This window comes from Streptomyces sp. NPDC052042, assembly GCF_044548345.1.
In the GTDB taxonomy this organism is placed as follows: Bacteria; Actinomycetota; Actinomycetes; order Streptomycetales; family Streptomycetaceae; genus Streptomyces.
In genome coordinates, this window is the sequence record NZ_JBIUBU010000031.1 from 2438 (window position 1) to 59564 (window position 57127).

A 57127-nucleotide genomic window follows, 5' to 3' on the forward strand; every position below is an offset into this window, starting at 1 on the left:
GGGGGGGGGGGCGTTCCGGGCTGGTGGGGGGGGGGGGGCGGGGGGCGGGGGGGGGGGGGCGCGCGGCCGCCCCCCCCCCCCCCCCGCGCCGCCCGCCCCCCCCCCCCCCCCCACGGCCACAGCCGTAACCGGCGATTTCTCACCGGCCCGATCGGTTACGGGACACGACCTTGATAGGAGCAAGTGGATTCAATGACTGTTGCATTTCCGAACCGGCGGCCCCTGCTGAGCCTGGCGGATCTCAGCCCGGAAGAGGTCACGGACATCGGCGGGATCGCGTTCCGCTACGGACAGGACCCGGAATCCTATGCGGGCCGCATGGCCCGGACGGAGGGTCGGCCTGGTGTTCACCGCGCCATCGACCAGGACCCGGACGTCGTTCTGGAGTGCGGCGATGACGCTGGGCTGCGACGTCCTTCACCTCGGCCAGGCCGACCTACAGGTCTCCACGGGTGAGACCTGGAGCGACACCGGCGCGATGCTGGCCAACTACCTCGACGTCGTCGTCGCCCGCACCAACGGACCGCAGCGCGACCTGGCCCAGCTGGCGGAGCACGTACCGGCGACGATCGACGCCCTGACGTTCGAGGAGCACCCCACTCAGGCGATCGCGGACCTGTGCGCGATGCGTGAGCACTTCGGTGACGTCACGGGGCTGCGCCTGGCCTATCTGGGCGAGGTGAACAACACGGCCCGGGCGCTGGCGCTGCTCGTCTGCAAGTTGCCCTTCCACAGCCTCGACGTCTACAGCCCGGACGATTCGGGGTTCTCCGCGCGGGAGATCGAGTCGCTGAACGCCATCCGGGGCGAAGAGGTCGTCCGCCAGCACCATCAAGTGCCCGAGACACCGGACGCGGTCGACGCGGTGTACACCACCCGGTGGCAGTCGATGAGCGCGGCCCGGCACGATCAGGACTGGCTGGCGCGCTTCGAGGGCTTCAACGTCACCAAGGACCTGGTGCGGCGCTTCAGCGGATCGACCGAAGCGGTGTTCATGCACGACCTGCCCGCGGTCCGGGAGCAGGAGGTGACGTCCGACGTCCTGGACGGCATCAGCGTGACCTCGCTCGTGCAGCGGCAGGCCTACCACAAGGCGTCCGCCGCCGCCGCGGCGCTGTTGTGGACCTCGGGTGTGCTGTCTTGAGCATCGCCGAGCGGCTCGACTCCGAGGTGCGCAGCTACAGCCGACGGTGGCCGGCGGTGTTCAGCCGGGCCGTGGGAAGCCGACTCTACGGGGCGGACGGCAGGCCCTACCTGGACTTCTTCGCCGGGGCCGGCACGCTCAACTACGGCCACAACAATCCCGTTCTCAAGCGCGCGCTCGTCGACTACGTCGAGAACGACGGGGTCACGCATGCTCTCGACATGTGGACGGTGGCCAGAGGGCACCTGCTGGAGGCGCTGGAGGAGAAGATCCTCGCGCCGCGAGGACTGGCGTACAAGGTCGTCTTTCCCGGTCCCGCCGGAGCGAGCGCGGTGGAGGCGGCGCTCAAGCTGGCGCGGAAGGCCACCGGACGGAAGTGGGTGGCCCACTTCAGGAACGCGTTCCACGGCATGACCCTGGGAGCCCTGTCGGTGAACGGCAATCCGGCGATCCGCCGCACCGCCGGGACGGCCCTCGCGGACTGCGTGGAACTGCCCTACGACGATCACCGTCCCGGTGTCGCGGACATCGAGGGTCAGCTGGCGGTTACCGAGGGCGGACTCACCGGGATGGCCGCCGTCATCGTGGAGACCGTGCAGGGCGAAGGCGGGATCAACGTAGCCCGCGTCGAGTGGCTGCGGGAGCTCGCCGCCGTCTGCCGACGCCACGGCATGCTCCTCATCGTCGACGACATCCAGATGGGCTGCGGCCGCGTCGGCTCCTTCCTCAGCTTCGAGGACGCCGGGATCGAGCCCGACATGGTGTGCCTGTCGAAGAGCATCAGTGGCTACGGGCTTCCGATGGCGCTCACGCTGATCCGGCCCGAGCTGGACGTGTGGGAGCCGGCGGAGCACAACGGCACCTTCCGCGGGTTCAACCTGGCGTTCGTGACCGCGGCCGAGTCGATGCGCCACTACTGGAGCGACGACGAGCTGGAGACGTCCACCAGGAACAAGGGAGAACGTGCCGGCGGAGGCCTCCAGCAGATCGTGGCCTCCTACCCCGGGGAAGGCCTGTCGACCTGTGGGCGCGGCCTCGCCCTGGGCCTGAGGACCGCCGGCGGCGCCATGGCCGACCGGATCAGCGCGGCGGCGTTCGAACGCGGTCTTCTGCTGGAGACCTGCGGTCCGGACGGTGGAGTCGTGAAGCTCCTGCCGCCGCTCACCGTCTCCGACGGCGACATCGACCTCGCGCTGGACATCCTCGACGCATCCGTGAAGTCGGCTCTCGCCACGCACGTCTGAACCCGTGGGCGACACCACAGGCATATTGGAAGCGAGGAAAGAAGAACCATGACGCAGCACGAGGGACGCATAGTGGTCACCGGCGGCGGCGGCTTCGTCGGCTCGCACCTGTGCGAGCGGCTGCTCCGCGAGGGCTTCGCGGTGGTGTGCCTCGACGACTTCAGTACGGGCTCCGTGCGCAACGTCGAGCCGCTGGCCCGCCACTCCGGCTTCGAGCTGTTGGAGGCCGACGTGTCGGCCGCCTTCGAGATCGGGGGCGCCGTCGACGCGGTGCTCCACCTCGCGTCCCCCGCTTCCCCCGTCGACTACCTGAGACTCCCCCTGGAGACGATGCGGGCCGGATCCACAGGAACCCAGAACGCCCTGGAACTGGCCTGCCGCAAGGGCGCCCGCTTCCTTTTCGCGTCCACCAGCGAGGTCTACGGCGACCCGCAGGTCCACCCCCAGCCCGAGAGCTACTGGGGCCATGTGAACCCGGTGGGCCCGCGCGCCGTCTACGACGAGGCCAAGCGCTTCAGCGAGGCGCTGACTGTGGCCCATCGAGAGGCACGCGGCCTGGATGCCCGGATCGTCCGGATCTTCAACACCTTCGGACCGCACATGCGCGCCGACGACGGCCGGATGATCCCCAACTTCATTCGCCAGGCCATCGCCGGAGAGCCTCTGACGGTGGCCGGGGACGGCAGCCAGACCCGCTCTCTGTGCTACGTGAGCGACACCGTGGAGGGAATTCTCCAGCTCCTGTGGGCGGAGGGCGAACAGGGACCGGTGAACATCGGGGGGACGCGCGAGATGACCGTGCTCGCCACGGCCGAGATGATCTGCGGGCTCGTCGGTTCCTCCTCGGCCATCGAGTTCGTCGCTCGTCCCCAGGACGACCCTGGCCTGCGCAAGCCGGACATCAGCAGGGCCGAACAGTCCCTCGGCTGGCAGCCGGCGGTGAGCATCGAGGCCGGGATCAAGCGGACCATCGAATGGTTCCTGGAGAACAGCGTCCTGCTCGGCTCCTGAGCGTGACAGGCCGACTGGATTGGGCGGGCCTTCGCAGCCATCGTGCCCCTGTCGCGCTGGTCGGCGCGACCGGGGCACGATGAGCCGTGCGTCAGGGGGCCTGTCGCAGGCCGCTGTGACGTCAGCCCAGCGTGCCCATCAGGCCCGTGACGTAGGTGTCCAGGCGTCGTTCCAGGACGCTCGTCGTGAGGTCGGTCCTTCCGGCGGCCTGGTACGCCTGCGCCCACAGGTCGACCTCTTCGGAGCAGGACAGCGCGTCCCGCACCAGCCAGTACAGCCGCTCGCTCGCCGCCGTCGCCAGCGCCCCGCCCGCCTCCTCGTACTCCTCGACGAATCGCAGACCCCATGACGGGTCGTGCAGCAGCGCGAGGTTGGTGCAGCAGTGGGCGACGTCGAGGTCCGTCGGGCCCCAGGAGGGCTGTGACCAGTCGACGACGCCGGTGATCCGAGCTTGCTCCGGATGCGAAGGCGGTACGTCGAACAGCACGTTGCCCGGCTGGAAGTCGCGGTGCAGGAAGCGACCCTCGTAAGGCGGCGCGGGCTTGCGGATCACGTCGATCGCCGCGGCCCAGGTGGTCGCGTCACCGCCCTTCGGAACCACGACCGACTCCGCCGTCGTCAGCGTCCTGAACTCCTGGGGGTGCTCGGCGGGCTGGAGCGAGTGGATGGCGACGAGTTGACGGGCCAGCAGGGGTGCACGCGTCTCGACTCCCGCGTCGTCGAGGACCGAGCGGCCCTCCAGATGCGTCATCAGGAGCGAGGGGTACTCGCAGTGCGCGGCGGTCGGATCGACGGCGACCAGATCCGGAGCGAGCGCATCGGTCCCGGCGAGGAGTGTCAGGGCGCCAGCCTCCCTGTTCAGCCACTCTTCGGCGTTCTTCAAGTAGAACGGGTCGACGAAACTCCGCAGCACCAGCTGACGCGTGACCGCGTCCTGTGTGCCGATGGTCAGCCTGCGCATTTCCGCGGTCATGCCGCCGTGCAGCGTTTCGGTTTTGACGACCCGTTCGCCTTCGGTCAGATGCCGGTGCACCCAGGCCAGCGTCCTCGGTCGGACAGTCATCTCCTCATGAAAGGTATTCACGGCGTCATGTGATCACGCGACACCGACAGGCGGCAAGCGTCCTCCGGACCACCAACTCTGCCGGGCGTGCGGGGCCGGGAGTCCCGGGAACTCGCCTACGTCATAGGCGATTTGGTAAACCCTCTGCTACGGTTCCGTGGAAAATGCGGCCGACCGGCGAATTGAAACCCGAAGAGGGTGCAGTGGACGGAGCTCATCATGGCGCGTTGGGGGAATATCTATATCGCGGCGACGGCTGTGGATCTGCCGCCCGTCGTCCCGGTTTCAGAGGCCGTGGCAGACGGCAGATATCCGTCGAAACTCGCGGAGCGAACGAAGCAGCGGACCGTCGCGGTCGCTCCGGAGGGAGAGGCTCCGGGGGCATTCGCCGCCCGCGCGGCGAAGGCGGCCCTGGTGGAGGCGGGATATGGCTTCGACGAGGTCGAACTGCTCGTTCACACGTCCGTCCTGGACCCGTCCCCCCGGATGTCGAACCCCGTGATGTGGCTTGAGCGGGAAATAGGGTCGGGCGGCTTCCGGGACGTGGCGCAGCTGATGAACGGATGCGACGGGGTCGTGAACGGCATTCGCTGGGCCGCCGCTCATCTCACCTGCGAAACCGAACACAAGGCCGCGCTGATCACTGCCGCTGAAAGCTGGCAGCCGAAAGAGGTGATCGACCGGTGGACGGTCGACCCGGACACGCCGTTCGGAGACGGCGGAGCGGCTTTGGTCATGGCAAAGGATAACGGAATCGCGCGTGTTCTCGCGGCCGTCAGCCGTACGCAGCCGAAGCTCGAAGGGGTTCACCGCGGCCCCCGTGTATTCGGTCAGGGCGTCAGCCTTCCGGTCAAGCTCTCGGAGCGCTCCCGCGCCTTTTATGAGACGTCCGACATATCCCGTGACGAAGCCTGGAAGATGCGCGGTGACGGAATCGGCATCGTCATCGAGAAGGTATTGGCCGATGCCGGCGTCGCACGCGAACGAGTGGCCCGAATCGTACTGCCGTTCAGGGGGCGCCAAGTCCTGGAGGAGGAGTACTTCCCGTACCTCGGAGACTTCGAGCCCGCGCGATCCAGCGAGGAGCGGGGGCGCGAGATCGGTCATCTGGGCGGGGCGGACCCGATCGCGGCCCTTCACTACGCGATCACGTCCGGCGAGCTCTCCTCGGGTGACCACGCCATCGTCTTCAGCGAAGGCGTGGGGATCGTGCAGTCTGCCGTACTCGTCGAGATTGTCTAGGATGACCACGACGTCCGGCTACAGGAACGTGCGCATCGGAACGGCCACGAGGCTCGGCACGGCCGCCCCCAGCGGAGACGCGATCGCCGTCCACGTCCAGGAGGACGGCACCACCGCCGCGGCCGTGGTCGACGGCATCGGCCACAGCCTCCGCGTCGCCTCCGTGGCGCAGCTGCTCGCCACGGTCATGGCTCGCGTATCGGCCCGCCGGGGAAGCCTCGCCGGCCTTCTCACCGGCACCGAGTTGGTGGTCGATCCGGGCTCGGGTGACGAGCCGGAGCCGGAGCCGGACGCCGTCGCGGTGGTCGCGACGGCGAGGGCCGCGGGGGACCAGATCCGCATCGCGTGGGTCGGCGACTGCCGCGCCTACGCCCTGGATGAGGGACGGCTTCGTCCTCTGACGGCCGATCACAACCTCGCGGAGCAAATGGCTCTGTGCGGGTACACCGGCGAGATCCCGCGCCCGGCCGCCAAGTGGGTCCGCACGACGGTGCGAAGCGCTGTCGTCGCCACCGTGTCGGAGGCCTGGACCCGGTCCCCCCTGGTGGTGCTCACGTCGGACGGGGTCCACGATCAGGCGCCGCACGCCGCGATGGAGGCGCTGGCCCTCATACACGAGGACGAGCCACAGACCCTCGCGGAGGCCCTGGTTGCCGCCGCCGAGACCGGGACTGACGGCGTCAGGGACGACGCCACCGCCATCGTGATCCGCCGCGCCTGACGCGGGCGGCCCCGGCCCCGGCTCCGTGATCACACCGGACGCGATGGGGTCATCTCACCCGTGACCAGTGGTCACGGGAAAACCTCTAGGGAGGGTACGTGTCGAGCAGCGAGGGCATCGTGGTGCTGACCACCAGGGAGAAAGAGTGGTGGTTGAGCCTGCAGGAGATCATCCCGGCCATCGAGCGCGTCTGGGACCGCATCGGCCGGTCCGAGCGGAAGACCGTCAGTACGGTGTGCGTGCCGCTGCCACCCGAGATGGAACAGCGCCTCCACACCCGTGCCTCGCAGGTGGAGCGCATCGTCCTGACCACGGTGACGCCCGGAACCGTCCAGGCCGCACTCCGTCTGCGGGCGCAGATGGAAGAGCCCGCGCCGATGACCCTCTACGTGCACGGGGACGGCCCTGAAGGGTTCGAGGCCTTCGGTGCCCTCACGGAGGTGTTCACCGAGAGGGACACGTTCGTCGTGACGTGCGAAGCGGAAGCGGCGACGGTCCGTGCCTGTTTCCCGAACGCCCGGATCGAGCGGATCCCGTTCCCCCTGGTTGACCTGTTCAAGATAAACAGCCGGAAACGGCGTACGAAGGACGAGATCACGCGCTTGGCCTACGTCGGACGCGTCTCGGAGCAGAAGAACCTGCACAACCTGTTGTTCGCCCTGTGGATCATGCGCACCTCCGATGCCCCGGCGCCGCCGGTGACGCTGGACGTGTATGGCGGTGAGGACAACCTCGGCAGCCCCAACATGGGGCTCACCTCTCCCGAGTACGGCGCCTACCTGCGGGGGCTCGCCGAGACGTTGGGCCTGGCAGACGTGGTGACCTGGCACGGAGCCAAGCCGAGGGACTGGCTCTTCTACGACGTGCACCAGGAACCCCATGTCCTGGTGTCGCCGACGCTGCACTCCGACGAGAACTTCGGCTCGTCCGTGCTGGCGTCCCTGGTCAACGGCCACCAGGTGGTGACGACGGCCTGGGGCGGGCACCAGGGGTTCCAGGAGTGGTTCCCGGAGCAGCTGACACTGGTGCCCGTCCACGCGTCCCCTCTGGGCCCGGTCGTGGACCCCGGCACGCTGGCCGGCGCCATCCTGGCCGCGGTGGGCAGGTCCTCGGCCGTGGTGGAGGAAGCCGCCCTCGACCGGGGACGGTCAGCCTTCTCGGAAGCCGCCGTGATCGTGCGCACCACGGACATGCTCAGCCGACCCGATCGCGCCCCTGTGCCGTTGGAGAAGTCGCCGATCCAGCAGCGCATCGATGAACTCAGGGTGGAGTTCGGCGGCAAGCGCAAGATCTACGCCGATTACGGGGACCCGATCGCGCGGGTCTTCTTCGAGGCCTATGGCATGGAGAAGCCACTCCGCTTCGATGAGCGGTCCGGCTACGTTCTGGCGCCGTGGGTCAGCTGCTCCGACGATGTCGTGAACATCGCCGACCCGCATCGCGGAAACCGGAGTTACAAGGCCGACGATCGGACCTCCACGCCGTGCGACGTCATGATGACCCCCTCCATGAAGAAGCACCCATTGCCGGAAAGCCTCGTGAGGGAGCTGGTGGCTCAAGGCTACGCATTCTCACTTGAGCTGAAGGGCTGAGTTCCGCCACGCGGGTGGCGGAGCCCGTCACCTCCATGGGCTGCACGCCCCTGCCCTGCGGGAGGGGGACTGCTGCCCGTTCATGTGCCTGCAAGCTCCGGCATGGTGATTCATCCCACCCCCATCGACGCAAGGGAGCTTCTGTGGTGGGTAGGTGAACAGAAGCCAACGCGCAGGTGGAGGCAGTGTCATGAAGATTTTGCGCGAGCTGGTTCTCGTCGTCTGGGTGCTGGTTGCGGCGATCGGCTTGTTCTGCGGTGGCAACGCAAGCGCGGACACCTTGGTTGTCTCTGGCGTGGGCGGCGTCTCCGTCTCCGACGCCGGCTGGGGCTGACCGGAACCGGAACCCCTGCTGTTCTGACAGAACTTCACCTTGTGGCGGTCCATCAAGCAGCCGCGCCTCTTCTGCCTCTCCGTCTCCATCGCCGCCTGTCCCTACGTGGCCGCGGGCTCTCAGGCGTCTTGGTGAGGGCGGCCTCCTGAAGCCCTTCACACCTTCTTACGAGAACGAGCGAACAGGTCGACCCTGATTCTGACCGGGATCGAAATCGAGCGAGAACGGATGAACGGTCATCGGGACTGCTGCAGGGTTGGGTGACACCTGTCCTGGCTTGCTGAGAAGTGGCCTGGAAGGATGTTGCAGTGCCCAAGCCGTATCCGAAGGAGTTCCGCGAGGACGTCGTGCGGGTCGCGCGCAACCGTGAGTCCGGCGTCACGCTGGTACAGATCGCTGCCGACTTCGGCGTTCACCCGATCACGCTGTCGAAGTGGCTGCGCCGCGCCGACACGGACGAGGGCGTCAGGCCCGCGACGACGTCGGGTGAGTCGGCCGAGCTGCGCGAGGCCCGCGAGCGCATCCGGCTGCTGGAGCAGGAGAACGAGGTTCTGCGAAGGGCTGGAGCGTATCTGTCGCAGGCGAACCTGCCGGCAAAATGATGTACCCGCTCGTCCGCGAGCCGGCCGCCGCCGCTGTTCCTCGCCGGGTGCCGGTGGCGGTGACGTGCCGGGTGCTCGGGCTGGCCCGCCAGCCCTACTACCGGTGGCTGGACCGGCCGGTCACAGATACCGAGCTGTCCGAGGCATGCCGGGCCAACGCCCTGTTCGACGCGCATCGCGGCGATCCAGAGTTCGGTCACCGCTTCCTTCTCGACGAGGCCCGGGCCGCCGGTGAGGCGATGGCTGAGCGGACCGCCTGGCGGATCTGCCGGGGCAACGGCTGGTGGAGTGCCTTCGGCAAGCGCAAGGGCCGTGGGAAGAACGCCAAGTCCGAGTTGGGTGGCAGCGTCTCCTGGTGAGGCGTCCAGGGGTAGGCCACGCAAGGAGCGAATTGTGGAACTGCCGGTCTCGTTACGTGGTATTTTGAGACTGTGAGTTCCGTAAGTGAAAGCGGCGGGCCGCGTTCGGGCAGGCCCCGGTCCAAGTGCATCGATCACGCCGTGCGCGAGGCGACGCTGCACCTCCTGGAGGAGGTGGGCTACGCCCGGCTGCGCATGGATGCTGTAGCGGCCCGCGCCAAGGTGGGGAAAGCCGCGCTGTACCGGCGCTGGCCGTCCAAGGCGGCCTTGGTCCTCCAGCACCTGATCGGCGACCTGTCCCCCCGCGCACCGGCGGACACCGGCACCCTCCGCGGCGACCTGCGCGTCATGACCCGGGACACCATCGCGCGCATGACCCATCCGCGCGTACACCCAGCGCTGCCTGAACTGCTCACCGAGTTGGTGCGCGACCCCGCGCTCCAGCGGCTCTTCGAGGAGGCGTGCCTGATCCCCGAGCGGGACGCCGTGCGTGCCGTCGCCGAACGGGCCGTTTCCCGGGGTGAGCTGAGTCGAATGCCGGACGTGGGCTGGGCGTACGCGCAACTGACCGGACCCGTGTTCGTGTGGCTGCACCTGCTGCGCGAGACCGCCGATGAGGCGACGGCCGACCGGTTGGCCGACGACGTGGCCGCCGCCTGGACGGCCAGCGAGGAATGGCAGGAACGAGAGGTGGGAGAACGATGAACGCGTGGCTGTGGGCCGGGCAGATCTTCCTGGCCGTGGCGTTCGGCGCAACGGGGTTGTGGAAACTGGTGGTACCCAAGAACAACCTACGCGCGTCGATGCCGTGGGTGGACGACCTGCCACAGGGCACGGTCCACGCGATCGGCGCGGCGGAGGTCATCGGGGCGATCGGTGTGACCCTGCCGTGGGCTCTGGGCATCGCTCCGGTCCTGTCGCCCTTGGCCGCCGTCGGCCTGGCGCTCGTGATGGTCGGCGGCTTCGCCACCCACATACGGCGGCACGAGTACGTGCGGTCCCTGTCCAACGTCTTCTTCCTGACCATCGCCGTCCTGGTGGCTGTGGGGCGCTTCTAGAAAGCCCCGCCCACGTACACGGGAGGAAGAGCCACTCGTTCGGACGCTGACTCCAGCGGTCCTCAGGAACTGCCCTCGGCGGTGTCACCGGCCGCCGGTAGCGTGACTGGCGTGATGATGGGCACCGAAGAGACCCGGCTGGCTGTCCTGCGCGGCAACAGTGCCTCGGGCAAGTCGTCCATCGCGGCAGGCCTCCGCGGATTAGCCTGCCCATCGGCTGCGCTGATCGGTGTCAGCACCACGGCGGCCCATCGACCGCGCCCCTGCCGAAGGGCGGGACGTCGGCACTGACGTCCCGCCCTTCCGTCCTGCAACTCACGCGGTGGCTGGCTCCGGCACCGTGAACAGTGACTGTGGGTCGCTCTACGCGCTGGGAAGGCCGCGGAGCATGACGGCGTAGAGCGGGATGTCGGGGAAGGGCTGGCGTTCGCCGATCTTGCGGTAGCCCCACGTTTCGTAGAGGGCCTGGCCGGGGGCGGGGTGTCGACGAGGAGGGCGGTCAGCTGCTCAGGCCGGGGGCGAGGGGGGTGTCGTGGAGTTGTTGGGCGAGGCCGGTTCCACGCCACTTCGGGCGGATCATCAGCTCGGACAGAGCGAAGGCGCTGTCCGGGGTGGGGGCGGGGGAGAGGTGCCCGCGCCAGGTTTCGCGGCCGAGGGCGGCGGTGGCACCGTAACGACTTGGGGAGCGGTTGCTGGTGATGGGACAGCTGGCTGTTCAGGGCTGAGCTGCGTCGAACGGCAGACCACGGTGGAAGACGACCCTGGCTTGATCCGGGCCGTTGTAGTCATCGACAACCTTTGCGTCGAAGCCGAGGCGGCGATGGAATGCGATCGAGTTGGTGTTGCCGACCGAGGTGATCGCCTTCAATCGGAGCGCGCCTTGGTGGTGCGCGGCGTCGGCGAATGCCGCGTACAGGCGGTGTCCGAGACCGGTGCCGCGGGCATCGTCCCGTGTGGCGATCAGGTGGACGTACCCGGTGCCGGTCGGGGTGACGAACCCGATGACGTATCCGCGGATTCCGTCCTCGGCTCGGGCGACCAGGCATGTTTCACCGAACTCGTGCACCAGCGCGAGAAGATGCAGGGGCCGAAGGTCGCGATCTCCCCAGTACCGGTGGTGATCAGCAAGGACCTGGTGGATATCCGTCATCTCGGCCGGCGTGATCTGTGTGCGCATGGCAGGGATCATGGCAGGCGCCCTGCAGGAAGGGAAAGTGGGTGTCGATCGGGCCGTGACATGGCAACGGCCGAACGGGTTGGGCGGGTTGTGGCGCCTGCCTGGGCCCGTGCGGCCTGTTCCCATCCTGCCCTGTCCGGGGTCTCCCGCGCACACTTCGGCGGGTTGCTCGAAGAGCTCGCCCCGAAGTGGGAAGCGGCCCGGGAGTCGGCGCTGCGTGAACGACGCGGCGGGGACCGGCGGCGGGCGGCCGGAGCTGGGCCCAAGCAGCGCCTGGTGTTCATCGACCGGCTGCTGATCACGCTGGTGCACCTGCGGCTGGGGCTGCCGCACGTGGCGCTGGCACAGCTGTACGGGGTGGACCGTTCCACCGTGTCCGGGGCGATCCGCGAAGTCCGGCGGCTGCTGGCCGCTCGAATGTCCCATCCATCGGGTGCGTCGACGTGGAAGCCGAGTGCGGCATTGGCCCTGGCGGTGAGTTTCTGGTGCTTGATGTCGAGGACGCAGTCGAAGGAGACCTTGGCGATGGTGATGTCGACGTCGACCGCGAATGAGAATCCGTTGTGGTTGACATCGATCTCGGCTTTGGTTTTTACGACATCGAGGAAGCTGATGCTTCCAGAGAGGTGAAGGATCTTCTCGGGGAAGCTGTTCCCCGTCTTCTGGAGATTGACTTCGAAATGGGGGCCTTTCTTCCCGGAGGCGTCCGAGACGGTGAGGATTTTCGCGAACCTGAGGGGTTGGGCGATGTCGCTCTTGGCGGTGATGCCTTCCTCGCCGACGCTGGCGTGGAAGCGCCATATGTTGTCGAAGAAGTTGATGTCGCCGTCAGTAGTGATGCCTTGCGACCAGACCCCTTGGGTGACGGGGTCGGTCCAGCCGCCTGGGAGGGCGACGGCGTAGAGGGCGAGTTCCTTGATGGCGATGTCCTTGAGGAAGTCAAGGGCGTCGGGGATGTCGTGGAAGATGAGGCCGAGAAGGTCGTGGAGGGAGACGTCGTGCCCGGTGTGGGTGGTGTCGAGGCTGAACACGAAGGCATCGACGTCGGGCGGTTCGACGGCTCCGTGGACGGCGAGTTGGAGGTCGACGCCGCCGACCTCGATGTGGCCGCCCCCGCCGAGGCCGAGCCCGTCGCCCGCGTAACCGATGCTGAGGAAGAAACTGTGGATGGTGAAGCCCTTGATCCCGAAGGCGTCCCTCAGCGCGGGCTTCTTGGTGTCGGCGTACGCGGGCAGGGGCCGGACGACAGGTGCCGTGGGAGTGGCGGTGATGACGGCCGGGCCGGGGGCATCGAGGGCGAAGCCCAGCTGGTAGGGCAGAAGAAGGCCGGGGCGCCCGCCCTCACTGTCGGCGCCCTGGAGGATGAGGTCCAGGCTCATGCTCCAGGCGACCTCGGTGCGGGAGGCGGAGCCTCTGACAGTGAACAGCAGCGGGTCGTCCGAGATGAAGGGGGCATGCAGGACGAAGGTGGTGTCCAGCTCGATCGACGGAGCGGCCGCTCGGCGAACGCAGCAGCCGCACCGATCGCTTCCCCGCCCGCCTCCTGTAAGACGGCGAGGTGGCCACGCGTGGTGCCATGGCCCTTGGGAGCCGCCCGGCCGACCGCCGACGGTGCGGCGGCCGGTGAGGCGCCCAGGGCGAGGATAGCTGCGGTCAGGGCGAGTGCGGCTACTGCCGTGAGCAGGTGCCTGGCGCGCTTCAAAGGGTGGTCCCCCATGTTCGGTGGCGTACGGGTTCACCGGGGACCGAACCGGCCCGGCAACGGTCTGCTCCAGGGGCGGAATCAGCCCCTCCGTGGTCATTTGTGGCTACTTCCGGCCTCACACCACCATTCCCGTGGCAGCTACATTCACCCCCCGACCGGACACACACAAGACCAGGGGGAAACAGACAACGATGCGCCTCATAGAACCCGTCAGCCACATCGGCAGATCATTCATGGCGGTGACCGCTACGGCGGCCGCCTGCGCGGTCACCGCCCTGAGCCTTGCCGCCTCACCGGCTGCTGCGGCACCCACCAACACAACGGCGTCCCGGCCCGGCGACACCTGCACGGCGGCCGACCTCGGCACACGCCACCCGTACATCAAGACCACCGAAGTGTCCCCGACGATCACCCACTTCAAGGGCTGGTACGTCACCGAGGGCACAACCGGCAACCAGACCGTCAGCACCAGCACCGAGACGACCATCACGGTCTCCGTCGGCCTCGACGGCAAAGTCGAGGGCAGTTTCGCCGTCGAGACCCTCGGCACCGTCGGCGCGAGCCTGGGCCTGAACGTAAAGGTCGACTACTCCTCCACCAGCAGCGAGTCGAATTCGGTCACGTGGAACTTCAACCAGCCCGGCTACTACGGCGTCTACAAGGGCACCAAGAAGGTCACCGGTACGTACGGAAGCCTCAACTGCAACCGTGTCCAGCAGGGTGACGGCAGTTGGGCGTTGAAGTGGATCGAGGGGCCCGGCAGCGGCAGCTTCACCACCTACACCACCCTCGAGGAAGGCGCGGTGCGCTGCGAGGACAAGGTGCCCGCAGATAGCATCATGGCCAAGGCACAAGACCTCCTCGACTGCGGCTCGGCCGCCGTGAAGGCCGAGCACCCGGCGGGTGCGGTGGCGCCGACGGCGAAGCAGAAGCGGGACCGCCTCGTGCAGCGCCCGGCTCTCATCAGCGGCACGTCCGCCGAACAGCCCAAGGCCACCGGGCGTAGCGCGCGGGCCGCTCTCGACTGCCAGGCCGACGCCTACAAGATCGCCGTACCCGGCAAGCCCCTGTCCTGGGGCGCGCCGCTCTTGGCGAACGACGGTGTCCGCCTGCGGCCCTCGACGATCTTCAGCGCCCACCTGGACAACTGGCGCCTGTGCAACGTGACGGAGCACAACGGGGTCCTTGAGGCGTCCCTGTGGAACTGGGGCAACAGCGGGTGCGCGACCATCGCCGAGCAGAACGCGGCCACCGAACGGGCGGTCCTGATGACGGCCCCCTGCACGGAGGACGACCTCCAGCGGTTCTACATCTACCGCGACGTACCCGGCAGCTCGAAGATCGGTGTGCAGAACAAGTACACCGGCTCCATGATGGGCCACGACCGGTACGCGGACGGGGAGTTCATACGCCAGTACTCCAGCGGCAGGCAGGACGGTACGGGTACGTACACCCTGATCGGAGTCTGACGGCCCACACCCCGTGAGCGGCCCCGCACGTGAACCCCCGACCTGCCGGTTTCGTGCGGGGCCCTCCACGTCCCTACTCTGAGCCCGGCCTGGGGACCAGCGGAGCAGCCGACACCTCGTTGCCCGACAACGCACTTGCCTAATGAACGCCCGCATCAACCGTGATGGCCGTCGCCCGCCCCTGCGAGGTGATGAGCCAGGCCAGCACCTGTTCCGTCAGCGGCGTTCCCCCTGGGCCCTCGACCTTCCAGTGCCCCCGCCACCCTCCACCAGGCACCGTGGCCACGACCTGGTCGGCTCGCTCCAAGTGCGAGAAGTCCTCGTAGTCCGTCACCGGACACAGTGCACCACGTTTGGGATCGACGACCAGAGCCGTCCCGGCCGCCTGGTCCCAGCCCTCTACACGCACCATGCGGCCGATCTCGGTGTCGGTGCCGTTGAAGATCGCGGTCCAGCCGGTCTGATTGAAATAGCAAAGAGACGCCGCCCCATCATCTCGAACAACAACGCTCGCGCTTCACGAGTCTCCTTGTCAGCGGCAGCTCACGCATCATCCGAACCAGCGATGGCACCACACCTGTTGCAATGACTAGGATTCAGTCTCAAGCCGCTGAGCTGTATCGACGCAAACTTCGAAGCCGTGGCCACATCCTTCTCCCCAGAGAATCGCCGCGCTCGGGCGCACCCTGCCCTGGCACACCGGTGAGGTCACCGGTGGCCGGCCGCCGTCGCCCGGCTGGGCGGATGAGCAGAAGGCGGCCTTCGCCCGGCTCCGCCAGGAGTGCCTGGCCCTGTCGGAGGCCGTCGGCATGCACCCGTACTGGGAGTCGGTCGCCGGCGAGGAGCTGGTGAAGCGGCGGATGGAGTTGAAGGCGACCACCCGGATGGAAGCTGTCCCGACGGCCTGATGCTGCGCATCGACCGGATCGCCGCCATGACGGGCACGGCCAGGCGGCTGTCGTCAGGTCGTCATCGAGGCGGACACCCGGCTCGTCGTCGCCGTCGGCCGGCCGCTGCCCGGCAACCACAACGACTGCAAAGCGTGGGAGTTGGGCTACGCCCCGGACGGCGCGGGTTCCGCAGTGCTGGTTCCTTCGGGCGTGGGCCGCGTTGCTCGCATGGCGAACAGGAGCAGGCCCGCCGCGGCGAAGACCGCGCCGGTGGCGACGTACAAGGACCGCGGCGCCCAACCAGCGTCCAGCAACCACCCTGCGACTGTTGGTGCGAGGATGGCTCCGACCCGCCCGACGCTGATGGCCGCGCCGATACCGGTCGCACGCAGTTTCGTCGAGTACACGCCCGGTGTGAGGGCGTAGAGCCCCGCGATGCATCCGTTGACGGCGACGCCGATGACCGCGCCCAGGCAGAAGGCGAGGGCCAGCAGGCTGGTGGAGGCAGCGAAGGGGACGACCAGGACTCCGGACGCGAAGAGGTAACTCCGCAGCACGCTGAGCAGCGCGTACCGTGCCGCCAGCACACCCAGGAGAGCCGTTCCGAAGATTCCTCCCAGGTTGAGCAGCGTGCCGCCGGTCAGTCCTTGGCTCGAGGACATGCCGGCTTCCACCAGAAGCGTCGGGGTCCAGCTGGTGACGAAGTAGAAGGCGGCCATCACCAGGAAGAACGCACCGCACATCACGAGGGTCGGCCCTCGCAGTCCGCGGACGAGCAGGACACGGAAACCGGTCTGCGAGTCTTCGCCCGCAGAGATGGCCGGAAGAGCGTCGAGCTCGGCGTGCCCCATCTTCCGGGCAAGGGAGTTGACCCTCTGCAAGGCGTTCGCCGGCCTCCTGGTGACGAGGAAGTCGATGGATTCGGGCAGGCACCAGTAGACGAGCGGGAGGATTCCGAGCGTGGCCAGACCGCCGGTGAGGAAGACCGATCGCCAGCCGTAGTGGTCGATGAGGACCACGGACGAGAGGCCGCCCACCGTGGCGCCGACGGCATATCCCGTCGAGTTGAGCTGACCGCGAGTCCGCGCCAGCGCTGTGAGGCGAACTCACCAGCGATCACGTTGCTGCAGGCCAGGACCGCGCCGATGCCCACGCCCGTCACGAGCCGAAGCGCCCCCAGCTGCTGCCAGTTCTGGCTGGCCGACGAGAACAGCATGCCGAGGGCGGCCACGGCCAGCCCGGCCAGGATGACAGGCCGGCGGCCGACCCGGTCCGCCCTGGGGGCGACGAGGAGCGCGCCCAGAGCCATTCCGGCCAGGCCGCTGCTGAGGAGGCTCCCGAGGATGCCGGGGGTGAGGTGCCACTCGCCGGAAACGGTCTTGCCGGTGAAGGACATGACCAGTACGTCGAATCCGTCGAGCGTGTTGAGGAGCACACAGACCGCGATCGCGCTCCACTGGAAACGGCTCATGGGGCCCCTTGTCCAGGGCCTCCCGCAATGCGGCGCTCATCGGGCGGCCCGCCGAGAGACGGGACGAACTCGGTGTCGGCTCGAAGCTGCTGGGCCAGCTGCTCAAGAATCCCGGCGAACCGCCGGGGGACCTGGGCAGGCCCATCCCAGGACACAGGCCACCAGGTTCACCGGCTTCGGTCCAGTCCCGCAGACGCCGCCGGCACGTGACTCCGCTGCAGGGTCTCATTGCGGCCTTGCCGCTTCCGCGATGCAGCTCCTTCGAGCAGGTCATCCATCCAGGCCCGGGTGGCCCGGCGTTCGGCGACGACGGCCGGCCGATCATTCTGACATCCCGTCAGTTCGCATCGCGTCGGCCCGCCATACGCCGCCTTCCAGGTGGCCATCGTTGCCCAGCACCAGCACCAGCACCAGCACCAGCACCAGCACCAGCACCAGCACCAGCACCGGCACGGCCACAGCCTGGCCCCGGCGCAGGAACGGCGCCGGGGGCGCCGGTGTCTTCGCCGTACCGTGGCGTCCGGTCCGCTCCGGTGCAGGCCGTGCCTCGAAGCCGTTGGCGTGTGTCAGGCTGCTGTCAGCGGCCGACCGGGTCCTCCCAGGCGCGGTCCCCCGGAGCCGTCAGTGCCAGGTGGCCGCCGTCGTGGAGGGGGGTCGGCACCGTGAGCGTGGCCAGGAGTTCGGTCTTGTCGAAGAGGTGGACCTCGCCGTGGCCCCCGCGTGTGACGGCGGTGAACGGGGCGCCCGGCGAGGCGGCGACCGCCCGGCGCTGGACTCCGTCCCATGGCGTTCCTCCCGGCTTCGGCGCGCCGTCCATGGGTGGCAGCGGGCGACGGGCTGCCACCCGGACCTCTCCGCCCGGGAGTTGGGCCGTCAGCAGGATCAGTTCATCGCCGTCGGGGTGCACCCGCGCGTACGCGATATGTTGCCCGGCAACCGCGAGCCGGAAGATCAGCCCGGGGCCGAGTGGTACGTGACCGGTGCGGCCGGTGTCGAGGGCGTGGAACCAGGCGTCGTTGGTCCACTCCGGCCATTTCCCAGGGTCGGAGGGGCCGCCGCGTACGCAGGACCACAGTGCCCGGCGTGCGGGATCGAGCCGCAGGTAGTAGCCGCGTCCAGGCGCTGCCCAGGGTATCGGTTCCTCCATGAGCAGGCGGTCGCCGTCGCGCCGGGCCCGGTGCACTCCGCTGGCCGCGGCGGCGAACAGCCGTCCGGTGAGCCGGTCGTAGGCGTCGCCGTGGCCGTCGTGGTCGGGCAGTTCCCTCTCGCACATGGGTGAGATGGGGGGACTTGCCGGGGCGGCGCTCTGGAGGTCGCCGTAGCGGTAGGCCGTCAACGTGCCGGGCTCGCGGTGCCGCAGGACGACGAGCGGGCCGCCGGGGCCGCCCGGCATCGTCACGCCCGGTTCGCCGACCCGTGTGCGTACCCGGACCGATCTGCGGCGGTCGAGGTCGACCGTGGTCAGCAGGTCCGACCACGGCTCCTGATTGCGGCCCAGGCCCGTCGTGACTGCGAACCGGCGGCCGGACGAGTCGGCTGCCAGGTGTTCGGCCGGAGTCGCCACCGGCATCGTCGCCGCGATCAGGGGGCGGCCCGCGTCGGGGCCGTAGGGATCGAGGACGACGAGCTCGCCGGCGAGGTCGTCGACAAACGCCCAGTGGCCGCTCGGGAGGGCAAGGAAACCGGCATGTTCGGCGAGGTGCCTGCCCTCCACGACCCCCGTCACCCGGCCGTCCGGCAGGTCCAGTACCCGTATGGATCCGGCGACTTGGTCGGCTATCAGCAGGCGTGGGGCGAGCGGCATGGCGAGGCTCCTGGAGGGTGGACGGTCGGGAGGTTATTGGTAATGATTATCATGAGGCTTGCTTGCGTGGGGTGGGGGAGCAGCCCGGGGCGCCTCTGTCTCACGTTCACGTCAACGCCCGTCCCGGGACCGAGTCGGAGAGCCGAGAGTCATATGTCACGCAGAATGCTGAGGACCGTTCGTCGCTGGGTCGCCGCGGCCGTCATGGGGACGCTGCTCGTCGGCTGCGGATCCACTGCCGCAGAGACCGGCGGCCCCGGGAGCGGTCATGCGGGGGCCAGGACCGATGTGACGGTGGAGCCCATCACCGCCGCCCGCTCCATCACCGATGCCGAAGGCGTCACTGTCGCCACGAAGGCCGCGCCGCGGCGCGTAGTCTGTCTCATCGCGCTCTGCGACGACATGCTCGCCGAACTGGGCATGACGCCGGCCGCCACCAATTCCCAGCTGCTCGCCCACCCGAAGTTCCTGGGCAAGGAGAAGGCCGCGAAGATACCGGTCGTACCGGGCGGTTTCCTTGCGCCCGAGGCCGAGGCGATCCTGTCGTACAAGCCGGACCTGGTGATCGGCCTCAAGGACACGCACGGCAAGCTCGCGCCTGCGCTGAAGGGCGCGACGGTGTTCTGGCCGGTTCAGCCGGACAGTTGGGAGGACAGCGTCGGCTACCTGCGCAACCTCGCCGCGCTCACCGGACGCATCTCGCAGGGCGAGGCGGCGGAGAAGGCGTTCCGCGCCAAGCTCGCCAGGGCGGAGAGCGCCAGGAGCGACAGGACTGCGCTCATCATCTTCGGCAGCGACGAGAACTTCGGCGTCGCCACACCCGGCAACGATGTCGCCGCCGGGCTCTTTCCCAGGATCGCGCACTACCCGTGGAAGAGTCGTGGCGTCGACGGCACGTACAGCATGGAGGAGATCCTCGCCGCCGATGTCGACGTGCTGTTCGTCGAAACGCTCTCCTTCGGCGGAGCTTCCGAGGCCCGGCTCTCCGACAAGCTCGCCAAGAACCCACTCTGGTCGCGCATTCCGGCCGTCAAGAACGGCGATGTCCAAGAGGTCGGCTCCGAGGTGTGGGCCAAGGGCCGCGGCACCCGATCTCTCGGCATCGTCCTCGACGAGGCGACGGCAGCACTGAAGTGACTGTGCGACGCACCGTGCTCCAAGTCGCTGCGGCCGCAGTGGTGCTGGCAGCGGTGACCTCCAGCGCGTTGTGCCTGGGAACGCCGTACGTGCCGCTTTCCGCGCTCGTCGACGCGCTCGGCGGGGACGGCCTGGCCGGCGTCGTCGTCACCGAACTGCGACTGCCCAGGCTCGTGCTGGCACTTGTCGCCGGCGCCTGCCTCGGTGCCGCCGGGCTGGTGCTCCAGGAGGCCCTGCGCAATCCGCTCGCCGTCCCGGAGATGCTGGGCGTTTCCGGCGGGGCCGCGCTCGGCGTGGCGGCTCCGCTGGTGCTCGCCGTGTCCGTGCCGCTCGCCGTGCAGCCGCTGCTCGCCATCGGCGGCGCGGCGGTCGGCGGCGTTCTGACGCTGCTCGCTGCCGGGTTCGGGCGCAGCCCCTCGGGCGTACTGCTCACCGGGGCGGCCGTCGCCGCCGCTCTTCAGGCCGTGCTGCTCGTGCTGATGGTCCTGGCCGACCAGTTCGACCTCCAGCTCATCTACCGCTACCTGCTCGGCAGCCTCTCCGCCCGTACCTGGGACGACGTGACGGGCCTCGGGCCCTGGCTTCTCCTCGCCGTACCGGCCCTGATCCTGTGCGCCCCGGTGCTGAGCGTGCTGCGGCTCGGCGACGACGACGCCCAGGCCCTGGGCCTACGGGTGCGACGGGCACGACTGGCCGCGCTTGCCATCTGCGTGCTGCTCATCGCGCCGGTCGTCGCCGTGTGCGGACCGATCGCCTGGGTCGGCTTTCTCGCGCCTCACCTGGCACGCAGGTTGCGTCCGGGCTCGCACGCGACGGCCTGGCTGCCGTGGTCGGCGGCCTGGGGTGCGCTGGCCGTGGCCTGTGCGGACCAGCCGGCGCGGCTCGCCCTGGCGCCGACCGAGACCCCGGTCGGCGCCTGGACGGCCCTGGTCGGCGTCCCGGTGGGCGTCGCCCTGCTGAAAGCGAGCCGCCAATGACCTGCCTGCCGAGGTACACGCGCCGAACAGCCTTGCTGGTGCTGCTCGTCGGGGTTGTCGCGACTGCCGGACTGTTCGCCGGACGCGCGCTTCCGGCCTCCGGTGTCTGGGAGGTGCTGAGCGGTGGCGGTGACCCCACCGCCCGGCACATCGTTCTTCAACTGCGCCTGCCGCGCACCCTGGTGGGCCTGGTGGCGGGCGCCTCGCTGGGCCTGGCCGGAACGGTTCTGCAGTCGGCGCTGCGCAACCCGCTGGCCGGACCGGAGGTCACCGGCGTCACACCGGGCGCCGTTCTGGGCGCGGTGACCGCGACCGGGCTGGGCCTGGCGGGCTGGCAGTCGCCGGCCGCAGTGGTGACCGCCGCGTGCGTGGGCGGGTTCTCGGGGGCGGGGCTGCTGTGGCTGCTCACCGGGCGTGAGCGAGGTGACCCCGCGCAGACGGCCGTGAACGGCGTGCTCGTCTCGGCGGTGCTCGCCGGACTGACCGCCATGGTGCTGCTGGTCGCCCCCGGAGAGCTCGGCAGTGTCGTCCAGTGGCTGGTCGGCTCCACCGAGGGCCGCGTGTGGGCTCACTGGCACCTGCTGTGGCCCTGGGCGACGGTGTGGGCCATCACCGCCTGCGCGATGGCGGCCCCTCTGGCCCTGCTGCGCTGCGGGGACGAACAGGCCGCGGCGGCCGGGCTGAACACCGGACGGGCGCGGGGCGCGGCGCTGGGGTGCGCCGTGGCGCTCACCGCCGGGGCGGTCGCGGCCGTCGGCGGGCTCGGCTTCGTAGGACTGCTGGTGCCCCATCTCGCGTTCGCTCTCTTCGGGGCGGAGCTGCGTGCCGCGCTCCCCGGGGCGGCGCTGCTCGGCGCCGTCGTGGTGGGCGCCGCAGACGCGGGTGCGCAGCGGCTGTCCCGGATGGCCGCCGTCGCCCTGGACATGGACCGGCTGAGCATCCCCGTCGGGGCGCTCACGACCTGCGGTGGGGCGGCGCTGCTGCTGATCGTGGCGCGCCGCCGCACGGCGAGTGAGGAGTGAAGTGGACACTGTTGTGGAAGCCGGGGCCAGGAGTGCGCTGCGAGTCGAAGGGCTGCGCTTCGGGTACCCGGGCCGAGAGGTCCTCGACGGGGTCGATCTGGGCATCGCCACCGGCGAACTGGTCGCTCTCGTCGGCATCAACGGTTGCGGCAAGAGCACCCTGCTGCGGCTCTGCGCCGGTCTGCTGAGACCGGTGGCCGGACGGGTGCTGCTCGACGGCGACGACCTGTCCTGTCTCTCGCGGCGGGCGGCCGCCCGTGGGGTGGCTCTGCTGCACCAGCAGGCCCCACAAGTACCGGGTATGACGGTGCGTCACCTGGTGCGTCAAGGGCGGTACGCGGTACGGGGGCCGCTCGGCATGCTCCGCGACGGCGACGACGCGGTGTGCGCACGGGCCATGGCCGACGCCGGAGTGACCGAGTGGGCGGACCGGCCGGTGGACGCGCTCTCGGGTGGTGAGCGCCAGCGCGTACGGCTGGCCATGGCGCTCGCCCAGGACGCCCGTGTGCTGCTGCTCGACGAGCCGACCACCTACCTCGACCTGCGTCACCAGTTGGAGGTCATGCAGACGGTGGTGCGGCTGCGCGAGGAGCGCGGGCTGACGGTCGTGATGGTGCTCCACGACCTGGGGCACGCGGCGCGGTTCGCGGACCGGATCGTGGCGCTGCGTCGCGGCCGCGTGGCGGCGGACGGCCCGCCGGCCGAGGTGGTCACCCCGGCCCTGTTGGCCGAAGTCCTGGGCGTGGCAGGCCGGGTGGGCCGTGATCCGGAGGGTGGCTGGCCGGTGTGTTACGTGGATCACCCGCTCTCCAATATTGCAAAATGACAATCATATTCATTAGTGTCTGTGGTGCGTCGCCGGACCGGCGGCGCGGTCACCCGTACTGAACGGAGACTCATTTCATGGAACAGAACAAGGTGTTCACGCCGATCGCGGAGCAGGACCAGCTCGCCCACCTGTCGGCGACCCACTCCAACGCCCTCGTCGAGAACCCCTTCGACGACGCCGTCGAGGCGGACACGGACCAGTAGCGGCGAGGGCGTAAGCCCGCCTGCCGAACCAGGGCCCGCCCGGAACGCCTTCCCGGGCGGGCCCCCAGTCCCCTTCTCCCCCGGAGGAATCTCGTGGCCACCGCGCAACTCGCGCCCGGCGTCGTCCTCGTCACCGTCCCCCAACAGGGCCTCGCCGTCCGCACGCCCGACGGGAGGTTCCTGCGGGTGAACACGGGCACGGTGGACGAGAAGGAACTCCTCGCCCACCTCACCAACGGTGGTGCTGCGGACCCCCGACTTCTGCCCCTCGCCCAGGCCTTCGAGGAGGCGGGCTACACCGCCCGCACACAGGCACCCGCCCCGCTCGACGGACGCACCGTGGTCGTGCTCGGCGATCTTGAGCTTACAGAGCCGCTCACCCGGTACGTACGTGACGCGGGAGCCGACGTGCGCGGCGACCTCCACGTCACCGACCCCCACCGCACCGCCGTCGTCTGGTGCCTCGACAAGCCTGCCGCCGAAGGCATCTGGGAGAAGGCCGACGAGTTGCCCCGACGCGGTACGGCCTGGCTGCGCTGCCACCGCGAGGGCGCCCACGCCTGGCTCGAACCGCTTGCCTGCGGGCCAGGTGACGTCACCTCCGCACACGTACGGCTCCGTCGGCTCGCCGCGACCCCCGCGTACCGCGAACTTGCCGCCTACTGGGCCGGCCACGCCACCCCCGACGAGGCCCCCGGACACTCGCAGGCATCGGCCGCGCTCACCGCGGCACTGCTCACCGCAGACCTCATCGCCTGGGCGAACGGCGCGCCCCTGCCCGTACGGCGCCGGCTGCGCCGCATCGATCTGCGCGACCTCACCGTCACCGAACACCCCGTCCTGCCGGTACCGCGCGTCGCTCCGCTGGACCTGCGCCGATGACCACCACCGTCCGTATCGACGGCCTGGCGACCGACATCTGCCTTCCCCCGGCACCGGGTGCCCACCCCGCCGTGGTCATCCGTACTCCCTACGACCGCCGTCGGCACCGTGCCGAGTTGCGTGGCTGGGCCGACCGGGGTTTCGCCGCCCTCGCCCAGGACGTACGCGGCCGGCACGCCTCGCAGGGCGACTGGCACCCGTACGGCGCCCACGAACCCGAGGACGGCGGGACGACCCTCGACTGGATCCGCGCCCAGCGCTGGAGCAACGGCCACATCGTCGCCGCAGGCGCCTCGTACGCCGCGCACTGCGCCCTTGTCACACCCGGCGCCGACGCGGTGATCGCCGCCGTTCCCGCCCTCGGACTCGCCGAGACGGGCCGCGAGACCACCGGCCCCGAACGCCTCCGGGCCCGCGTCGGCTGGTGGTCCCAGTACGGCGCCCGAGCGCCCCGCACCCCGAAGGCAATGAAACACCTGCCGGTCAGCGAAATCCTCGACCTCCCGGCATGGCCCGCCCTGTGGCACGCGCCCCGCCGCGCCGTGCCCGGGACCCGCGTGCCCCTGCTCGCCGTCGGAGGCAGCCGCGACCCGTTCGCCGAGGACACCATCCGGCTCTGGCGGCACTGGCCCGGCCCCGCCCGGCTGCTCCTCGGCCCCTGGGGCCACCGGCTCACCGCGCAGCAGGCCCCCGAGGCACGTCCCGGCCACCGGCTCAACCTCGGCGAGCTCTACACCAGTTGGGCCCGCGCCGCACTCGCCGGCACCCTCGCGGGCCGAACCGGCGCGGTCGCGCTCGGCGGCAGCGATCACTGGTGCCGACCCCGGCCGGGCCACCCCGCCACCTTCGCCTTCGGCACCCGTCTGCGCCTCCTGAACGGCGCCGACTTCATTGCCGACCCCCACCACCCGGTCCGCTCCGACGACCTGAACGTCCCCGACCAAGGCACCCCGGACCGCTGCCTGCTGCTCTCACCACCCCTGCCGCGCCCCCTCGACATCCTCGGCCCCGCCGAAGCCCGCCTGGACGCCGTGGCCGACGCGCCTTGCGCCGACTGGGCCGTACGCCTCGTCGCGCTGGACCCCGCCGGCCGGGCAGAACCGCTCGCCACCGGCATCGTGCGCCGCACGGAGGACGGGCCCTTCACCGTCCCGCTCGGACACCTGGCCCGCCGCCTGCGCGCCGGGACCCGGCTCCGCCTCGAAGTCGCCGGCCACCACTTCCCGGCGCACGCCCGCAACCCGCACACCGGCGAGGACCCGGTGACGGCCACCCGCCTGCTGCCCTCCCACCGCACCGTGCGCACGCGCGGCAGCGCCTTGTGCCTCCGCGTCGACCGCGACGTCCGCCACCTCGATCCCGCCCAGGAGATCCTGACGTGACCATCGAATCCCTCGTGGACCCCATCTGCGGGCTCATACGCAGCGTCGAACCCGTACCGCACCCCACCGGAGCACCACCCCGCTACACCGCGATGACCGCCGACGTCTCCGACGCCCGCCGGTTCGGCGCGTGGCCCGCAGACCGGGTCTCGCTCGGCACCACCTTCGGCGACCCGGCCGGCGCGCGGATCGCAGCCATCGCCGAGGCAGTCGAACGGTACTGCGGCAACCGTGTGCCACCGAAGGGCCACCCCGACGCCCCGCGCCGTGCCACCGCCGCCGAACTCACCGCCGAGGGAAAGCGCCTGTATGGTCCGGCCGACGTCCCGGCCTACGCCCCCTGGCAGTACGCACGCGAGAATTTCCCCTACCGCCCCCTCACCCCCGACACCCCCGCACTGTGGGCTCGCGGCACCGAGGACGGCGAGGAGTGCTGGGCCCCCGTCGCACTCACCCACCTCAACTGGCGCCAGGGCGCCCACCGCCTGCTCCCGCGCACCCACCACCTCAATTACGCGGGCATCGCCACCGGACAGGGACTGGACGACGCCGTCGAACGCGCGCTTCTCGAAATCGTCGAACGCGACGCACTCGAACTGTGGTGGCACCTCGACGGCCCAACCCGCGGCATCGACCCCGCCAGCGTGCCCGGCCTGCCCGACGACCTCGCCGGCACCACCCTCGACGTGTGGATCGTCCAGATGCCCTCCGAGTTCGCCCCGTGCATGGCCGCGCTCGTCCACGATCCCGTCCGCGGTATCCACGCCGCCGGCTTCGCCTGCCGCTACGACCCCGCCGAAGCCGCCCGCAAGGCGGTCCTCGAAGCGGTCCACACCTGGGTCTTCACCCAAGGCACCACCGACGCCGACGGCTGGGTCTTCCGAGCCGTCGACGCGGGCATGCTGGCCCGCGGCCTCTACCTCGACCACCGCCCCGACCGGCGCTACCTCGACGCCAGCGGCGAGGACTTCGCAGCCGTACGCGACCTGGGCGCCCACGTCCAGGTATGGCTCGACCCGCGCATGGCCCCCTACGCCCGCCGTTTCACCGACCCCGCACTCGGCACCGTCCCCGTCACCGACATAGAACCCACCACACGCGCCGACCTCAGCTCCCACCTCGCAGGCCACCGCGTGGTCACCTTCGACCTGACCACCGAGGACATCCTCGAAACGCCCCTGCGCGTCGCCCGCGTCCTCGTGTCGGACCTCGTCCCGAACCAGCCCGCCGCCTTCGCCTACCTCGGCTGCCCGCGCTTCGCGCAACAGGCACTGTCACGACAGTGGCGCACCAGCGCCCCCGCCACCGCCACCGACTTCACCCTCGCGCCACCGCCCCACATGTGATGACGTACCTCCACACCGCCCTCGCCCGCTCCGCACAGCCGCCAGGCCCCGACATCCCGGCAGGCCGCCAGGTCACCCCGTGGCCCGGGAAGCCCCACCCCGTACCACCGAACCTGGACCGGCTCCTGCGCCTGTCCCTCGGGGGCAACCGCCTGCGCCCCGCAGCCTCCGCCGGCGCACTGCACCCGGTCAACGCACACCTCCTGCTGGGCCCGGACAACAGGCTTCCGCCCGGCCGATACGCCTACGATCCCGTACGCCACCGCCTGCTCGCGCGCGGCACCGTATCCGCCGACGCGCCGCCGGGCGCGGTCGCCGTCCTCACCGTCACGGCGCGGCGCACGGTGTCCCACTACGGCCATCGGGCATGGCCGTTGCTGCTCCTGGACACAGGACACGCGACCGCCGCCCTCGCGCTCGCAGGTGCACCGCAGTGGTGCCCGGACGCGGACATCGCCCTCCTCGCCGCAGCCGCGGGCCTTCCACCCGGCTGGCGCGGTGCCGAGCCGGAACATCCGCTCGCGGCCGTACGCCTGACTCCCGGACCGGCCGATGCCCTCGACCGCTGGGCGGCCTACGCACCCGGAGCCCCACCCCTTGCGACATCCCTCACCCCGCCGCCCGTCCTGAGAGAGATGTGGCACGCCCTCAGTTCCCTGCCCGGCACGACGACCTGGCGCCCCACGGCAGCTCCCGTACTGCCCGACACCGCTCTCTCGTCCCGCCGCAGTGCGGGGCCGCCCTTCCCCGTCGTACCCGCAAAGACCCTGCTCGAACAGGTCCTTGCGACCGCCCGCCGGGCAGCACCGGTCCCGTGGGACCTGCTGACGGCCCGCCAGCCCGGTGCCGCTTCCCGGCCCGGGGCCCCGGCCGCCCCCGCGGACCTGGCCGCCCGGGCTGCCGGCCAGTCACTGCTCCAGCATGTCGGTGCCCTGCTTGTGGCGCACGGCTGCCCCGACGACGCGCCATCCGCCCAGGTACGGCAGGACCACGTGCTCGCGGGCCACGCCGTCGGCCTCGCCCAAGCGGTCGCCGCCCACCTCGGTCTGGCCTCCCGCCCCATCGGCTCCTGGCAGCACGGCCCCTGCGGCCCGCCCCACATCATCCACGCCCTCGCCCTGGGCGTACGCACACAGCACACTGAAGGGACCGACCAGCCATGATGTTCCACCCGGAACTGCTGCGCGCCGCACGGATCGCGCGACGCCCCCTCCTGGGGGCCACCGCTCTGCTCGGTGCCGTGGCCGTCACCCATCTCGCCCAGGCCGTGCTGATCGCTGCGGCCCTGGCCCGCATCGCACGCGGTGAGATCTCCGGCCTGGCCGTATTGCTGGCCGCAGTCCTCGCCACCGTCGCCGTCCGCGCCCTGCTGAGTTACCGTCAGCGCACCCTTGCCGTCCGCGCCGGGGCACGCGTACGGATCGGTCTGCGCGACGAACTCCTCGAACGCCTCGCCGCTCTCGGGCCCCGACAGGGCCCGGACGGCCGTGCGGGCGCCGTACGCGCCACACTGGTCGACGGGGTGGAGGGCGTCGACGCGTACGTCTCCCGCTATCTCCCGCAGCTTCTGGTCACCTGCGTGCTGCCGCTTCCTCTCCTCACCGCCGTCGCGGCGGTGGAACCGTACGCACTGCTCGCCCTCGCCCCGGCGCTCCTGCTGGCCCTCTTCGCCCCGCGCTGGTGGGACAAGCTGCTCGCCCGCCGTGGCCGGGAACACTGGGGCTCGTACGAGGCGCTGTCCGCGGACTACCTGGAGGCGCTCCAGGGCATGCCGGTCCTCCGGGCGGCCGGTGCGGTCACCCGCACCCGAGCGCGTCTGGAGAAGCGATCGGCGGCCTTGCACCGCACCACCGTCGCCAAGCTGCGGGTCTCACTCGTCGATACCGGCATCACGGACCTCGCCGTCCAGGGCGGCACGGTCGCCGCCGCGCTCGTCGCATGCGTCTCGGCCGCGTCCGGCCGGACACCCGCCACCGGCACCTACCTCATCCTCATGCTGGCCTCCGAGTGCTTCCGCCCGATCCGGGACCTGTCGCGTGAATGGCACGCGGGCCACCTCGGCCTCTCGGCCGCCGACGGCATCACCAGGCTCCGTACGGCGAGGCCCGCCGTACGCGACGAAGGCACCGAGCGCGCTCCGCACCAACCGCCGCGGATCCGCTTCGACAACGTGCACTTCACCTATCCGGGAGCCGCACACCCCGCACTGCGCAAAATCACGTTCACCGCCGACCCGGGCCGCACCACGGCCATCGTCGGCCCTTCCGGCGCAGGCAAGTCGACACTCCTGGCGCTCCTCCTGCGCCAGTGGGACCCGGACGGCGGGAACATCACCCTCGACGGCACGGACCACACCGCCCACACCCTCGCCTCCCTTCGACGCGGCATCGCGGTCGTCTCCCAGGAGACCTACCTCTTCCACGCCTGCATCGCCGACAACCTCCGCCTGGCCCGCCCCGACGCGACCGACGCGGAGCTGCGAGCCGCCGCCGAGGCCGCCGGCATCCACGACGAGATCACGCGGCTGCCCGAGGGCTACGACACGCAGGTCGGCGAGCGCGGTGCCACGCTCTCGGGCGGACAGCGCCAACGCCTGGCGCTCGCCCGGGCGTTGCTCGCCGACGCGCCGGTCCTGGTCCTGGACGAGGCCACGAGCGCGGTGGACGAGCGCTGCGAGTCGCGCATCGGCCGCGAGCTGCTCCGAGCAGCGCGCGGCCGCACCTGCCTGGTCGTCGCCCACCGACTCGTCTCCGTACGGGACGCCGACCGGATCGTCGTCCTGGACAGCGGTCGCATCGACGCGGTCGGCACGCACACGAGCCTCCTGGCACAGGGCGGGCTGTACACGAGCCTGGTGGCCGCGGGACACGTTCAGGAGGCGGCGTGACCACCATGGCGACCAGGGCCGAGCACGGTGCCCTGCGGGCCCTGCTGCCGGTACTGGCGGCGCACAAGGCCATGACAGCACGGACTTTCGGTGCGGCGCTCCTCGATCGGGCGGCGCTCGTCGCGCTGGTGACGCTTGCCGCGCACACCGTCGGTACCGCGGTCGCGGAGCACTCCGCCCCGGCACCGGCCGTCGTCGCCGCTCTCGTCGCATTGGTTCTGCTGCGTTCATTCGCCACCTGGCGGGAGATGGACCTGTCGCACGACCTGGCGTACCGGGTGCTGGCCGAGTTGCGGGTACGGGTCTTCGACGGGCTGGCCCGCAGCGCGCCGGCGCGGATAGCCGGCCGACGCAGCGGCGATCTCGCGGCGGCGGCTCTGGCCGACGTGGAGGCGTTGGAGTTCTTCTACGCGCACGCCGTCGCACAGATCCTCGCCTCCGTTGTCGTCTTCGCGGCCGGCACGGTGGCCCTGGCCTTGGCCGACACCTGGCTGCTGGTCCCGGTCGTGCCCGCCGCCGGGCTGCTGGTCCTCGCGCCGCTGCTGGACGGCCGGACTCGGGCGACACGCGGTGCCCGCGCGCGCCGGGCCGCCGCCGAGCTGTCCGCAGAGGCGGTCGAGACCGTCGACGGGCTACGCGAACTACTCGCCTGCGGCGCACTGGAGCAGCGGCGCGCCGATCTGCGCAAGCAGGGCGAGCGGCTGGGGGAGGCACAGGGCTCCGAGCACGCGTGGGAGGCGGGCGCGGCGGCGGTGCGCGACCTGCTCGTGGTGGCGGCCGTCGTCGGGGTGGTCGGGGCGGCAGCGTACTCGCTCAGCGGGGCATGGGCACCGGCGGCCATGGCACTGGCGCTCGGCGTCCTCGCCCCGGTCGCCGATTGCGCCGCCGCACTCGGCCAGGCGGCCGGGCTGCGCGCGGCGGCATCCCGCGTCGGCGCAGCGATCCGCGCCCGGGCGGGGGCCCCCGCGCCCGTCGCGCCCCGCCCGGCGCCTGCCGGACCCCTGGGTATCCGGATGCGGGGAGTCCATTTCGACTACGGCGGTGCGTCCGTGCTCGACGGCCTGGACCTGACCGTCCACGCCGGTGAAACCCTCGCACTGGTGGGAGCGTCCGGCACCGGCAAGTCCACCTGCGCGCACCTGCTGGCACGCTTCTGGGATCCGACGCGGGGTGCCGTCGAACTGGTCGGGGTTGGTGGCCCGCCCGTGGACATGAGGGAAGTCGCGGAAGAGGAGATGCGCCGTACCGTCTCGCTCGTCGGCCAGGACACGCCGCTCTTCCACGGCACGCTCGCCGACAACCTGCGCCTCGCCCGCCCGGACGCCACCGAGGACGAGTTGCACACGGCCGCCCGCGTCTGCGGCGTCGACCGGATCGCCAAGGCCCTGCCCCACGGATACGACACCCAGGTCGCAGAGCGCGGCGCGACCCTTTCCGGCGGGCAGCGCTCCCGCATCGCCCTCGCGCGAGCGCTGCTGACGAACCCACGGGTCCTCGTCCTGGACGAGACGACGGCCCACCTGGACACTGCGGGGGACGCGGAGTTGTCGGCGGCACTCGCTGCCGCGTCCCGTGGGCGTACGACGGTGGTCATCGCCCACCGGCCGGCGACCGTAAGGCGCGCGGACCGGATCGCGGTCCTGGAGAACGGCCGGATCGCGGAGACCGGCACATGGGACGAGCTTTCCCGTGCGGGCGGGGCGTTCTCCCGAGTGCTCACCCGGTGACAGACCGGGAGCCGGGCAAGCCTCGCTGCGGCTGACCACGTACAGCGACGCCGCCCCTCCCACCGGACACGGGGAAGGGGCGGCGTCGCCGCACAACGGCCCGGGTCAGGCCGGCGAGGCATGCTTCGCCGGTGCGGCAAGCGGGGAGCGCCGGCCCTTCTCCACCGCGCGCAGCTGCTCCCGGTCGGCCTCGGGGCGTGCGTCGACCACCGCGTCGACGGGCGTGGTGCAGAGCGCGACGTCGACGGCCCCGGCCCGCGAGGTGCCGAAGCGGACCTCGGTCGACTGCGGCGAGCGGACCCGTCCCAGCCGCACCATGCTCCGGTCGGCCAGCAGGCCGCGGTCGACGCACCGCCGTACCACGAAGGCCGTCACGTTCGCCTTCTGTGCGGGGTGTTGGGTTCTGCGGTGGATGCCGATGAGGAACTGTCGTTTTTGTGGGGTGTGTTGGTCGGCTTCCTTTTCCTGAACGGCTGTTCGGCCTCGGGCGTGCTGCGTCCAGTCCTGGTCCAGGCGGTCGGCCAGGCCGGCGGCGGTGAAGGCGGACGACATCGACGATGTCGTGCTCGCCGAGGCCGTCGAGCACGGTGCGGACGGCCCGTACGGCGTCGGCCGCGTCGTCGCCGGTCACCGTCATCTGCGCCCTGGCCTCGATCGCCGAGACCAACTGGTCCCGCAACCCCGGCCCGGCGGGGCTCTCTGACGAGCGCGTGTCCACGGGCTGCCTTCCTCACGGCATCGGTGCGGCTCCAGCCCACCAAGAGCACCACACCGACAGGGTCAACTCCCCCAAAAGCAGTCCGAGGTACTCGTACGTGTGGTAGTTGGGAGTCTTCGCTTCCTTGTCTGGGGTGGTTCTCGGTCCGGTGTCCGGTCTTAGACGTCGTTTCATTTGGTGAGTCGGAGGTAGCCGATGAGGGCTGCTGCTATGCCGACGAAGGCGAGGAAGTGTTCGGCTTTGCGTTCGTAGCGGCGGTGCAGGCGGCGGCAGCCGGCGAGCCAGGAGACCGTCCTCTCCACGACCTAGCGGTGGCGGCCCAGGCGTGTGGAGGACTCGATTCCCTTGCGGGCGATGCGGTGGCGGATGCCGCGTTTGCGGAGCCTGCGGCGCAGGTGGTCGTAGTCGTAGCCCTTGTCGGCATGGAGCTTTGCGGAGCGTCGGCGGCGGGGGCCGCGGCGGGAGCGGATGGGTGGGATCCCGCGCACGAGCGGTTCCAGGCCGGGGCTGTCGTGCATGTTGGCGCCGGAGATGCCCAGTGACAGGGGCAGCCCGCTCCGGTCGGTGATCAGGTGGATTTTCGATCCGCTCTTGCCACGGTCGGTCGGATTCGGTCCGGTCAGCGGCCCCCTTCTGCCGCCCGGACACTGACGGAGTCGATCGCGCACCGCGACCAGTCCAGCCGCCCTCGGGCACCGAGTTCGTCGAGGACGGCCCGGTGGAGCCTGGCCCAGACGCGGGCCCGGCTCCACTGGGCGAACCTGCGGTAGACCGTGGGCCAGGCCGGCCCGAACACCGGCGGCAACTGCCGCCAGGTACAGCCCGAAGTGGCCACGAAGATGATCGCTGCCAAAGTCTCACGGTCACCCGCCCGCCGCCGGCCCCCACCCTGCGGACGCCTCACCTCAGTCGGCGGAACCACCCGCCGGAACAACACCCACAACTCATCCGGCACCAACCGCTCAACCAAGTCCGCCATGCACGGCTCAACGACCGACTACACCAAAGGAAACGACGTCTAAGTTGCCGGTATTGAGGCTGGTGCTGCCTGCCGGAGGCCGCACCGGCCGAGGTCGGCACGGCCACCCGCTGGACCTCGGGCGGAGAACGCGATGGAGACAGCGCAGGGGCGCATCCCCGTGTGGGGACCGCGCCCCTGACGTCACAGCCTCATGAGACCTCGGCCATGCATCAGCTGGTGAAGATGAAGTACTTCCAGCCTCCGTGCGTCGTCGAGTTCACGGTGTCCCCGGAACCGGAGTTGATGTACGAGGAGCGCACGCGGGCGCGGATGCCGGACTTGCCGGAGTGGCCCAGGTTGACGGCCGACTTTCCGTTGGTGCCGAGCTTGAAGTACTCGGTGGTCCCGTCGTACCACTTGCCCTGGTAGTACACCTGGAGTTCGAGCCGCTGCTTACGGCCCTTGTAGTAGCTCATCGTCGTCGTGGAGATGACGTCGGTGTTCTTGCGGAAGTAGTAGTACGTCGTGGAGCCGATCCTGCCGGTCTTGTAGTGCTTGGACAGCGCCGTCGAGACCTTCACACCGGCGTACGCGGTGGACTTGACCGACTTCGGGGCGTAGCGGGCGTCACCCTTGAACACGGCGGTGACCGTGGTGTCCCGGGTCATGTCCAGGATGACCGACAGGTTGCCGCTGGAGTTGACCTTGCCGGTCTTCATCAGCTTCTTCGGCTTGTCCGCCCCGAAGGGGTCGGCCCAGATCTCGACCGTGCGGTTCGTGTACGTCGTGCCGAGGTGCGCCGTGAACGTGACGTCCTTGCCGTAGGCGTACGCCTTGCCGTTGTTGTTCAGCGTCAGCGTGGGCGTGGCGCGGTGTACATCGACGGTGTCCGAGGCGGTCGCCGAGGAGTGCGTGGCGTCACCGGCGTACGTCACCGTGTACGTGACCTTGCCGCCGGCCGGCGGGGTGTCCGTGAAGGAGAACGTGCCGCCCGTGCCGAGGGGCTTGGTGCCGAGCGACTTGCCCTTCGGCGACTCCATGTCGGTGCGGGTGACGGCCAGCGGGGTCCCGGCGGGCAGCGCGAGGCCGGTGGTGAGCGAGCCCTTGACCGTGAGCGACTTCGCTCGGGTGGCGGTGGTGGGGGCGTCGACCTTGAGCGTGCCGACGTACTTGCGGGGCTCGTCGATGGCGTGGAACTGAGTGGCGTCGTTGGACCCGGTCAGCACGAACAGCTTCCCGCCGTCGGCCGACCAGTTCATCGAGTGCCCGGACCAGGGCATCCAGTTGTGCGACAGGTTGCGGACACTGGCGGGCTTGTCGCTGCCGCCGGAGAAGACGTATGTGTCGCCGCGGTCGTCGGTGTCGAGGACGGTCGCCGCGACCGTGCCGTCCGGAGCGACACTGACCATCTCCGGTTCGTCGGGGACGGGGTAGGTGCGCACCTGTTCCAGGTCCGAGAGCCGGTACTCGGTGAGCGCCCGCTTCCCGGGCCCTGCCACGACGACGTTCTGGCCGTCCGGGGTGAGGGCCGCATCCTTGTAGAAGCCGCCCTTCTCGGCGGACACGCGGATGACGGGGGTGCCGGTGGAGATGTCGTAGACGATGATCGGGGCGGAGCTGATGTGCGCGTCGAGGGCAAGCAGCGTGCCCGGGTTGTCGGGGTCCGCGTAGAGCTCGGGCGGGCTCGCGAAGTCGTGTCCGGCCGCCAGGTCCAGTGACACCGTGGGCGTCTCGGCGGTCAGGTCGACGGAGCCGAGCCCGGAGCTCCACTGGTTGCCGTACCCGAACCACAGCTTGCCGTCCGCGTAGGCGAGCCGCGAGGGGATGGTCTTGTCGCCGGTCGGGTACTCGGCGGTCTGCGTGAGCGTCGCGGTGTCGATTGCGACGATCTTGTCGGCGCCGTGGAGCGCGGCGTACAACGTGCCCGAGTCCGGGCTCAGTTCGAGGTCACGGACCTGGGCCAGGCCGGTGAGCGTGGTGACGACCTTGCCGTTGTAGTCGGTGACGACGATCTTGTCCCGGTACCGGTCGCTGAAGTACAGCCGCTGGTGGACGCCGTCGACGACCATGTCGTCAGCGTCCCAGACCGCGATGGGCCTGGTGGTGTCGGCGGACGCCGGTGCGGCGGTGAGTACCGCCGAACTGAAGAGGACCGCCAGTGCCGTGGCAGCTGGGAGAGTGCGCATACGCACGTGGGTTCGAACCCCCCGGAACGAGTGTGGGGCCACTACGTGCAGTTGTCGGGTGGTAGTTGCTGTGTGCGACCTGTGCTGCACGTGTGACGAGTGAGCGAAGAATAGATCATGCCACCGACAACATGACCAGCACCCCTGCCCGAAGCGTCCGGTGGGTCTTCGGAGCGATGCTGCCGCTGTACTGCCAACAGGTGCGGGGCGAGACCGCGTTCTCGGCCGGCATGCTGCTCGCCCCCAGTTGGTCGGCACGATCATCGCCTCGTTGTACGTCGGCAGGCGACCAGTGCGACCTCGGTCATCCAGCGTCTCGGCGGCTCGTTCGGCACCCGAACCCTGGCCCCGGACCGCACGAGAGGCCATCGGAACGGAGTTCTCATCGCTCTCGAAGCCGCCGACGCCGACAGGTCACCGGTCTCCTTGCCGAGTACGGCCGGGCCGGGCCCGACGGCGTGAGGAGCGGCGGGGGTGGAGGGTCGCCGGGACCGCCAGGGCGCCAGGGGATGGTGGCGGGGCCGTGGGAGACAGGCGGGAGATCAGGGCCGTCACCGCGGTCTCGGCGATGGTCTCGGGGTGCAGGGTCACGGTGCTCACCGGCGGGTCGTTGTCGGCGTAGGCCCGGTCCTCGCTGGCGCAGACGAGGAGCAGGTCGTCCGGGATCCGCAACCCGTGGCGGGCCGCCGCGGCCAGGACCTGGCGGCCGCCGGGGTCGTAGACGGCGTAGAGCGCGTCGCAGGCGCGGGTGGCGAAGACCGCGTCGAAGCCGTGGCCCGGGGCGTCGCCCGGGTCGAAGGTGAGGAGCAGTGGCGCCTGTCCGCGCTCGTGGCACCACTGCTCGTACGTACGGGTCACGACCCGGGTGTAGTGCTCGTCGCCGTACCCGGCGTGCAGGGCGATCCGCCGGGCGCCCGAGGCCGCCAGGTGGCCGAGGACCTCGCGGGTGGTGGCGGTGTGGTCGTTGTCGACCCAGACGTCCCCGGGCCTCGGATCGACGGGGCGGCCGTCGAAGACGAGCGGGATGCCCCGGGCGCGCAGCGCACGCAGCACCGGGTCGTCCGTGGGGCTGTCGAGGAGCAGCATGCCGTCCACGGCGAAGGTGTGCCAGGGCGTCTCGGCCCCGCAGGTGGCGGGGAGGATCGTCAGGGCGTAGCCGTGGGCGTGCGCGGTGGCGGCGGCGGTGGTCAGGAGCCGGGCGAAGTAGGGGACTTCGAGGAAGTTCCAGCCCGATCCGGCGTAGGTCGTGACGGCCACGCCCAGGGTTTTTCCGGCCCGTGGGATCCGCTGGGAGCCGTAGCCGAGCGTGGTGGCCACCTCGCGGACCCGGCGGCGCGTGGATTCGGCGAGCCGGCCGGTTCCGTTGAGAGCGTGCGAAACAGTGGCGGTGGAGACCTCCGCGGCACGTGCCACATCGGCGAGAGTGGGCCCTGACATGGCGGTCATCCTACGGATTCCGTCGTTCCGGACGGGTTCTGGTTACGGCGTTAATCAAAGAAGGTCCGGCCACAGCGAATGCAGCCCAACCCTTGGAGTGGTCATGACTTCTTCTCTCGCCCGGCGGAGTGTGCTTGCCGCGGGTGCGGCCGGACTGGTGGGTGTGGCGGCCGGTCCCGCGGCCGCCGCGCACCAGAGTGCCTTGCATCGGAGTGCCGCGGCCCTGATCATCCACAACGCACGGGTGTTCACCGGGCTCCCCGGCGCCCGCCCCGTCGAGGCCGTGGCCGTCGGGCGCGACGGCCGGATTCTCGCCACCGGCCAGGGCCGCGAACTGCGCCGCCTCGCCGGACGGGACACCGAGATCGTCGACGCGCGCGGGGCGACCGTGATGAGCGGCATCCACGACGGCCATGTGCACCCGCTCGGCGCGGGCGAGAGTTCAATGCGCCCCTCCCTGGAGGGCGCCGAGACGACCGCCGAGGAACTCCTCGAGATCCTCACGGGTTTCCTCAAGGACACACCCGGCGAGGAACCCGACGGCTGGCTGGTGGTCTCGGACTGGAACCCGGTCGGGCTGCTGCCGCAGGGCACCCTGCCGCACCACTCCCTGCTCGACGCCCTGCCCACCCGCCGCCCGATCGCCCTCATCGGGGCCGACGGCCACAACGCCTGGGTCAACGCCCGCGCCCTTCAGATCGCCGGCATCACTGCGGCGACCCCCGATCCGGTGGGCGGAAAGATCGTGAAGGGGCCGGACGGGAAGCCCAGTGGAGTACTCAAGGACGACGCCCAGGGCCTGGTCACCCGCCACATCCCGGAGCCGAGCGAGGCCGAACTGGTCGACGCCTGCTCCCGGGTCCTTGCCCAGGCAGCGGCCTCCGGGGTGACCACGATGATGGACGCGCTGGTCGGGCGGGATGAGTTGACGACGTACCAGGCCCTTGCAAAGGCGCGGAAGCTGCCGCAGAGGATCGTCCCCGCGATCAGGATCGACTCGGACCTGGCGAAGGACCCGGCGGCGGCGCTCGCCCATGCGCGCGGGCTGCAGCGCGCGTTCCGGGACGTACCGGGGCTGAGGTTCGGGATGATCAAGGTGTACCTCGACGGGGTGATCGAGTACCCGGCGCAGACCGCGGCGCTCCTGGAGCCCTATCTGGACGGCTCCGGAAACCCGACGGACAACCGGGGCGAGCTGTATGTCTCAGGGCAGGATTACGGGCGGCTGGCCGCGGCCTTCAACAGGGCCGGCTGGCAGATGCACGCCCATGGGCTCGGTGACCGCGCGGTGCGCGCGGCACTCGACGGGTACGCGTACGCCCGGCGCACGACCGGGCTGTGCGACGCCCGGAACGCCATCGCACACCTTCAGTTGGTGGACCCGGCGGATCTGCGGCGGTTCGCCGCGCTGGACGTGATGGCCTGCATGCAGCTCCAGTGGGCGGAACAGGACGTGTGGACGATGGACGCCCTCCTGCCGTACATCGGGCCCGAGCGGCACCGGGGGATGTACCCTGCCCGCTCCCTGGAGCGGCACGGCGCCCGGCTCTCGGGCGGTTCGGACTGGCCGGTGGACCCGCTCCAGGTGTGGAACCAGATCCGTACGGCAATCGACCGCACGGGCGCGGAGGGCGACGGGCCGCTCTACCGGGAGTTGGAGGGGCTGAGCCGTACGTCGGCGCTGCTGATGCACACGTCCGGGACGGCATGGCAGCTGCGCATGGACCGGCTGACGGGAACGGTCCGCCCTGGTCTGGCAGCGGACCTGATCGTTCTCGACCGTGATGTGATGAAGTGCCCGGAGGCAGACATCAGCGACACCCGTGTCGAGCTGACCCTGGTGGGAGGCAAGGTCGTCCACGACGCACGCTCCGCGGCCGGCCGGGCTGCCGCCGCGCGGCTCGACCGGGCCGCCGCCGCGCCCCGCCCGTCGACGTACGCGGCGATGCACGGTGGACGGCACCAGGCCTGCGGCCACGGCGACCACCGGCCGTAGCGGTTCGGCCTTGCCGAGGCCCGGCCGAACCGCCGCGCCCGAGCCGCTGCGCACGCCGCGGGTCCGTCCGTACCCGCTCCTGCCGTGTGCGACGTGGCGTACTGCGCGCTGATCGGTCCCGGGCCGCGGTCGTGCTCTGCGGTCATGGGCTTCGCATCTCACGGGCTTCGCGTCGCGGACAGCCCCCTCGTCACAACAGCGCAGCGGAAGAGAGGCGGGCACTCACAGGAGTGTCCGCCCCTACGGCACACAGCCACCGACCGCGCCAACGGGCTCGGGGTGAGCTGGAGGACTCGTTGCACCGGCGGGCACAGCGCGCGCAGACGTGCGAGGGGAGGAAGACACGGTGAGGAAGCAGATGGGGTTCCGGTGGAACCTGCGCCGGCTGACAGCGGGCCGGGACATGTTCCAGCCCCCCGACCTGGTGCCGAAGCTGGCCGAGTACGGGATCCACCTGTCGCGGGAGCAGGTGCATCGGCTGGTGACCCAGGATCCGCAGCGCCTGTCGATGGACACCCTGGCCGCGCTGTGCGGGATCCTGCAGTGCACCCCGGCCGACCTGATCGAGGTGGTCGAGGTGCGCACGCAGGTCGTCAAGCCGGCCGCCTCCGACGAGAGCGCGGTCTCTGCGGTGGCGCCGCCCGCGGTTGTGGAACCTCACCGACCCGACCAAGCCGATTCCCCCGGCGCAATCCCTGACCGGACACGCCGGCGGCGTGATGCAGGTGGGGTTCAGCCCCGACGGGCAGACCCTGGCCACACGAGGTGAGGACTGGGTGACGCGCCAGTGGGACATGAACGTCGAGCATGCCATCGGCCGAATCTGCGCCGTCACCCGCAAGACGCTCACGCGCGAGGAATGGCGCCGTCATGTCGGCGACATCCCTCGCTACACCCCGCCGTGTACATGATCCAGCCGCGAGTCGCCCCGCGCCCGTGGCGTGCGCAAGACGTCACCTGCCCAGATTGCAGCCAAGGCCCCAGTGCCCGCCGCAAGAGCCCGGGCGGACCGCATCGCTCCCGCGTCGAACGGACGAGCAAGTTCTTCCGAGGGCCAAGGAGCAGAGGTAGGCACCGCGTCACGCGTTACGGCCCATAGTGCTGGATCGCGTGCCGAGGGAAAGCTCGGCTCCTCCAGCCTGGCGGTGCTCCGACCTCGCGCACAGCGTCGAGTCCCTCACGCAGGACGGCACCACGGCGCACCTCGCCGTAATCCGCAAGCAGGTGACCGGCGGCGCGAAGAGGGTTGAGACGGGGCACAGCCTCCCCGTCTCCCTGCCCCCGGTCATGGAGGCGGCCGCGTACCAGGAGGTGGAGGCAGCCATCGACACGGCAGGCATCCGGCACGGCGCTTCACGCACCGAGATCATCGTCGGTGGGGACGGGCGGTGTGTGGTCATCGAGCGCCCGGCTCCGTAAGGAGTGCCTGGCCCTGTCGGAGACCGTCGGCACGCACCCGTACTGGGCGTCGTTCACCGGCGAGGAGCTGGCGACGCGGCGGATGGAACTGAAGGCGGCCACCCAGCCCGAGGCTGTTGCGGCCGACGTCACTCTCGGAGCCTGAGCCGGATGAACCTGTATGGGCACAGGAACGGGCTGCACCTCAGAACGCCGGCACATCCCTGGTCAAGCCGGGGGATTTACCGGTTCGGGTATTCGCCTGCTGGAGCCGGCGCGGGTCGGGCAGGGTCTGTGGATGAGCACTTCGGCCCGGGTCGGTGTGCCACGCCGGGACGGTGGAGGAGAGGGGATGGTCATGTGGGAGTCCGAGGAGTTCGGCACCGAGCACGAGGGCCGGCCCGGCGTCCTGCTGGCCGACGGCACCGAGCCCGGCCCGGTGTACTTCGATGCCGGGAGCGGGTCCACGGTGCACCGGAGCACCGACTGGCGGGTCTACGACGGCACCCTCGGTGCCCCGGCCGCCACCCACCTGCGCGGCGCCTGCTCCTGCGGGTGGCGCGGCACCCGGCACTGCCCCCTCGACTGGGAAGCGGCCGACCGACGACGCCCCTACCTCACCGACACCACCGGCCCCGAACGCGACTGGAACGCCCACATCACCGACGTACAGAACCGCACAGCCCCGGTTCCCGCGGAACTGCTCGCCCTCCTCGACCAGGCCGAGAAACGCCTCCCCAACCTCGCCGCTGAGAATCCCCTGGCCGCCCTTCGTGCCGTCGCCACCCTGGAACGCCTCATCCGACAGGCGGCCGGCGATGCCGCGCTCAGCCTCGACACCCCCAATGGCCCTTCCTGGGACACGATCGGCCAGGCACTCGGCATCAGCGCGGAGACCGCCCGCTCCCGCCTCACCCGCTACGCACTCGGCCGCTGAACCTCGCAGGGCAAGCATCCGACACCCAGCACGGCCGCCCGCCCCGGACCCGGTCTATCTCGTACAGGCGCGAGAAACACCTCGCAGGGACAAGAACGACCCCCGGAGGGTGAAACCCGGCCACCGGGCTCCGGACCGCCACCAGGGGCCCTCCTGGTGCGCCATCGCACTTTGCCGCCGACCCTGCCCGAGCCCGAAACCCCGCCAGACCGCCGCCGGTTCCGGCCGGGCACGCTCAGGGGAACTGGTCAGGTTTACCCAGGTGCGGTGCCGGGGCCGGCGGGGCCGGTCCCGAGCGGGCGCCGACGCCCACTCGGGACAGGTGCAAGGGAGACATCGGCCTCCAGTGTCGATGTTTGAAGGAGTGTCTTGACACGTTCGCGTGGAGTGCTTCGGCCCACCATTCGTTCACGTACTGTGTCTGAGCGCATGCGTGCAGTGACGGATAGCTCGATCGTGAGCGTAATGGCCGAGTCAGAACAGAGGAGTTCCTATGCGTCTTCGATCCGCCTGTGTCAGCTTCGCCGTGGCGCTGGGCATTACCGCACTCGCCGCGGGCACCGCAAACGCGGTGGGGCCGTTGAGCGGCACCAAGGTCCGCAACTGGCAGACCGGCTACGTGCTCGGCGTCGCTGGCAACTCGACGGTCGGCGGTGCCCAGATCCAGTACCAGCAGGACACCGGCGACCTGGCGCAGAAGTGGGCCATCGACCCGGTCACCAGCAGTACCTTCCTGCTGCGCAACCTCAACAGCGACATGTGCGTGACAGCAGTGGGCGGAGGTAGCACCGAAGCTCTCCAGCAGCGTCCGTGTGACTCCCGCTGGGACGAGCAGATCTTCAGCATGGAGGCCTCCAGCAAGCCCAACCGGTACCAGCTCAAGAACCAGGCCCACAACCTGTGCCTGAACCCCGGAACCACTGCCGCCAACGCCTACGCCAGAGTTATCGCCTGCGGCGACACCAACAACTACAACACCCACTCGTTCGACGTCCGCTGAGCAACCGCTTCGCCTCCTGAGCTGAGCGTTCGCCCACCTCAGGGGGCGAACAGCGCTGGCCTGGGTGCTTGCCGGTCTCCGGTGCCCTCAGGCTGGGCGGTTCACAAGCACCGGGGCGGCGGGCAGTACGACTTGCGGCCCGGCCCGCGGGCCACCCGCCCGACGCCAATCGGCTTTGCCGCCTGAACACCCCCGCACCCCAGCCGCCTCGAGCCTCATAGCCCGGGGCGGCACCTTGCCGACGACCCGGTTGCGACCAGGCCCCCGCCCGCCGAACCCTGCAAGGCACACGAAACCGGCGACGGCGCCGACTCGCACGCCGCGCAGTCTCACCGGTTCCGGAACGGCTGCGCCCCGGGGACCAGAGTGTGCTGGTTCCCAGGGCGCGGGAGGCCGGGGAAGAAGAACGATCACCAGAGGGTACGAAGACAGAGGAAGACTTATGGCCAGCGCCTGTAAGGCACGGTTTCGAATCTCCACGGTCACGGCTGCACTCACTGCCGTCAGCGGCTTGCTGCTGGCGATTGCAGCGCCTGCGAGTGCCGAAGTGAAATCCACCTGCGGCACTTTCATCTGCGTCGCCACCGCTTTCCAGGGCCGCGACTACGTTCAGGACATCACCGTCACCACGAGAGATGGCCTGCCGGGGACGCTGCGTGCGTTCGTCGGCGACTACCGGGGGAGCAAGGCGAATGTTTCGCGGTGGCGGTTCGCCGTCAACCGGGAGATCAGGGCCTACCCGAGGCTGGCCGTCTGCGGCGGTCTCGATAGCGGGGGGCGGGTCATCGAGAACCACTGTGTGATGATCCCCTGAACCCGCACGAGCCTTCCCACCTCACCTGTGTACGGCAACACGGCCGACCATCCGGGCCGGGTGCGCCGGTATCCGTCGGACATGACGGACGCGGAGTGGGCGGCCGTCCGGCCGCTGCTGCCGGTGCCGGCCTGGCTTCAGGGGCGGGGCGGGCAGCCCGAGGGCTACTGCCACCGCCAGATGCTGGACGCGATCCGCTACCTGGTCGCGGGCGGGATCTCCCGGCGGGCGATGCCCGCGGACTTCCCCGATTGGGGCCGGGGCTATGCCTTCTTCCTCCGGTGGCGCGAGCACGGGCTGATCGCGGAGTTCCATGACCGGCTGCGCGGCCGGGTCCGTGAGCGCGAGGGCCGTGAGGCCGAGCCCACGGCGGGGATCATCGACGCGCAGTCGGTACGGGCCGCCGCGACGGTGCCGGCCGCCTCACGCGGTTACGACGGCGGGAAGAAGGTGCCGGGCCGCAAACGGCATATCGTGACCGACACGCTCGGTCTGCTTCTGGTCGTCGCGGTCACCGCCGCGAACATCGGCGACCGGGACGCCGCTGTGGGACTGCTGACGCGGCTGCGCCGCCTGCACCGCGACATCGCCCTTGTCTGGACCGACGGCGGCTACACCGGCGGCCTCGTCGACTTGGCACGCGAGAAACTCGCCCTGGCCTTGGAGATCGTCAAACGCACCGACGACATGACAGGGTTCGTGGTGCTGCCAAGGCGCTGGGTGGCAGAGCGCACGTTCGCGTGGCTGAGGAACTCCCGCCGCCTGGCGAGGGATTACGAGACGCTGCCCGCTACCAGCGAGGCGATGATCCGGTGGTCGATGGTCACGCGGATGAGCCGGCGTCTGGCCCGGCCACGGGCAGCCGGCCAGGGCTGAACGTCCCCGACGCTTCCAGCCGGAGCCACCCGCGCCCCGCCAGCCGCCTGGCCTTCGAGCGCACCCCCTCGACCTTCGCCGGCGTCGTCTCCAGGCCCACCGGGGCGGCCGAGACGGGCCGGGCGGCCCTGGACGGTGCCGGTCAGGCCGGCAGCGATGACAGCGTCGACGTCGGCGGCGGGGGTGTGCTCGGGTGCCGCGGCGAGGATCGCCCGGGCGAGCGGGTGCTCACTGCGGGACTCCAGTGCGGCCCGCCACGGCCAGCACCTGTTCGCGGGAATGGCCGTCGAGGGAGGAGACCTGGACGACGGCGGGCTGGTTGCGGGTCAGGGTGCCGGTCTTGTCCAGGGCGACGGCACGGATTCGGCCCATCGCCTCCAGGGCGGCGCCGCCCTTGTCGATCCAGGTACGCGGCTCGCCAAAGATGCTGCCGGTCAACGCGATAACCGCGGCGAGGATCACGATGCCCGGCACCAGGGGCTTGGCGATGGTGTCGGCGAGGCGCTGGGCTGCGCCCTTGCGGGACTGCTCGGCCTCCACGATCCGCACGATCCGGGCCAGGGAATTGTCGGCCGCGGTGGCGGTGACGGTGACCTCGATCGCGCGGGTGCCGTTGATCGACCCGGCGAACACCGCATCGCCCTCGTCCGCTTCCACCGGCACGAACTCGCCGGTCAGTGCGGAAACATCCAGGGCGGTGCGGCCAGTACGGATGGTTCCGTCGGTGGCCAGCCGCTCGCCGGGGCGCACCAGCAGCACATCACCGGTCTTCAGGTCGGCCGGGTCGAGCGTGACCTGCTGACCGTCACGCAGGACAGTGGCCTGGTCGGGGACCAGGGACAGCAGAGCCCTGAGGCCGCGGCGGATGCGGGCCAGGGAGTACTCCTCCAGGCCCTCGCTGATGGAGTACGAGAACGCCAGCATGGCCGCCTCGGCGACCTCGCCCAGGATCACCGCACCGACGGCGGCGATCGTCATCAGCGTGCCCACGCCGATCTTGCCCTTGGCCAGGCGCCGAAGAGCGGCCAGGAACGAACGTCCACGCCCCAGCAGCCAACGCGGCCGCGTACAGCCCTGTCTCCACCACCTTGGACCCGCCGGCCAGGCCGGTGAGGAACGCGGCAAGCAGGAAGACACCGGCCACCGCGGCCCACTGACCTGCCACCGCTGCCGCCTGGCGCGCGGGGGAGCTGGGCTGCGGCTCCTGTTGCGTCCCCGCCTCATCCTGGGCCTGGCCCGCGTCAGCACCATCGACCCGCGCACAGACGCCGCACTCCGGCGCGAGAGGGACGGTGCCCGCTTCCAGCAGCAGGCTGAGACGGTGGTTGCCGCCAGGGGGCGTTCCTTGACGCCTGCCGCGAGGACCTTGCGTATGCGACGAAGCGGTGGCAGCTGCTGCGCCAGTACAAAGAGCGCTGCTTCCAGCGCGACTTGGCGATGGCGTTGACATCCTCACAGGCGATCGCTGTACCCTCGGGCAACGTTGGAGCCCAGCTCCACGTCAGAGGTATGCCCAGCCGGTATGCAGGCACCGTACTGCGGGCCCGGCCCGAGTCGCCAGGACGCGCCACGTGTCCGAGGCGGGGACGTGCCCTCTCCCTTGGAACTCGATACATGAGCCACCTGATGAGTACCGTTTCCCGGAAGATCGTCGGCATGGCCGTCGTCGCTGCCGTCCTGGCCGTCGGTGCTGCTGCCCTGGCCAAAGCGTTGTTCGTCCAGGCGACCACGACGCAGGCCGCGGCCGTGACGCTGCCGCCCACACACGCCGGCTTCGACTACCAGATCGGAAGCGCCTACCCCCCGTCGGCCGGAGCCACGGTGGTCACCCGTGACCACACCGCCTCCCCGGCGGCGGGCCTGTACAACATCTGCTACGTCAACGCCTTCCAGGCCCAGCCGGGAGCCGAGGGCGAATGGGCCTCGGACCTGCTGCTGCGCGACTCCGCGGGCAAGGTCGTCTACGACAAGGACTGGGGCGAGGCCCTCCTCGACATCAGCACCGACGCCAAGCGTAAGCGGATCACCGACAAGATCGGAGGCCTGATCGACAGCTGCCGGGACAAGGGCTTCCAGGCCGTCGAGCCCGACAACTACGACAGCTACACCCGCTCCGGGAAGCGCCTGACCGCCGACCACGCGCAGGCCTTCATCAAGCTGCTGTCCGCCCACGCCCACGCGGACGGCCTGGCCATCGCCCAGAAGAACACCTCGGAACTTGCCGACAACCGCACCGCCAACGGGCTCGACTTCGCCGTGGCGGAGGAGTGCGGCCAGCACACCGAGTGCGGCGACTACACCAGTGCCTTCGGCAACAACGTCATCGTGATCGAGTACACGGACGCCGGAAGGTCAAAGGCGTGCAAGACGTGGGGCGGCACGCTGAGTATCGTCCAGCGCGACCTGGACGTCTCTCCGGCCGGCAGCAGCGGATACGTCCGCAAGACCTGTTAGCCGTCCCCCTCAGGGCCCGTCGGCCCCCAGACCACCGGATCCACCCGCGGGCCTTGTCGCGGCCGCGTTTCCTGCCCCCGGCCACAGGTCCGAGTCCGGCGGCGCGCCGGGCTCTACGAGCTGGTGCGTGATAGCGGGGGAGGGGGTCGGGGCTCAGCCGTGGCAGGCGCGTGTCGAAGGGCGACGTCTCGATACCCGTGCCGGTGCCCGGAAGCGGGCCGCGTGCGCAGGGCACGCGCGAAGCGTGCTCATGCTCGCCACGTTCCTTAGCCTGCCACCCGAGCGCTCATGGGGCGGCGGCCATGCTCGCTCTCGGCGGGGTGTGCACCGTCCCCGCATATCGCCGGGCGAAGTCCGTGTCACCATCAGCGGTGATGGTGAAGTCGTACCGCCCGCCGTTCGCAGGCCAGCTCATGCCGACCCGCTCGTGCGGACCAACCAGTTGGGTGCGCGCCGTGCCGCCGAAGTCGTTCGGAGTGAGCGTAAAACGTACAGTGGACCCTCCGTCGTTGCCCAACAACAACTCGACCCACGCCTTGTGCTCGCTGGTGCTGCCCAGGACCGCCGTCACCCGAGGAACAGTGGCGTCGGTCTGGTCGGCCTCTGCTACCGTCCCCGCGAAGCGGCGGACGAAGCCGTCGGCGCCGTGAACCGTGAAGTCGTAGCGTCCGCCGGTACGGACCGCGTCCCACACATAGGTGGCGGTGCCGCTCGGCGCGACGGTGAACGGCGTTCCGGCGAAGGGCCGCGCGATGTTCGGGAACACCGTGAAGGGGAAGGCCACAGTACCCTCGTTGGCAAGAGTGCAGACGACCTTGCCTGTGGCGCGGTCCACGGCGACGTCGGCCCAGGGACCGTAGGGCAGAGGCCGGCGCGGGCGCGCACCACCCGGCTCCTGGGTGGGCATGACCTGTGCGCCGGGCGCCGGCGGCTCCACCGGCGGCAGCCGCGACGCCGCATCGGCTCGTTCCATGAGTGCGCGTGTGTCCGGCAGTGCCGGGACCGAGAAGTCGGGTCGGGTGAAGTCGAAGCAGCTCGTGAGGTCACCGCACACGGCTCTGCGCCAGGGCGAGATGTTGGGCTCGCGCACGCCGGTGACGAGTTCCAGGAAACGCAGCACGGAGGTGTGGTCGAAGACCTGCGAGTTGACCCACCCTCCGCGCGACCATGGAGATATCACCCACAGTGGGACACGGTTGCCCAGCCCGATCGGTTGCCCGTCCACGAACTCGTCAGGGGTTCCCGCGGGCGGGAACGGCGGCACCACGTGGTCGAAGTAGCCGTCGTTCTCGTCGTACATCACGAGGAACACCGTGTGCCGCCACACCTCCGGGTTCGCGAGCAGTGACTGGAGAGCGGTGTTCACCCAATGCGCGCCGTAGGCGGGGCTGGCGGTCGGATGCTCGCAGAACAGGTAGGGCGAGACCAGCCAGGACACCGTCGGCAGGGTGCCGTCCTTGCAGTGCGCGTCGAACGCCGACAGATCCCATTTCGTCATCGCGTTGATGGAGCGCGGGTCGTCTTTGCCGAAGGCGTGGAACTGGCCGAAGTACTCGAGGGCGTTGTCCTCGTAGTTGCCGTGGCGCTCGTCCAGGCCGGGCGTGTGGTAGACGCGCCAGGTGATGTCGGCGGCCGACAGGCGCTCCGCGTACGTGGTCCAGTCGCAGACCGGGCTTCCGGGCAGCGGTGTGTTGTCGATCCACGGGCCGGTCGTGCCATCGCGGCCCGGGCCGGCCGTGCCGGTCCACAGGTAGAGGCGATTGGGGCTGGTGGGTCCGGCCAGTGAGCAGAAGTACGCGTCGCACAGCGTGAAGGCGTCGGCCAGCGCGTACTGGTAGGGGATGTCCTCGCGGGTGAGGTAACCCATGCTCTGCTCGCCCTTGGCGGACGTCCAGCGGTTCATCGCGCCGTTGTTGATGGCTTCGTGACCGCTCTCCCAGTCGTGCGGCAGGCCGTCCGCGTTCTGCGCGTCGAACTTCGTGGAGTCCATGCGGTAGGGCAGCAGGAACCCGCCGTCGGGCCGTGCCAGGGAGGGCTGGCGGAAGACGTTGTCGCCGTTCGGGAACGTCAGTGCCTGGCGGTCGTCGAACCCGCGCACGCCGTTCAGCGTGCCGAAGTAGTGGTCGAAACTGCGATTCTCCTGCATCAGGATCACGACGTGGCGGATGTCGTCCATGGCGTCAGTTCCTTTCCGCTGATGTAAGAAGGAAGGCGAGCAGGGCCAGGTCGGCACGCTCCAGGGAGTCGAGGACGGTCCGGTTGGCCGCAGACGGGATCGGTACGGTGGAGGGCACGGCCAGCACCGCGCACCCGGCGGCCTCGGCCGAGGCGACACCTGTGGGCGTGTCCTCGACGACTATGCATGCGTGCGGTTCGACGCCCAGGGCGGCGGCCGCGGCGAGGTACGGGTCAGGTGCGGGCTTCGTGCGGACAGTGTCCTCGACTGCGAGGGTCAGAGCGAACCGGTCCTCGCCCAGTGCCTTGCGTACAAGGTCGACGACATGGCGCGGTGAAGCGGAGACGATCGCCGTGGGTACGCTGGCCGCGGCCAGTTCGTCCAGCAGATGCCGTACGCCCGGGCGCGGGACGACCTCGCGGGCGACACGGGCGGCGAAGGCCGCATCCAGCTCGGTGGTGAGCGCGTCGAGGCCGGGGGCCGCGGGGCCGCCAGTGCGGTTGAGGTGAGCGGCGGTGTGCGCGGCTGGGCGGCCCAGCACATGCGGCAGGTCCGCGTCAGTCAACGGTCGCCCGTGCCGTTCGGCGACCTGTTCTGCTGCGGCCCACCACAGCCGTTCGGTGTCGACGAGGGTGCCGTCCATGTCGAACAGGACAGCGGCGGGAAGGGCGGAGGGCGCGATGCGATGGTTCAAGGTGAGTTTCTCCGGTACATGGCGAACGGGCGGATGCGCGGGCTCCCCGCTTCAGCCGCCGGACGTGAGGCAGGATCCGGGCCGACGGCGTCGTCCGGTCGAGCGTCGACGGGAACCGTCAGCCCGCATCGCCGCCGCCTCTCCGGCGACGGTCCACGAGCACCGGGCGGTCCGGCAGCGTCAGCGTCACCGCCGCACCGACCGCGAGCATGGTCATGGCGTGGGTCGGCACATCGGCCATCACGTCGCCGCCATGGGCCAGCCGCACGGTCAGCCGCGTCGTCGCGCCCAGGAACGCCGCCCCCAGGATCCGGGACGTGCCCTTCCCGTCCGCGGTGACCTCGACGGCCTCCGGCCTCACCAGGACATCGACCTCACCCGTACCACAGGTGACATCCGCGGTGCCGGGCAGCGTTCCGATGACCGGCAGCGTGCGGCCGAACACGTCCACGGTCCCGTCGACCGCTCCGGCCCGGGCCGGGATCCGGCTCATCACGCCCACGAATTCGGCAACGAACGCGGTCGCCGGACGTTCGTACAGCTCCGCCGGAGGCGCGCACTGCTCCAGCTTCCCGGCACACATGACCGCGACCCGGTCGGCCAGGGAGAGGGCCTCCTCCTGATCGTGTGTCACGAACAGCGTGGTGATGCCCAGTTTCTGCTGAAGGCGGCGGATCTCCGCACGCAGCGTCTGGCGCACCTGCGCGTCGAGCGCCGACAGCGGCTCGTCGAGCAGCAGAACGCGTGGGCGCAGTGCCAAAGCCCGCGCCAGGGCGATGCGCTGCTGCTGGCCTCCGGAAAGCTGATGCGGAAAACGGCCGGCGTGCTGCGGCAGTCCGACCAGCTCGAGGAGTTCGGCGGAGCGAGCCCGGCGCGCGGCTTTGCCGATGCCGCTCATCCGCAGCCCGAAGGCGACATTGTCGAGGGCGGTCAGGTGGGGAAAGAGGCTGTAGGACTGGAACACCATGCCCGCGTCGCGGCGGTGCGCGGGGACGCCCGTGATGTCCTCGCCGTCCACGAGCACCTTGCCCGAGTCGGGTCGTTCGAATCCGGCGAGGGTCCGCAGCGCGGTGGTCTTCCCGCAACCGGACGGGCCGAGCAGCGCCACGAGCTCGCCCGGCTCGACCGTCAGCTCCAGACCGTCCAGCGCAGTCGTGGTGCCGAAGGAACGATGCAGCCCGCGGAACTCGACGGTGGCGCCGGGGCGCGTCCGGCTGATGGTTTCGGGATCGGCCATCAGGTCGGTCATGAGGTCTCCTTGGGACGGCGAGTGCGTCCGACTGTGGCGGTGATCAGCAGCAGCACCCAGGTGATGAGCAGACCCATCACCGACACGGCCACCGACATCTGGGCCTGTGACCCGCTGATGGCGAGGATCCACACGGCGAAGGGCTGGTAGCCGAGGATCGCGGCGACGGTGTACTCACCGAGCACTAGCGCCAGTGTCAGGAACGCCGTGTTGAGCAGCGCTCCGCGCAGGTTGGGCAGAACGACATGCAGGAGGGTGCGGGGCCAGGGCGCCCCGCAGGCCCGGGCGGCCTCGACGAGCACCCGCAGGTCGATGGCTGCGAGCCCGGTGTCGAGCGTGCGGTACGCCAGCGGCAGCGCCATCAGCGTGTACGCGAGCACCAGGACGAGGGGGAATTGCGGATTCTGGAGTGCGACCAGGCCTTGGAAGAGCGGCGTGCCGAGGAAATGATCCGACCCCCAGCCGAGCACCGCGCTGAATCCCGCGACCAGGGCAACGGCAGGTACGACCAGTGGCAGAAGGCACACGGTCTCGACGAGTGTGCGCAGGCGTGGTGCGGCCAGCCGAATCGTGACCAGGGCGGGCACGAGCAGACCCAGAACGAGCACGATGGTGGCGGCGGCCAGCTTCAGGGTCAGAGCCAGACTGTCGGTGAAGCCACCGGTGCTGAGGATGCCGGTGTACGCCTCGAAGCCGATGTCCTGACCCGGGGCGCCAGCGCCGATGCTGAAGGCGACGGCGCATGCGAGCGGGACGAGGAAGTACGCACCAGTGAGCAAGAACACGGTGGCGCGCCCGTATCGGAGCGTGTTCAGGCCAGCCATCGCGCGCTCCTGCGCTGCAGCGGCAGCTGAATGGCCATGACGAGCCCCGCGACCAGCACCATGTCGACACCGAGCGCGAGCGCGATGTTGCCCTGACCGACCAGGACGTTCCCGGACAACGCGTCCGCGATCTGCATGGTGACCAGCGGTACCGAGCTGCCGACCATCGCTGCGGCGGTCGCGTAGGCGCTGAACGCGGTGCCGAACAGCAGCACATAGCCGCCGAGCAGCGATGGCATGAGGACCGGCAGCGCCACGTGCGTCCAGTACTGGAAGGCGTTCGCGCCGTTGTTGCGGGCGGCTTCCCGCCACTGCCGTCGCAGCCCCTCCAGAGCCGGGGTGAGCGTGAGCACCATGAGCGGCACCAGGAAGTAGAGGTAGACCAGGGTCAGACCCCAGAAGCCGTACAAGCTCCAGCCATGGCTGAGCAAGTTGAATCGGCTGGTAAGGACGCCTGCGTTGCCGAGCGTGGCCACGAACGCGAACGCGAGCGGCACACCGCCGAAGTTCGCCAGTACACCCGACCCCGCCAGGACCGCCTCGCGCAGGGCGCGGAATCGCGAGGTCACGACCACGTGCGCGATCGGCAGGCCGACGACGGTGGCGATCAATGCGGAGACGGCGGAGAGCTTGACACTGCCGAGCAACGCGGTCAGGTAGGGGCCGCGCAGCGAGGAACTCATGTTCGCGCCGGTGAGGCGGGCGCCTCCCGGAGCGGACTGCGGTGTCGTGAAGGCGCCGAAGAGCATCGTCCCGAGAACCAGGCCGAACACCACGGTGGTGAATACGATCAGCGGTACGGCACCGAGCCACCCCGTCGAGCGCGTCACGCGCCGTCGGGCGGACCCGAGGCCAGCCCTGTTGCCGAAGGAGCGGGTCCGGCTGCTGCCCCTGGCTGTCTGGACGGTGCTCATCCGGCGACTGCCTGGGACCAGCCCTGGACGACGGCCTGCTTGGCCTTGCTGATCTGCCCCTCGGTGGGGAAGGTGGCCGTGCCCTTGCCGGGTGTCTGCGGCAGTTCGGCGGCGAAGCCCGCGTCGAGAGTGCCGGACTTCTGCATCTCGGGCATCAGCACCGGCCGGGCATGACCCTTGAGCCACAGGTTCTGGCCCTCGGGGCTGTACAGGAATTCCTGCCACAGGCGGGCCGCGGCCGGGTGCGGTGCCCACTTCACGATCGCCTGCGAATAGTACTCGGCGTACACACCGTCGGACGGGATGCTCACCTTCCAGTCGACGCCCTTGGGGCGGAGGTCGTCCGCGTACCCGGTGTTGAGGTAGTCCCAGGTGATGCTGATCGGCGTCTCGCCCTTCTGGATGGTTGCAGGGCTCGACTCGACAGGGTTGAAGTTGCCGGCCTTCTTGAGGCGGGCGAAGAAGTCCAGGCCGGGCTTGATGTCGCCGAAGGAGCCCTTGCCGGCGAGTGCCGAGGCGTACACGGCGCCGAAGGCCGAGCTGGACTTCGTCGGGTTGCCCGTCAGCGCGATCTGACCCTTGTACTGCGGATCCATCAGCTCGGAGAACGTCTTCGGACACTTCTTGACGCGGGCCGCGTCACAACCGATGGAGACATAGCCGCCGAAGTCGTTGTACCAGCGAGCCTGCGCGTCCTTCTGCGCCTTCGGGATCTGGTCGAACGCGCTGACCCGGTACGGCGCCAACAGGTTCTGCCCGGCTGCGCTGGTGGCGAAGGCGCTGCCCACGTCGATGACGTCCGGGGACCGGTCCTGGCCCTTGCGGGAGGTCACCGCGTTGATCTCGTCCTGGCTGGAGGCGTCGGGGTTCTCGACCTCTACCTTGATTCCGTACTTCTTCTCGAAGGTGTCGATGATCTCGCCGTAGTTCGCCCAGTCACGGGGAAGGGCGATGGCGTTCAATTTGCCTTCCTTCTTCGCGGCAGCGACAAGGGCGTCCATGCCGCCGAAGTCCTCTGCCGAAGTGGCGGTCGCGGCCTTGCCGCCGCTGCCACTGGACTCATCTGTGCTGGCCAAGCCGCATGCGCTGAGCCCAAGCGCGGCCACGACGAAGGAACAGGCAAGGCCCGCAGAGCGAGCGCGGTGCAGTCTCACAGGGTTCTCCCGGTAAGAAGTGGAGTTGGCTGTACAACTTGGCTCATTACCTCGGGGGACCGTGTACGGGAGGTGAACGCCGATGTGCGGGCCGGGGAGCTTCTCCGGAAGAGAACGCGGATCACGCGACGAGAGCGTCCGGCCACTGGGTCGGACCCGGGGAGCAGATAGAGTCGAGCCGGAGCGTCGACGGGCGGCTGAGAGAAGGAGAACGACATGGCAGTCGCGGGAGGCGGCACCACCGAAGCCCGGTATCGACGGTTGGCAGCCAGCCTGGGGGAGGCCATCGCTGCCGGCACCTTCGGCTCGGACGGTCGGCTGCCCAGCGAGGAACAACTCGCCCAGCAGTACGGCGTGTCACGCGGCACCGTCCGTCAAGCGCTGGCGGTGCTGCGCGCCAACGGCCTGGTCACATCCCGGCGTGGCACGCGGCGGGTCGTGCTCGGCACCGCACGTACCCAGAGTTTCTTCGAACTGCTGAGCTTCACCCGCTGGGCACGCTCGCTCGGAGAAGAGCCGGGAGGCCGCACGATCGACATCAAAAGTTGTCCGGCCAACCCGTTGGAGTGCGAGCAACTCAGCCTCGAACCAGGGGCGCAGATCTACCGGGTATTGCGGCTGCGGACGCTCTCGCGTGTCCCGATCATGATCGAGCGGACCCTCTACCCCGAGCACATCGGCGCCGTGATCGCCCGCCTTGAGCCCCACGCGATTTCACACACCGAGCTGCTGACGGAGGAGGGAGTGGTGTTCGCGGACACGGAACACACCATTGACCTCGTCCACGCCGATGCCGACGACGTGCGCCTGCTCGGCTGCACCCCAGACTCACCGCTGATGCGAGAGCGGCGGCGGGCCACGGACCAGTCAGGCAGACCCTTGCTGTGGTCGGACGACCGCTTTCTGCCGGGCACGATTGCCTTCACAGTGCACAATTCCGTAGCGACAACGGCTCTGTTGCGCCGACGCGGCTGACTGATCGCGCCGCCGAGCAGCCTGGGTGTCGCGACCACGTGGACCGTCACGGCGAGCAACAGTCCTGCCTTCGGCCTGGGGGCTGCTCCGCTCCATCAGGTTCCGAACGCCCGCAGAACGGTGGGCACGCCGGTGTCCGGGCCCGAACCGGGATCGGTTCGGGCCCGGACGAGGGACGCCCCGTTTCTGGGTCGATATTGTTCGGAGCTGGGTAGATGGCGCCCTCGCCGGGAGATCTTCGACGCGATCGGATACGCGTCGATACCGGCTGTAAATGACGGGCTCTACCTGCCGATCTCCCGTCGTGAGGCGGGCAAAGGCCCGAGGGCCGCAGCCACGACAGTCGACTCGCAGTCAGTCAAGGCGGCCTCAACCATGGGGAGAGAATCCCGGGGAAACGACCCAGGGAAGAACATCAATGGCCGCAAACGCCATCTCGTGGCCGACATCCGCCGCTTGCCCCTGATGCTCGAGGTCACCCCGGCCGGCCTGCACAACTCCGCCGCGGTCAAGGAGATCCTCTCCCGGCTGCGGCTGATGTACCTTGAGATCACCTTTGTCTGGGCCGATGCTGCCGCCCGTCCGAAGGGCACCTCCAGATTCGTCTTGCTGCCGCGGCGCCGGGTCGTCGAGAGGCCGCTGGCCTGGATGATGAACACCGGTCGGGATACCCGGGACTACGAAGGAATCATTCAGCATGCAGATAGCTTGATCACCCGGGCGGCGATCACGCTGATGACTCGCCGCAACGCCCGGCTGGCATCATCTGGGCGAAGAAGCCGAGGTCAGGTGGCGCAAAGCCGTCTTACGGGCTGGTGCGTGATTGCATTGGAGACGCGGGGGCCTGAGCTGGGGGTTTGTGTCAGCCCGTGGTGTTGCGGTCGGGGACGAACCGGCGATGGCCTGGTAGGTGACGGGCAGGGTCTCCTGGCGGTGGGTCCAGCGGGCCAGTTGCTTCCAGCGTTTGTGATCGGCGAGGGCGTGTTCGACGGTGATGCGCTTCGAGGAGTGCCGGTGTCGGGCTCGTAGGCGGGCTTCGAGGACCTCGGGCGGGCTGATCTTGCTGCCCTTCCTGGGCGGGGTCACCGCCTGGCCGGGATGATCGCGGCGGAGCCCGAGGCAGCCGTCGTCCAGGACCGCTGCCCAGTACTCCGGGGAGAGGTCGGAACCGGTGAGCACCGTGGGGGCTGGTGTGGCCGGCAGAGCCGCTGACGGGGCTGTGGTGTACGCCGGGCACAGGGCGCCGATGACGTAGCGGTTGAGGGCGTCGTCGATCGGGCTCGGCTCGAAGCCGGTGCCGTCCGCGTCGATCCGTTGGTACTTCATCAGGTTCCAGGCCGCGGCCACCTGGCGCCTGCCGTCCGGACTGGTCAGCGCGATGGTGCCGGCACCGAACACCGCGCCGTCGTGGCCCCAGAAGCGGCCGCAGCCGGGGATGTCGACGGCGAACAGGCCGAGGCCATAGTTCACGCCGTCCACCGATTCCGTGCGCTGCATCTCCTTGAGTGCCGCCGGGCCGATCAGCCGGCCGGTCAGCAGGGCGCGGTAGAAGTGGTTCAGGTCGTCGGTGGTGGAGACGACTGCGCCTGCCGTGTAGGCCCAGGACATGTCGTAGACGCTGTAGTCGCGGGGTGGGTCGATCAGGCCGTGGAAGTTCTCGTACATCCGGGCGTGCGGGCCCTGGATGTCGGGGCTGCTCGGATAGGAGGTGTGGTGCAGTCCGGCGCGGTCGATGACGTGCCGAGTGATGTACGTTTCTGCGTTCTGGCCGGTGACCTTGGCGAGGAGCAGGCCGACGATGGCGTAGTTGGTGTTGGAGTAGTGGCCGGGCTGGGCCCCGGGCGTTCCGGTCGCCGGGGCCGTGAGCCCCAGACGGACCAGCTCCTGCGGGCTGATGAAGCGGAAACGCCCCTCGTCGAGGCTGGCCGTCGAGCCGTGCGTCAGGGACGGGAAGGCGCCGGTGACGTAGTCGCCGATGCCGCTGGTGTGGTTCAGCAACATCCGGACGGTGATCTGGCGGCCGCGCTGCCCGGGTATCAGGTCCGGCAGGTAGTCGCCGATGGGGGCGTCCAGGCGGATACGGCCGCGTTCGACCTGTTGGAGGACGGCGACCGCGGCGAAGGTCTTGCTGATGCTGCCCACTCGATGCCGCATCCCCGGCTTCACCGGGCGGCCCGTGTCCACGTCGGCGACCCCTGAGGCGCCGGTCCAACTCCGGTTGCCGTCACGGACGCTGGAGTAGACGCCGTACATGCCTGCCTCGTGGACGGCGAGCAGGGAGCTGCTGAGCGCTGCCGGATCCAGGGCCGCCCCGGGCGGGGACGACGGCGCGGACACGGCTGCCGCACTGGACCGGGCACCGGCCGAGGCCACGGGTGCGGCAGTGGTCAGTAACAGGGCGGTGGCGATGACGGTTCCGGTTAACCGGAGGATACGCAAGGGGATTCCCTTCCTTCGTGTCCGAATGAGAGGAGCCCACAGATGGGCGCCCGGCTTGCGGCGTCCGGCACGCACGCTCGCTGCGTTGAGGAAAGGTCCTGGCAGCTCCGCTACGAATACCTTCCAGCGCCTTGCGATCGCAGGCACCAGACGCCGCAAGCTGATCGAACTCCCACCTTGTGAGATCCTCTGAATCCAGGTCATTCTGATCGAGCACGTTCGTGATGGCGTCCTTCCTGGGGACGAGTCGTCGCCGGATCTCCTCCTTCGTCAAAGATGGCTCCGGCCCCTCAAGAAGACTCGACCGGGCCGAATCGGCGGCGGTGTATCCGGGCACGGCGTCCGAAGCGGTTCGGTCGGCACACGGGTGCTGCTCGTGCAGCAAGGCGGAGGAGTCCGTTCGGTGCCGGGCGGCTCGCAGCCGCTGCACTCGTGGACCGGCGGGTACGACGTCCTTGGCCCGCCGCAGAGCCCGTGGGGGGAGACGGGTGTGGGTAGAGATGACGGGGAAGGCGGACGTGCGCCCCCGCAGGCCGCCGCCTCCCTTGGCCTCAGAGGTCATCTCATGTCGTGAGTCTGCGGTAGCAGGCGAGGCCGGCGAAGGCGAGGAAGCACTCGGCCTCGCGCTCGTGGCGACGGTGCGAATG

General features: G+C 70.0%; 49 protein-coding genes and 9 pseudogenes (1 of these 58 only partly in view). 40 read left to right on the forward strand and 18 right to left on the reverse strand.

Annotation, left to right across the window (positions count from 1 at the left end; all coding sequences use genetic code 11):
* Positions 1-307: 307 nt before the first annotated feature.
* Genes ACIHCL_RS32135 through ACIHCL_RS32145 form a run of 3 tightly spaced genes read left to right on the forward strand, consistent with a single transcriptional unit; the run spans position 308 to position 3399 of the window.
* Positions 308-1144: an ornithine carbamoyltransferase gene (locus ACIHCL_RS32135; RefSeq protein ID WP_399867551.1), complete on the forward strand. Its 837-nt coding sequence runs from the start codon at positions 308-310 to the stop codon at positions 1142-1144.
* Entirely contained in the window at positions 1141-2388 is a 1248-nt protein-coding gene (gene ectB, locus ACIHCL_RS32140) for a diaminobutyrate--2-oxoglutarate transaminase (protein WP_399867553.1), read from the forward strand. The genes ACIHCL_RS32135 and ectB overlap by 4 nt, the downstream gene beginning before the upstream one ends.
* Positions 2389-2436: 48 nt before the next feature.
* On the forward strand, positions 2437-3399 hold the full coding sequence (locus ACIHCL_RS32145; RefSeq protein ID WP_399867555.1) for an NAD-dependent epimerase/dehydratase family protein: 963 nt from the start codon (positions 2437-2439) through the stop codon (positions 3397-3399).
* A 121-nt stretch (positions 3400-3520) separates the two neighbouring features.
* On the opposite strand, the gene ACIHCL_RS32150 is transcribed toward ACIHCL_RS32145, so the two are convergent.
* Complete coding sequence (locus ACIHCL_RS32150; protein WP_399867557.1) at positions 3521-4462, reverse strand: phosphotransferase family protein; 942 nt, start codon at positions 4460-4462, stop codon at positions 3521-3523.
* A gap of 501 nt (positions 4463-4963) precedes the next feature.
* On the opposite strand from ACIHCL_RS32150, the gene ACIHCL_RS32155 reads away from it, so the two are divergent.
* From ACIHCL_RS32155 to ACIHCL_RS32195, 9 genes and pseudogenes are all read left to right on the forward strand, one after another.
* Positions 4964-5704 carry a hypothetical protein gene (locus tag ACIHCL_RS32155; RefSeq protein WP_399867655.1) on the forward strand — a complete coding sequence of 247 codons (741 nt, stop codon included), beginning with the start codon at positions 4964-4966 and terminating at the stop codon, positions 5702-5704.
* A gap of 1 nt (position 5705) precedes the next feature.
* Entirely contained in the window at positions 5706-6425 is a 720-nt protein-coding gene (locus ACIHCL_RS32160; protein ID WP_399867559.1) for a SpoIIE family protein phosphatase, read from the forward strand.
* Between the two features lie 98 nt (positions 6426-6523).
* Positions 6524-8017, forward strand: a complete 1494-nt coding sequence (locus ACIHCL_RS32165; protein WP_399867561.1) for a glycosyltransferase — start codon at positions 6524-6526, stop codon at positions 8015-8017.
* Positions 8018-8207: 190 nt separating this feature from the next.
* On the forward strand, positions 8208-8351 hold the full coding sequence (locus ACIHCL_RS32170) for a hypothetical protein (protein WP_399867563.1): 144 nt from the start codon (positions 8208-8210) through the stop codon (positions 8349-8351).
* 308 nt (positions 8352-8659) lie between these two features.
* The gene (locus tag ACIHCL_RS32175; RefSeq protein ID WP_399867565.1) at positions 8660-8953 is read left to right on the forward strand and encodes a transposase; all 294 of its coding nucleotides are present in this window, start codon (positions 8660-8662) and stop codon (positions 8951-8953) included.
* Positions 8950-9312 (forward strand): hypothetical protein, encoded by a 363-nt coding sequence (locus tag ACIHCL_RS32180; RefSeq protein WP_399867567.1) that lies wholly within the window; start codon positions 8950-8952, stop codon positions 9310-9312. The genes ACIHCL_RS32175 and ACIHCL_RS32180 overlap by 4 nt, the downstream gene beginning before the upstream one ends.
* A 72-nt stretch (positions 9313-9384) precedes the next feature.
* Entirely contained in the window at positions 9385-10017 is a 633-nt protein-coding gene (locus ACIHCL_RS32185) for a TetR/AcrR family transcriptional regulator (protein WP_399867569.1), read from the forward strand.
* The gene (locus ACIHCL_RS32190) at positions 10014-10370 is read left to right on the forward strand and encodes a DoxX family protein (RefSeq protein WP_399867571.1); all 357 of its coding nucleotides are present in this window, start codon (positions 10014-10016) and stop codon (positions 10368-10370) included. The genes ACIHCL_RS32185 and ACIHCL_RS32190 overlap by 4 nt, the downstream gene beginning before the upstream one ends.
* A 114-nt stretch (positions 10371-10484) precedes the next feature.
* Positions 10485-10572, forward strand: a pseudogene (locus tag ACIHCL_RS32195) (kinase); the annotation flags it as partial.
* A 513-nt stretch (positions 10573-11085) separates the two neighbouring features.
* On the opposite strand, the gene ACIHCL_RS32200 reads toward ACIHCL_RS32195, so the two are convergent.
* A complete protein-coding gene (locus ACIHCL_RS32200) occupies positions 11086-11547 on the reverse strand; it encodes a GNAT family N-acetyltransferase (protein WP_399867572.1) in 462 nt (153 codons plus the stop codon).
* A 60-nt stretch (positions 11548-11607) separates the two neighbouring features.
* On the opposite strand from ACIHCL_RS32200, the gene ACIHCL_RS32205 reads away from it, so the two are divergent.
* Both ACIHCL_RS32205 and ACIHCL_RS32210 read left to right on the forward strand, forming a co-directional pair.
* On the forward strand, positions 11608-12177 hold the full coding sequence (locus ACIHCL_RS32205; protein WP_399867574.1) for a transposase family protein: 570 nt from the start codon (positions 11608-11610) through the stop codon (positions 12175-12177).
* A 1266-nt stretch (positions 12178-13443) separates the two neighbouring features.
* The gene (locus ACIHCL_RS32210) at positions 13444-14721 is read left to right on the forward strand and encodes a hypothetical protein (protein WP_399867576.1); all 1278 of its coding nucleotides are present in this window, start codon (positions 13444-13446) and stop codon (positions 14719-14721) included.
* Positions 14722-14860: 139 nt separating this feature from the next.
* On the opposite strand, the gene ACIHCL_RS32215 is transcribed toward ACIHCL_RS32210, so the two are convergent.
* Positions 14861-15133 (reverse strand): hypothetical protein, encoded by a 273-nt coding sequence (locus tag ACIHCL_RS32215; protein WP_399867578.1) that lies wholly within the window; start codon positions 15131-15133, stop codon positions 14861-14863.
* Between the two features lie 550 nt (positions 15134-15683).
* Here ACIHCL_RS32215 and ACIHCL_RS32220 point away from each other — a divergent pair.
* A pseudogene (locus tag ACIHCL_RS32220) lies at positions 15684-15774 on the forward strand (IS5/IS1182 family transposase); the annotation flags it as partial.
* Position 15775: 1 nt separating this feature from the next.
* Here the strand turns inward: ACIHCL_RS32220 and ACIHCL_RS32225 are convergent.
* The 3 genes and pseudogenes from ACIHCL_RS32225 to ACIHCL_RS32235 form a co-directional block, all read right to left on the reverse strand.
* Positions 15776-17082, reverse strand: a pseudogene (locus ACIHCL_RS32225) (MFS transporter).
* Positions 17083-17403: 321 nt separating this feature from the next.
* Complete coding sequence (locus ACIHCL_RS32230; protein WP_399867580.1) at positions 17404-17535, reverse strand: hypothetical protein; 132 nt, start codon at positions 17533-17535, stop codon at positions 17404-17406.
* Between the two features lie 124 nt (positions 17536-17659).
* Positions 17660-18886, reverse strand: coding sequence for a hypothetical protein (locus ACIHCL_RS32235; RefSeq protein WP_399867582.1), 1227 nt, complete (start codon positions 18884-18886; stop codon positions 17660-17662).
* Between the two features lie 153 nt (positions 18887-19039).
* Here ACIHCL_RS32235 and ACIHCL_RS32240 point away from each other — a divergent pair, with 153 nt between their 5' ends.
* From ACIHCL_RS32240 to ACIHCL_RS32290, 11 genes and pseudogenes are all read left to right on the forward strand, one after another.
* Positions 19040-20023, forward strand: a complete 984-nt coding sequence (locus ACIHCL_RS32240) for an ABC transporter substrate-binding protein (RefSeq protein ID WP_399867583.1) — start codon at positions 19040-19042, stop codon at positions 20021-20023.
* Between the two features lie 41 nt (positions 20024-20064).
* Positions 20065-21000, forward strand: a complete 936-nt coding sequence (locus ACIHCL_RS32245; protein ID WP_399867657.1) for a FecCD family ABC transporter permease — start codon at positions 20065-20067, stop codon at positions 20998-21000.
* Positions 20997-22022, forward strand: a complete 1026-nt coding sequence (locus ACIHCL_RS32250; RefSeq protein WP_399867585.1) for a FecCD family ABC transporter permease — start codon at positions 20997-20999, stop codon at positions 22020-22022. The genes ACIHCL_RS32245 and ACIHCL_RS32250 overlap by 4 nt, the downstream gene beginning before the upstream one ends.
* A gap of 13 nt (positions 22023-22035) precedes the next feature.
* Positions 22036-22864: pseudogene (locus tag ACIHCL_RS32255) on the forward strand (ABC transporter ATP-binding protein).
* Between the two features lie 61 nt (positions 22865-22925).
* Positions 22926-23054 carry a streptamidine family RiPP gene (gene amiA / locus ACIHCL_RS32260; protein ID WP_399867587.1) on the forward strand — a complete coding sequence of 43 codons (129 nt, stop codon included), beginning with the start codon at positions 22926-22928 and terminating at the stop codon, positions 23052-23054.
* A 93-nt stretch (positions 23055-23147) separates the two neighbouring features.
* The gene (locus tag ACIHCL_RS32265) at positions 23148-23936 is read left to right on the forward strand and encodes a hypothetical protein (RefSeq protein WP_399867589.1); all 789 of its coding nucleotides are present in this window, start codon (positions 23148-23150) and stop codon (positions 23934-23936) included.
* Positions 23933-25318 (forward strand): CocE/NonD family hydrolase, encoded by a 1386-nt coding sequence (locus ACIHCL_RS32270; RefSeq protein ID WP_399867591.1) that lies wholly within the window; start codon positions 23933-23935, stop codon positions 25316-25318. Before ACIHCL_RS32265 ends, ACIHCL_RS32270 begins: the two co-directional genes overlap by 4 nt.
* Entirely contained in the window at positions 25315-26664 is a 1350-nt protein-coding gene (locus tag ACIHCL_RS32275; RefSeq protein WP_399867593.1) for a YcaO-like family protein, read from the forward strand. The genes ACIHCL_RS32270 and ACIHCL_RS32275 overlap by 4 nt, the downstream gene beginning before the upstream one ends.
* On the forward strand, positions 26664-27827 hold the full coding sequence (locus ACIHCL_RS32280; protein WP_399867594.1) for a hypothetical protein: 1164 nt from the start codon (positions 26664-26666) through the stop codon (positions 27825-27827). Before ACIHCL_RS32275 ends, ACIHCL_RS32280 begins: the two co-directional genes overlap by 1 nt.
* A complete protein-coding gene (locus ACIHCL_RS32285; RefSeq protein WP_399867596.1) occupies positions 27824-29551 on the forward strand; it encodes an ABC transporter ATP-binding protein/permease in 1728 nt (575 codons plus the stop codon). Before ACIHCL_RS32280 ends, ACIHCL_RS32285 begins: the two co-directional genes overlap by 4 nt.
* 5 nt (positions 29552-29556) lie before the next feature.
* The gene (locus ACIHCL_RS32290; RefSeq protein WP_399867659.1) at positions 29557-31278 is read left to right on the forward strand and encodes an ABC transporter ATP-binding protein; all 1722 of its coding nucleotides are present in this window, start codon (positions 29557-29559) and stop codon (positions 31276-31278) included.
* A gap of 105 nt (positions 31279-31383) precedes the next feature.
* On the opposite strand, the gene ACIHCL_RS32295 is transcribed toward ACIHCL_RS32290, so the two are convergent.
* A complete protein-coding gene (locus ACIHCL_RS32295; protein ID WP_399867598.1) occupies positions 31384-31830 on the reverse strand; it encodes a hypothetical protein in 447 nt (148 codons plus the stop codon).
* Here ACIHCL_RS32295 and ACIHCL_RS32300 point away from each other — a divergent pair.
* Entirely contained in the window at positions 31814-31981 is a 168-nt protein-coding gene (locus ACIHCL_RS32300) for a hypothetical protein (protein ID WP_399867600.1), read from the forward strand. The genes ACIHCL_RS32295 and ACIHCL_RS32300 overlap by 17 nt on opposite strands.
* A gap of 185 nt (positions 31982-32166) precedes the next feature.
* On the opposite strand, the pseudogene ACIHCL_RS32305 reads toward ACIHCL_RS32300, so the two are convergent.
* From ACIHCL_RS32305 to ACIHCL_RS32315, 3 genes and pseudogenes are all read right to left on the reverse strand, one after another.
* Positions 32167-32975 (reverse strand): annotated as a pseudogene (locus tag ACIHCL_RS32305) (IS5 family transposase).
* Positions 32976-33187: 212 nt separating this feature from the next.
* Positions 33188-35149: a YncE family protein gene (locus ACIHCL_RS32310; protein WP_399867602.1), complete on the reverse strand. Its 1962-nt coding sequence runs from the start codon at positions 35147-35149 to the stop codon at positions 33188-33190.
* 408 nt (positions 35150-35557) lie between these two features.
* On the reverse strand, positions 35558-36580 hold the full coding sequence (locus ACIHCL_RS32315; protein WP_399867604.1) for a LacI family DNA-binding transcriptional regulator: 1023 nt from the start codon (positions 36578-36580) through the stop codon (positions 35558-35560).
* A 103-nt stretch (positions 36581-36683) separates the two neighbouring features.
* On the opposite strand from ACIHCL_RS32315, the gene ACIHCL_RS32320 reads away from it, so the two are divergent.
* From ACIHCL_RS32320 to ACIHCL_RS32360, 9 genes and pseudogenes are all read left to right on the forward strand, one after another.
* Positions 36684-38576, forward strand: coding sequence for an amidohydrolase (locus ACIHCL_RS32320; RefSeq protein WP_399867606.1), 1893 nt, complete (start codon positions 36684-36686; stop codon positions 38574-38576).
* Positions 38577-38934: 358 nt separating this feature from the next.
* Positions 38935-39246, forward strand: a pseudogene (locus tag ACIHCL_RS32325) (helix-turn-helix domain-containing protein); the annotation flags it as partial.
* 106 nt (positions 39247-39352) lie between these two features.
* Positions 39353-39487, forward strand: a complete 135-nt coding sequence (locus ACIHCL_RS32330; protein ID WP_399867661.1) for a hypothetical protein — start codon at positions 39353-39355, stop codon at positions 39485-39487.
* 199 nt (positions 39488-39686) lie between these two features.
* The gene (locus ACIHCL_RS32335; protein ID WP_399867608.1) at positions 39687-39995 is read left to right on the forward strand and encodes a hypothetical protein; all 309 of its coding nucleotides are present in this window, start codon (positions 39687-39689) and stop codon (positions 39993-39995) included.
* Positions 39967-40140: a hypothetical protein gene (locus tag ACIHCL_RS32340; RefSeq protein ID WP_399867609.1), complete on the forward strand. Its 174-nt coding sequence runs from the start codon at positions 39967-39969 to the stop codon at positions 40138-40140. The genes ACIHCL_RS32335 and ACIHCL_RS32340 overlap by 29 nt, the downstream gene beginning before the upstream one ends.
* A gap of 186 nt (positions 40141-40326) precedes the next feature.
* Positions 40327-40911, forward strand: coding sequence for a hypothetical protein (locus ACIHCL_RS32345; RefSeq protein WP_399867610.1), 585 nt, complete (start codon positions 40327-40329; stop codon positions 40909-40911).
* Positions 40912-41404: 493 nt separating this feature from the next.
* The gene (locus ACIHCL_RS32350; RefSeq protein WP_399867611.1) at positions 41405-41911 is read left to right on the forward strand and encodes an RICIN domain-containing protein; all 507 of its coding nucleotides are present in this window, start codon (positions 41405-41407) and stop codon (positions 41909-41911) included.
* Positions 41912-42353: 442 nt separating this feature from the next.
* Positions 42354-42725, forward strand: coding sequence for a hypothetical protein (locus ACIHCL_RS32355; protein ID WP_399867613.1), 372 nt, complete (start codon positions 42354-42356; stop codon positions 42723-42725).
* Between the two features lie 81 nt (positions 42726-42806).
* Positions 42807-43601: an IS5 family transposase gene (locus ACIHCL_RS32360; protein WP_399867614.1), complete on the forward strand. Its 795-nt coding sequence runs from the start codon at positions 42807-42809 to the stop codon at positions 43599-43601.
* A gap of 228 nt (positions 43602-43829) precedes the next feature.
* Here ACIHCL_RS32360 and ACIHCL_RS32365 read toward each other — a convergent pair whose 3' ends face one another.
* Positions 43830-44591 carry a hypothetical protein gene (locus ACIHCL_RS32365; RefSeq protein ID WP_399867616.1) on the reverse strand — a complete coding sequence of 254 codons (762 nt, stop codon included), beginning with the start codon at positions 44589-44591 and terminating at the stop codon, positions 43830-43832.
* 636 nt (positions 44592-45227) lie between these two features.
* Between ACIHCL_RS32365 and ACIHCL_RS32370 the strand changes: the two genes are divergently transcribed.
* On the forward strand, positions 45228-46055 hold the full coding sequence (locus ACIHCL_RS32370; RefSeq protein WP_399867618.1) for an endo alpha-1,4 polygalactosaminidase: 828 nt from the start codon (positions 45228-45230) through the stop codon (positions 46053-46055).
* Positions 46056-46341: 286 nt separating this feature from the next.
* On the opposite strand, the gene ACIHCL_RS32375 is transcribed toward ACIHCL_RS32370, so the two are convergent.
* The 6 genes from ACIHCL_RS32375 to ACIHCL_RS32400 form a co-directional block, all read right to left on the reverse strand.
* The gene (locus ACIHCL_RS32375; protein WP_399867620.1) at positions 46342-48231 is read right to left on the reverse strand and encodes a phosphocholine-specific phospholipase C; all 1890 of its coding nucleotides are present in this window, start codon (positions 48229-48231) and stop codon (positions 46342-46344) included.
* Positions 48232-48235: 4 nt separating this feature from the next.
* Positions 48236-48925 (reverse strand): HAD family hydrolase, encoded by a 690-nt coding sequence (locus ACIHCL_RS32380; RefSeq protein ID WP_399867622.1) that lies wholly within the window; start codon positions 48923-48925, stop codon positions 48236-48238.
* 118 nt (positions 48926-49043) lie between these two features.
* Entirely contained in the window at positions 49044-50174 is a 1131-nt protein-coding gene (locus tag ACIHCL_RS32385) for an ABC transporter ATP-binding protein (RefSeq protein ID WP_399867624.1), read from the reverse strand.
* A complete protein-coding gene (locus tag ACIHCL_RS32390) occupies positions 50171-50998 on the reverse strand; it encodes an ABC transporter permease (RefSeq protein ID WP_399867625.1) in 828 nt (275 codons plus the stop codon). The genes ACIHCL_RS32385 and ACIHCL_RS32390 overlap by 4 nt, the downstream gene beginning before the upstream one ends.
* Complete coding sequence (locus tag ACIHCL_RS32395; protein WP_399867626.1) at positions 50986-51912, reverse strand: ABC transporter permease; 927 nt, start codon at positions 51910-51912, stop codon at positions 50986-50988. The genes ACIHCL_RS32390 and ACIHCL_RS32395 overlap by 13 nt, the downstream gene beginning before the upstream one ends.
* The gene (locus tag ACIHCL_RS32400) at positions 51909-53066 is read right to left on the reverse strand and encodes an ABC transporter substrate-binding protein (RefSeq protein WP_399867628.1); all 1158 of its coding nucleotides are present in this window, start codon (positions 53064-53066) and stop codon (positions 51909-51911) included. The genes ACIHCL_RS32395 and ACIHCL_RS32400 overlap by 4 nt, the downstream gene beginning before the upstream one ends.
* Positions 53067-53282: 216 nt before the next feature.
* Between ACIHCL_RS32400 and ACIHCL_RS32405 the strand changes: the two genes are divergently transcribed.
* Both ACIHCL_RS32405 and ACIHCL_RS32410 read left to right on the forward strand, forming a co-directional pair.
* Positions 53283-54041 (forward strand): GntR family transcriptional regulator, encoded by a 759-nt coding sequence (locus ACIHCL_RS32405; protein ID WP_399867629.1) that lies wholly within the window; start codon positions 53283-53285, stop codon positions 54039-54041.
* Positions 54042-54263: 222 nt separating this feature from the next.
* Positions 54264-54812 (forward strand): annotated as a pseudogene (locus ACIHCL_RS32410) (transposase); the annotation flags it as partial.
* Between the two features lie 390 nt (positions 54813-55202).
* Here the strand turns inward: ACIHCL_RS32410 and ACIHCL_RS32415 are convergent.
* Positions 55203-56480: pseudogene (locus tag ACIHCL_RS32415) on the reverse strand (serine hydrolase domain-containing protein); the annotation flags it as partial.
* Positions 56481-57098: 618 nt separating this feature from the next.
* Between ACIHCL_RS32415 and ACIHCL_RS32420 the strand changes: the two are divergent.
* Positions 57099-57127: pseudogene (locus tag ACIHCL_RS32420) on the forward strand (IS30 family transposase); its annotated part runs 418 nt beyond the window's last position; the annotation flags it as partial.

Bases quoted from the DNA above. Each gene is read 5' to 3' on its own strand.
- ACIHCL_RS32240 (WP_399867583.1), top strand. From the start codon at position 19,040: ATGTCACGCAGAATGCTGAGGACCGTTCGTCGCTGGGTCGCCGCGGCC.
- ACIHCL_RS32155 (WP_399867655.1), top strand. From the start codon at position 4,964: ATGTGGCTTGAGCGGGAAATAGGGTCGGGCGGCTTCCGGGACGTGGCG.
- ACIHCL_RS32190 (WP_399867571.1), top strand. From the start codon at position 10,014: ATGAACGCGTGGCTGTGGGCCGGGCAGATCTTCCTGGCCGTGGCGTTC.
- ACIHCL_RS32290 (WP_399867659.1), top strand. From the start codon at position 29,557: ATGGCGACCAGGGCCGAGCACGGTGCCCTGCGGGCCCTGCTGCCGGTA.
- ACIHCL_RS32150 (WP_399867557.1), bottom strand. From the start codon at position 4,462: ATGACTGTCCGACCGAGGACGCTGGCCTGGGTGCACCGGCATCTGACC.
- ACIHCL_RS32210 (WP_399867576.1), top strand. From the start codon at position 13,444: ATGCGCCTCATAGAACCCGTCAGCCACATCGGCAGATCATTCATGGCG.
- ACIHCL_RS32395 (WP_399867626.1), bottom strand. From the start codon at position 51,912: ATGAGCACCGTCCAGACAGCCAGGGGCAGCAGCCGGACCCGCTCCTTC.
- ACIHCL_RS32145 (WP_399867555.1), top strand. From the start codon at position 2,437: ATGACGCAGCACGAGGGACGCATAGTGGTCACCGGCGGCGGCGGCTTC.
- ACIHCL_RS32350 (WP_399867611.1), top strand. From the start codon at position 41,405: ATGCGTCTTCGATCCGCCTGTGTCAGCTTCGCCGTGGCGCTGGGCATT.
- amiA (WP_399867587.1), top strand. From the start codon at position 22,926: ATGGAACAGAACAAGGTGTTCACGCCGATCGCGGAGCAGGACCAGCTC.
- ACIHCL_RS32270 (WP_399867591.1), top strand. From the start codon at position 23,933: ATGACCACCACCGTCCGTATCGACGGCCTGGCGACCGACATCTGCCTT.
- ACIHCL_RS32170 (WP_399867563.1), top strand. From the start codon at position 8,208: ATGAAGATTTTGCGCGAGCTGGTTCTCGTCGTCTGGGTGCTGGTTGCG.
- ACIHCL_RS32135 (WP_399867551.1), top strand. From the start codon at position 308: ATGCGGGCCGCATGGCCCGGACGGAGGGTCGGCCTGGTGTTCACCGCG.
- ACIHCL_RS32295 (WP_399867598.1), bottom strand. From the start codon at position 31,830: ATGTCGTCCGCCTTCACCGCCGCCGGCCTGGCCGACCGCCTGGACCAG.
- ACIHCL_RS32315 (WP_399867604.1), bottom strand. From the start codon at position 36,580: ATGTCAGGGCCCACTCTCGCCGATGTGGCACGTGCCGCGGAGGTCTCC.
- ACIHCL_RS32250 (WP_399867585.1), top strand. From the start codon at position 20,997: ATGACCTGCCTGCCGAGGTACACGCGCCGAACAGCCTTGCTGGTGCTG.
- ACIHCL_RS32215 (WP_399867578.1), bottom strand. From the start codon at position 15,133: ATGGTGCGTGTAGAGGGCTGGGACCAGGCGGCCGGGACGGCTCTGGTC.
- ACIHCL_RS32345 (WP_399867610.1), top strand. From the start codon at position 40,327: ATGGTCATGTGGGAGTCCGAGGAGTTCGGCACCGAGCACGAGGGCCGG.
- ACIHCL_RS32200 (WP_399867572.1), bottom strand. From the start codon at position 11,547: ATGCGCACACAGATCACGCCGGCCGAGATGACGGATATCCACCAGGTC.
- ACIHCL_RS32405 (WP_399867629.1), top strand. From the start codon at position 53,283: ATGGCAGTCGCGGGAGGCGGCACCACCGAAGCCCGGTATCGACGGTTG.
- ACIHCL_RS32180 (WP_399867567.1), top strand. From the start codon at position 8,950: ATGATGTACCCGCTCGTCCGCGAGCCGGCCGCCGCCGCTGTTCCTCGC.
- ACIHCL_RS32355 (WP_399867613.1), top strand. From the start codon at position 42,354: ATGGCCAGCGCCTGTAAGGCACGGTTTCGAATCTCCACGGTCACGGCT.
- ACIHCL_RS32280 (WP_399867594.1), top strand. From the start codon at position 26,664: ATGACGTACCTCCACACCGCCCTCGCCCGCTCCGCACAGCCGCCAGGC.
- ACIHCL_RS32285 (WP_399867596.1), top strand. From the start codon at position 27,824: ATGATGTTCCACCCGGAACTGCTGCGCGCCGCACGGATCGCGCGACGC.
- ACIHCL_RS32205 (WP_399867574.1), top strand. From the start codon at position 11,608: ATGGCAACGGCCGAACGGGTTGGGCGGGTTGTGGCGCCTGCCTGGGCC.
- ACIHCL_RS32235 (WP_399867582.1), bottom strand. From the start codon at position 18,886: ATGCCGCTCGCCCCACGCCTGCTGATAGCCGACCAAGTCGCCGGATCC.
- ACIHCL_RS32360 (WP_399867614.1), top strand. From the start codon at position 42,807: ATGACGGACGCGGAGTGGGCGGCCGTCCGGCCGCTGCTGCCGGTGCCG.
- ACIHCL_RS32160 (WP_399867559.1), top strand. From the start codon at position 5,706: ATGACCACGACGTCCGGCTACAGGAACGTGCGCATCGGAACGGCCACG.
- ACIHCL_RS32390 (WP_399867625.1), bottom strand. From the start codon at position 50,998: ATGGCTGGCCTGAACACGCTCCGATACGGGCGCGCCACCGTGTTCTTG.
- ACIHCL_RS32320 (WP_399867606.1), top strand. From the start codon at position 36,684: ATGACTTCTTCTCTCGCCCGGCGGAGTGTGCTTGCCGCGGGTGCGGCC.
- ACIHCL_RS32370 (WP_399867618.1), top strand. From the start codon at position 45,228: ATGAGTACCGTTTCCCGGAAGATCGTCGGCATGGCCGTCGTCGCTGCC.
- ACIHCL_RS32385 (WP_399867624.1), bottom strand. From the start codon at position 50,174: ATGACCGACCTGATGGCCGATCCCGAAACCATCAGCCGGACGCGCCCC.
- ACIHCL_RS32375 (WP_399867620.1), bottom strand. From the start codon at position 48,231: ATGGACGACATCCGCCACGTCGTGATCCTGATGCAGGAGAATCGCAGT.